This is a genomic window from Mycobacterium sp. SMC-17, assembly GCF_045310915.1.
GTDB lineage: Bacteria > Actinomycetota > Actinomycetes > Mycobacteriales > Mycobacteriaceae > Mycobacterium.
The window spans coordinates 1-55048 of the sequence record NZ_JBJIAK010000022.1 but is presented as its reverse complement, the minus strand read 5'-3'; the positions used below and the strand labels follow the sequence as shown (position 1 = coordinate 55048).

Below are 55048 nucleotides of genomic sequence, written 5' to 3'. Positions count from 1 at the left end.
TCGGGACGTGGGGGTTCAAGTCCCCCTTCGCCCACTCAACAAAAGCCGCGAATCCGGTTCGGATTCGCGGCTTTTGCATTTATCCGGCATCACCGCGGGACCCACACCGGCGAATCAGCCGAAACAAGAGGGTGGCCCGCCGGGCGGTACCGATCGATAGGATCGCGCCATGAAGGGTTCGGTCACCGTCCACATGAACGCGCGGGCCGATCAGGTCTGGAACCTGATTGCCGATATTCGCAACACCCCGAAATACTCGCCCGAAGTATTCGAGTCGGAATGGCTGGACGGAGCCACCGGACCCGCACTCGGCGCGCGGTTCCGCGGCCACGTCAAGCGCAACGAGATCGGGCCGATCTATTGGACGACGTGCCGGGTCACTGCCTGCGAGCCCGGGCGCGAGTTCGGCTTCGCGGTGCTTGCCGGCGACAAGGCGGTAAACAATTGGCACTACGCCCTCGAGCCCGCCGGTGACGGCACGGATGTCACCGAGTCGTTCTGGATGACGCCCGGCCTGCTCGACACCGTGTTCGGCATTTTCGGCGGCCAGCTGCGCACCCGGCGCAACATCCGGGACATGAGGACCACACTCAACCGCATCAAGGCCGAGGTCGAAACCGTTTGATACCGAGGTGTTCACCGCGGTTCAGTTTGGTCTGGCGCCGTGAACACCGTGCTCCGTCTCCGGTATGAGAACGGAGCCTCCCGCAGCACGATGCCCCTGCCGGTTCCGGCCCATAGGGTTCGACGATGACTGCACTATCCTGCCGGCAGAGTCTGGCCGCGGTCGTCCTCGTGCCGCGAACTCGATTCCAGCGCAACGTAATCGGCAGTCCAGCGTGGGTGGACAGGTTCGTCGCAGTTCGGGTGCGCCGATCAGCCGACGCAGCAACGCGCACGCCGTATCGCGGCCGTCCCGACTTGCTCTTCGAGGAAGCGGCCACCGAGCGCGAGATGTACCGGCTGTAGCGCCCGCCCGCGCCGAATCTGTGATTTGTGCGAGGAAACGCACAGGTCGAGCCGGCAACTCTTCCTGGACCGCGGTCCCCGCAGCCACACTCGGGGCACGGACCGGGGAAAGGGCATCGGCATGAAGACAGGGATCGTCTACGAAATTCCGGCGCCCATGTGGGTCGCGCCCGAGCCCGGTGTCGACTGGCGGACGGTCGTGGAGGCGACGGCGACCTCGTGGCGCCGGCCTTCGGCCCTGCGCTGGACTGCCGACGTCGATGATCGCGGGACGCATCACCGCTCCGAGCGATACGACATTTCCGAGCAGTCGCGGCCGGGCCTGCCCAAGTATGTGCTGACCGGTTACGGACTGGATTTCATGAGCGGCAGTGTGGACTTTTTGAAGTCGGTCGCCGACACGCACTACGGCCGCATGACGCACCGCCGGCGCTGGAGCGGCGGCAATCCCCACGCCGCGCTCGGCGATCACTGTGAGCCGCCGCTGTGGTTGGGCGGCTCGAGCATCACCGGCTGACAGCTCAGGCTTAAGTAACCGCATGGTAATATCGGCGTCGTCCCGGTGAGAACACCGTGTGTGGGAGGAAGCCATGTCGATTCGTAATGCCGTGATGGACCTCGTCCAGCGCCGCACCCTGCTGCCCCAGCGACTCGATGCCGCACTGGCCGGCCCGGGCCGTGATGTCAGCGACCTGACGATCGTCGTGACGGGTGCCTCGGCCGGCATCGGGCGGCAGGCGGTCACCCAGCTCCGTACCCGCGGCGCCACCGTCATCGCCGTCGCCCGCAGGGAGGACGAACTGCAGACGCTCGCCGCCGAGACCGGGTGCTCCTGGCGCACTTGCGATCTGGCCGACCAGGACGCCACCGCCCAGCTGCTGGCAGACCTCGCCGGCGAACGCGTGGACGTGCTGGTGAACAACGCCGGACATTCGATCCGCCGCAGCATCGCCGACGCCACCGACCGGCTGCACGACTATCAGCGCACGATGTCCCTCAACTACCTGGCTGCTGTCCAGCTGAGCCTGGGTCTGCTGCCAGGCATGATCGAGCGCGGCCGCGGTCAGGTCGTCAACGTCTGTACCTGGGGCCTGCACGCCAACACGTTCCCGCGCTTCTCGGCGTATGCCGCTTCCAAGAGTGCGCTGGCAATCTTCGGCCGCAGCCTGGGCGCCGAACGGCCTCATCCCGGCATCAGCGCCACCAATGTGTACTTCCCGCTGGTCCGCACCGAAATGATCGCGCCCACAGCCGAATACGAGGATGCCCCGGCACTGTCGGCGGAAGAGGCGGGACGCTGGATCGTGCGGGCGATCACCCATCAGCCGGTGGAGGTCAGCCCCGCGGTGCTACGCGCGGTGCTGCCGACCATCGACTACCTCTCTCCCGCTGCGGCGGACCGGGCGATCGCGGCACTCACCTGATGACGACACATCCGATTTCCCGCGCGCTGTCCCGAGCCGCCATTGACGGCCTGCTCCCCTTGATCGACAGCCGGCTGCCGGCCTCACGTCGGCCGTTCGACGCCCCGGAGATTCTCCGGCCCCATGACCTCTCACGCGCCTGGGGCGTAACACATTTCGGTGTGTTCGTGCCGGACCTGCCCGAGCCCTACCGCTATCTCAACACCATGACGCTGCTGGGTGCGTCGGGCGCCGAACTGTTCGATCTCGACCACCTGGCCGCCGCCGACGCGCGCGACACCACCACGGTCTTCTCGTCGACCGCGCACGCGGACCAGCGGTTCTATCGGGCGTACGACATGAGCGCGGACTGCTGGTTCACCGCCGATGCCCGCCGGCTGCGCTGGGCCGAAGACCTCGCCATCAACGTGGCTCTGCCGCACGTCGTCGTCCGCGGCCGCTATCCGCAGTTCGACGTAGACCTCAAACTGGATGTCACAGAACAGGTTTCGTACTTCGTGAAGTCGCCGATCTATGACCACCTGAGCCTGCTCGCGCCCTACACCGGCACGGTCGACGGCGTGGCGGTCAGCGGTCTCGGCACCTTCGAATACGCGAGAATCCGCACGCACCAGGCACTTACGCGCCGGCCGATACCCGCCCGGCTCAAACTGCCGCTGGATTTCTTCACCTACCAGATCATCAACATCGACGAGCGCACGCAGGTGTTGCTGACCGACGTCCGCGCGCGGGGCCGGACCGCCTGCAAGCTGGCCCACGTCCGGGTCCTCGGCGGTGAGACCGAGGTGTACACCGACGTCCACTTTGCGGTCACCGAATACGGCGAGCCGCTCGTCGACGATCGGGGCAACACGATGCGTAGGCCCCGCAAGTTCAAGTGGTCGGTGCGCGACGGTGACCGGGAAATTCTGGCCCTGATCGGCACGGTCGATGCGCCGTGGCGCCTCGGGCACGGACCGGGATACGTGGCGGCGTACTCCTATACCGGTACCTGGGGTACCGGATCGGTCTCGGGCAGTGCGTATCTCGAGTGGATCGACGTTCAGCCGGGCTGAATCACCTGTTCGTCCCGGGCAATGGTCAACTCCGGGGCAGAGGTGCTGCCGGGCTGATTAGGCTGTCCCGATGACCACGCGCCCCGTCACCGGCAGAACCGGTACCAAAGGTGTGCCGCGCGGTGAGCGTGAGCAGCTGATCGTCGAGGCCGCGATCGCCGAATTCAGCCGCGCCACGTATGCGGGCGCATCCCTGGCCGCGATCGCCGCGCAGGCAGACGTCTCCAAGACCCTGATCATCAGTTACTTCGGGTCGAAAGAGGCGGTCTACGCCGCCTGCGTGACCAAGATCGGTACCCAGATCGAGCAGGCCGTCGCCGACGCGCTCAACTCCCCCCATCATCTGGCGGGGGCGGGCGCCGCTGGCGAGCGCGTGCTGGCCGCGATCTTCACGACGTTCGAGGGGCACCCTGGCGACTGGCATGTGCTGTTCGACCGCTCGGTCCCCCATGGCCCTGCGCGCGATGCCGCACGCGAACAGCGGACGATCTTGCGCCAGCAGGCGTTCGCGGGGGTATCGCGGTCCCTCGGCAGTGTCGGCCTGACCGATCCCGTCGACCTGGTGGCCGCCACCGGCGTCTGGGAACACATGGTGTCGGCGCTGATGCTGTTCTGGCGCAATCATCCCGAGGAGTCCGCCGCGGCGATGGTCGCCCGGGCCCATCGCGTCCTGGCGGCCATGGCCGGGCACACGCTGGACCGGGTGCGGGGTTAGGCCGGGCGCCGTCCGGCGATACCGTCCGACAGCAACCTGCGGGGCCGTTCGGTTCCGTCGAGCAGTCGCGTTATGCGTTTGACGATCTGCCAGCCGTGCGGCGCCTCGGTGGCCCGGCGAAGGTGGAAGTGGCTGACGCCGGCCCGGATGGGTTCGTAAGTCGTTGCGCGCCTGAGCAACAGCGTCGACTCGCAGACGGCGACCGCCTCGTCGCCGTGGACGGTGACGACGGCGGGACTCAGGAAGTGGGTGCAACCGGTGGTGATGAAATCCTGGTGACCGGGTGAGCGCACCATGGCCGCGACGTCGGCGGGCCCGGTCATGAGCCAGTTCTCGACGTCGTAGACCCCGTCCGGCGCCCACATCGCGGCGACGGCGTCGGCCTCGCCGGCGTCGACGAGCGGACCGTAGGACGCGATCATCCGCTCGATGGCGCGTTCGTCCTCGATGCGGCGCAATCGCGCCTCGAGCTCGGCCAGTTGCTGTGCTGTCATCTCGGCTCCTTGCTCAGCAGGCTCGTCAGGTCCGCCAGGGCGCCGAGTTGTTCGCAACAGTGCGCCGCGGATCGGGAGGCGATCACACAGGTCGCGGCTGTCGCGCCGGCGTCCTCGAGCGCACCGAGTTCGTCGAGTGTCTGTCGTGGCGCACCCATCGGATCCAGCGGACTGGTGGCGAGCACGACGTCGAAGGAATCCGGAAGTTCCACGGTGCCAAGCATTGTCGAGATCTCGGCCGCTGCGAGGCCGAAAGGCATCCAGCCGTCGCCGAACTCGACCGCCCGGCGCAGCGAACGGCGGGTTCGGCCGCCCACCCAGATCGGCACGCTCGGTTGCAGCGCACAGGGGTCCATCACGAACGAGTCGTAGTTGTAGTGATCACCTTGGTGCACTGGATGATTGGTGGGCAATGCTTCGCGCAGCGCGGTCATCGCCTCGTCCGCACGGGCGCCCCGGTCGTCCCAGGCCGCGCCCAGCAGGTCGAACTCCTCTCGCAGCGACCCGACGCCCACGCCCAGGATCAGCCGGCCACCGCTGAGCTGGTCGAGGGTGCCGTAACGCTTGGCGATCTCGAGCGGATGGTGGTAGCCCAGCACCAGAACCGAGGTGGCCAGCCGGATGCGAGATGTGCGCCCGGCGATGAAAGCCAACGTGGCCAGCGGATCCCAGTACGTCGCCCCGCGGGTGGCCGCCACATCGGTCGGCACGACGACGTGTTCGGAACACGTCAGGTAGTCGATGCCCAGCAGGTCGGCGACGGCGGCGATGTCCCCGATCTCGGCGGCGCCGGCCGTCGCTTCCCAAGCCGACGCGGTGGCGGGAACCTGGATCACCACCGGCGTCTGCAGGCCTATCCGCATGTATGCGCCCTTCCGATCTGGCGTCTGGATCGGCTACCCTCGGACGCAGAAAACTAAAATGAATTTTAGATATGGAGCGAGAACTTGTCTAGCGAGAACGCACCGCAGTTGCAGCAATACGGGCCGTGGGCCGTCATCGCGGGTGGTTCGGAAGGTGTCGGAGCCGAGTTCGCGGCGCTGCTCGCGCGGGCCCGCATCAACCTGGTGCTGATCGCGCGCAAGGCAGAGCCGCTGCAGGCCACCGCCACTCGCTGTCGCGACTTCGGCGTCGAGGTGCGTGAACTCGCCGTCGACCTGACGACCGACGAGGGCGTCGACCAGATCATCAGTGCCACTGCCGATCTCGAGGTCGGACTCCTCATCTACAACGCGGGAGCCAACACCCACAGCGCGGAGTTCCTCGACGGCGACCTGGCGGCGTTTCAGCGCGTCATCGACCTGAACGTCACGACGCCGCTGCGGCTGGTCCACCACTTCGGTGCGCTGATGCGTGAGCGGCGCCGCGGCGGGGTGATGCTGGTCGGCTCGCTCACTGGCTACCTGGGCTCGGCGCGGCACACCGTGTACGGCGGCGTGAAGGCCTTCACCCGGATCTTCGCCGAGGGTCTGTGGCTTGAGCTGCGTGAGCACAACGTGCACGTCCTCGAGCTGGTTCTCGGCCTCACTCGGACACCGGCGATGGAGCGGGTCGGCCTCAACTTCGACGTCCCCGGCATGCCCGTCTCAGATCCGGCTGACGTCGCCCGCGAAGGCTTGGCGAACCTCGCGAACGGTCCGGTGCACATCGTCTCGGCGCACGCCGAGAATCCGACGGTCCACGCCACCCGGGACCGAGACAAGGTGCTGCTGGCGTCCCACGAGATGATTCAGAAACTGTTGCAGGGCAGCCCTTCTGGGCCGGCGGCGTAGTCATGCCCCGGGCACCGCTCGACCGGGAACCGGCGACGCCGAAGACCCCCGCGCAGATCGACCGCTGCGACCGCATCCTCGCAACCGCCGCGCGCCTGGGCGCGCGCCACGGCCTCGAAGAAGTGCGGATGCAGGACGTGGCGGATCAGTCGGCGGTCTCGATCACCACGGTCTACCGCTACTACCCCACCAAGCATCATCTGTTCGCTGCCTTGCTGTTTCACCTCACGCAGACCGCCACACCGCCGGGCCCGACGACGGGGCACCCGGTTGCCGATGTCACCGAGTTCATGGCGGGCATCATCCGGGACATGCTGGGCCGTCCGCTCTTGGCCCGCGCGATGATCACGTCGGTCAATGCCCGGCGCGCCGAATCGACGGTCCGCGGCGACTACAACCTGCGGCGGAACATTCTCGACGTCGCCGGGATCGCGGCGCCCACCGCCGACCAGATACAGATCGCGCTCCTGCTCGAGCAGTGCGCCTACGGCATCCTGTCGTGGGCCATCACCGGGGAGACGACGCCCGAGCAGGCCGAGCACGATATGCGCCGGGCCTGCGAACTGCTGCTGGCGCCCTGGCGTCGACGTACCCGAACCACCGAAAAGAGATCGAATGACCACTGACATCACCCTCGGCGCCGGCGACCAGGCGCAGGCTATCGAGGCCATCAAGCGGACATTCGCCCGCCGGCTGCGGTGCATGGACACCAAGCAGTGGGAGATCTATCCGACGCTGCACACCGACGACGTCGTCTCCGAGACCTGGGATGGGTTGCCCGGCAACGACAATTGGACACCCACGGCCGGCAGCAAGAACCGCGTCGTCGGCAGGGAGCCACTGACACGCGCGATCCGGTCACTGCTCGACGGCGGCACCACCGTCACCACCGTCCACCACGGCCACACCCCCGAGATCGAGCTGACCAGCGACACCACGGCCACCGGCATCTGGGCCATGGAGGACAAGTTGTGGTGGACGAACGGCGAAGCCGAAGAGCATCTGCACGGCTACGGCCACTATCACGAGCAGTACCGCCTGGAACACGGCCGGTGGCTCATCAGCTACCGCAAGCTGACGCGGCTACGGGTCGACACGACGCCGCACTTTTTCGACTTCCTGAAACGGCGATAGGTCACTTCCGCTGACTGGCCGCGTACTCCTCGGGACGGTTCTTCTTCATCCACGCGCGCAATGGCCAGAACACGACCCACAGCACGCCGTAACCGGCGTAATAGATGGCTCCGCACAGCGGCGCCGCGAACAGCCAGCCGGGGTAGACCAGCAGCAGGCAGAACTGCAGAAACTGTTTGATGCCAACGGGATAGCCGTTAGCCAGCGAGAAGAAGAACCTCGGGTGCATCGAATCCAGCAGGCCACGCCAGGCCGGGACCTTCTGCTCCTCCGGCGTCTCGTCCGCGGCGACGGTGGTCTGGTCGGGCTGGGTCATGAAGCGGGCTCCTTGATGAGGCATATCAGAGGGTCAGGCACGGCTTGGCGCCGTCGTACACACCGCGGTGGTAGGCGTCGATGCGTTCGGTCCCTTGGCCGTGGTGTTCGACGTCTCCGCCATCGGTGCGGTACAGCAGCAGGGCGGCAACGGCCTTGTCGAGGTCGCCGGGAGAGAGGCTGTATCTGCTGTTGGGGCGGTTGTGCAGCAGGATGCTGGCAGCCCACGAACCGGCCAAACAGTCTGCGCGCAGCGAGGTTTGCTTCGAGTCCTGAGGCTGGCCCATTCGCATCAGCGCTGCCAGCCCGTACTGCGTCGCGATGAGCGTCGCCACCGAGAAGTCGCCGCCGCTGTCGTAGATGTCGGGCATCGTCTTGACGTTGTCGAAGGCGACGTAGTCGTCGTCCACGCAGTAGTACAGCACCGAACCCTTCATCGACTTGCCACCGCAGTCGGGGGCCTTGTCAGGATCGATCTTTCGCGGCGCCTTCAGTGGGGTCCAGTCGTATTTGCCGTCGGTCAGCTCGGGGATCAGCTGCGTGAAGTAATCCTCGAGATCCTCTGGGACACCCTCGATTATCGCGTCATACGGGGCTTCGCCCCCGGAGGCTTGGTCGGCGGCATTATTGAATGGCAGCTCGACCACCACCGGGTCGCCGTTGCGATAGTCCGCGCAGGCCTTCGGGCCCTTACCGAACCCGGTACGGAACGAGCTCACCCGGTCGAATCCACTCCCGTGCGCACTCAGATCGTGTTTGGCGGTGCCGGGTTCGTCGCGCAGGAACAGGAAACCGGCGAGGGCGTTGTCCATATCGTCGGCGCTGACGTTGTAGATGTCTTTGGCGTGCGCGGCCCAGGCCCCGGCGAAGCAGTCGGCCTGGATCTCCTTGGTCACCGTCTCACCCTGGAAGTTGGCCCGCGCCTGGATGGCGTGACCCCACTCGTGGGCCAACACGAGCGGAATGACAAAGTCACCGAATTTCTTTTGCAAGTCGGGTAGCAGCCCCGTGGCGTCCCAGGCCACGTCGTCGCCCTTGGAGCAGTAGAACGCATTGCCGGCGACCTCTTCCGGTGAGTCCGCGCATGGCGGCACCGGACCCCTCTTCGGGTCCACGCCGTAGAAGCCGCCCTCGACCGGCGTGTAGTCCTTCTTGTAGATTTCGGGAAACGTGCTCTTCCAGTAGCTTTCGATGTTGCCGATGGCTTGTGCCACGATCTTGTTCACGGGGTCCGACTTGTCGCCGTGGATCTCGGCAGGCGGGGCCATGGGCTTCGTCGACGATGACGATGCCTGTGGTTTCAGCTGCTTCTCACCGCAACCGGCGACGGCCAGGGTGAAGACCGCCAGGAGCGCAGATGCCCGCCAGAGGGCCCGGTTCATTCCCATCGGTTACGACGTCGGCTTGTCGTCGACCTTGAACCCGTAGTTCACGTCGGAACCGTCGACCTTGTTGACGGTGACCGTGACGCCGTAGGTCTGGCCGCTGTCCTTGAGCTCGCAGCGCAGCGTGGCGCCGGGCGTGCCTTTGAGGTTCTCGGGGCAGGTCAACGTTTCGGGCTTGGTGCCGAACTGCTGTCCCAGCTCCTCGCTGATCTGTTTGGCGACCTGATCCTTGTCGATCGTCTGCACCATGTCGAACTTGACTTGCTCACCCTCGACGCTGGTGACCGTGACGTTGACAGTGCTCGTCTTGTCGCCGACCTTCATGGTGCAGTTGATCTCGGCGCCCTTCTGGCCCGCGAGGTTGTCGGGACAGGTCACCGAATCGGCCTTCTTGCCGTCGGCGCCGGTCATCTTTTCGACGATCTGGCTCTCGACGTCTTTCTTGCTCACCGACGGCGTCCCGCTGGAGCAGGCGGCGGCACCGAACACTGCAGCCGTGATCGCAGATGCCAGAACGAGCCTCTGACACATCGTGTTGGTCATGTCGCCAACCCCTTCCGAGTTCGGGCGCCAGCCACCGGCGCCGCACTGATCGAGCGGACGGCAAAAGTTAGCGCTGCGGTGTTGGAATTCGGTTGGAAGTCCGCGCAGGTCCGGTTGGTGGCCGCCGTTCCAACCGCTTGCGCCGCCGGGTTCAACGAAATTCCAATCGGCCGTCCATATCGTGGCGCCGAGGACGTGACCGGCGTCCGTCGTCTACCCCTGAGGAGTCACGATGCAGATGTCGCATCGGCCTGTCATCGCCGTTGCCGCCGCGGTCTGCCTGAGCATCACGCTGGGCGCTTGCGGAGGCGGCGACAAGGGCAAGAGCTCGACCAGCTCCAGTTCCAGCTCGTCGAGTTCGAGCAGCAGCTCGAGTGCGACGTCGTCGACCAAGGCGGCGCCCAAGCTGAAGCCGCGCAAGGCCGAAGAATCCGGCACGAACCCCACGATTGCCGACTACATCAAGGAAGAGAAGATCCAGGAGACTTCGATCCACCCCGGGGATCCGGGTGCGCCGGCTGTCGACATCGACCGTCCGACCGGCTGGGACAGCGCCGGCGAAGACACTCCTGACTACGCGTACGGCGCTCTCGTCTACACCGGGCCCGGCGCCCAGAGCACGGACTACACCGCGAACATCGTCGCGCTGGTGTCGCGCCTCGACGGTCCGGTCGATCCGGACAAGCTGCTCAAGCTCGCGGGCGGCGAGGTGAAGAACCTTCCCGGGTTCGAGTCCGTCGGTGAGGAACCGGGCACCTCGGCCGGATTCCCGGCGTTCCGCATCGCCGGCACCTACAACCTGAAGAGTGGTGGCAAGGCCGCGTTCGGGCAGGAGACGGTGGTCTTCAAGGGACCTGACGGCCTGTACGTGCTGCAGATCAACGCGACCAGCGACGAGAGCCAGGGCCACGAGCTGTTCGAGGCGCTGGACGCGGTGGACAAGTCTTTGAAGATCACCTTCTGACGAAATGGCCACGGCGCCACCCCGAAGTAAGGCGTATCTGCTCAAGAGCCGTACCAACACCTGGTGGGTGAACGTCGAACTCGAACTGACGGACACCCAGGTGCGGTGCCTTGCGTCCGAGTATTCGAAGTGGGTCGACGACCAGTTGGGCCTGACCGACTACAAGGCGAAGCTGTCCGCGGGTGAGGAGGTGGTGATCTTCGACTTCCCGCGGGACGCCGTGACGGTCACCTGGTTACGCCAGTTGTACCGGGGCGGCTGCGAGGTCAGCCGCGGGAACTCCCGTAAATGGGTTGTCTCCCTGGTGTATCCGTCCGGGTTCGGCAGTGTGCTCGACCTGATGACGGACCGGGCCATCTGGCGCCAGTGGCGTGAGGAACTGCCCGACCGGACCGTGCAGGCCTGATTCAGGCGGGCTCGACGGACTGGGCCGCCAGTCTTTCGGCGATGCCACGGGCAAAGGCCTGTTCGCCCGTGGCATCGGCCAGGCGGCCGGCCCGGTGCAGCAGCGCGCGGGCATTGTCGGGACGGCCCTGGTGCAGCTCGATGTCGGAGAGCAGGCACAGGAACATCGTGTTCATCACGGTGGTGCCGTCGCAGGTGTATTCGTCGAACGCCTGGAAGGCGACGGCGGCATCGCCGTCGCCGGAGCCGAGTACCTGCGCCCAGACCCGGACCATGCGCGCGCACGCTGCCCATTGCGGGCTGCCCGCCGCGGTGAATTCGACGTCGACCTGGTCGGCCAGTTCGACGATGCCGTCGGTGACACCGAGCACGGCGGCGCACTCGACGTACGTGAGGCGGGCGGCCAGGATGTTGAACACGTCGCCGCGGCTCTGTGCGAGATGCAGTGCGCGGCGGTGGTATTCGCGCATGGCCTGCACGTCGCCGCGGACCGCCTCGGCGATCGCCATCCAGCAGTAGACGCGGGGATGGAAGAAGTGCAGCGGATCGGTGACCGTCTCGGGCGGCGGGAAGGTGTCCATCATGTGCAGCCCGGTGCTGATCAACATGTCGGTGTTGCCCCGCAGGGTGTACAGCAGGATGTGCACGAAGTCGTTGACGAGACCGATCACCGGGTCGCCGGACTTGTCGTACTGGTCCTGCAGGCCGATGGCGATGATCTCGACCTCATCGATGCGGCCGTGCGCGCACAGCAGCATGGACTGCAGTGCGATGGCGCCGTAGAAGGCCCGGCCCTTGACTTCCTGACCGATCTCGAAGGCGCGCTGGACGGCTGCCGCGGCCGCCTCGCTGGCCTGCCCCTCGAGGATGTTCTTGGCCCCGGCCAGGTGTAGCCATAAGGTGGCCTGCCGGTCCAGGTGTTCGGGTTTGGCCGGCAGTCGGTCACCGATCTGCAGTGCGTGCTCGGCGAGGCCGGCGACGTCGTGGTACGCGGACCGGTTCAGGGCGCGCTGGATGGCGATCTCGAGAATACCAAGGGCCACATCGGGATTCAGTTCCGCGCCGGCCCGCCAGGCATGGTCGGCGGTCGCGATGACATGTTCGTACGCGGCGGTCGCGAGCGTTGCCGTCCGTGTGGTGGCGATCGCGGCATGCACGCTGGTGCGGTCGGTGGTGGCGAGCTGGGCGATGAGCGCGTCGCGCACCAGGCCGTGGCTGAACCGATAGGCGCCGGGACGGGCGGGCAATTCGTCGAGGAGACCGGTCTGATAGGCCGGACGCAACCGACTCTGCACCGTCGAGACCGACAGGTCGACGATGTCGGCCAGGTCGGCGACGTTGAATTCGGGCCCGATGACGGCGGCCGCGCAGAGCACCCGACGGCAGGGCCGGTCCAGGACGCCGAGCCGGCGGCCGACGACGCCGACCACGGCATCCGACAGCGCGGGATGGCCGCGCTGCGGGGCGCCGTCGGTGTCCAGCGCCCGCGCCAGTTCCTTGATGTAGAAGGGGTTTCCGCCGGCTTGCTCCCAGACCTGTGCCGAGATGGCCGGCGGGATCGTGCCGCCGACCACCGCGTCGACGAGGTCTGCGGCGGCCGCGCGGTCGATGCCGTCCAGATGCAGCGTGACGGTGTCGTTCGACCGGACGATGCGCTCGAACGAGGACCGGTTCATGGGCCGGTCGTCCCCGAAGAAGGTCCAGTTGCCGATGACCTGGATGGGAACGCGCGGGAACTCTTCGGCCAGCAGGACGAGCGCGTTGATCGAGGCGGGATCCGCCCGTTGCAGATCGTCGATGACGAGCACCATCGGGGCCAGTGTCGACAGCTCGCGCAGCGCCGCCACGATGCGCTCGACCAGGGCGAAACCCGTTGGCGCGAACCGGCTGCCGGCATTGAGGTCGTCGTCGCCATGCCATTCGGGAACCAGGGCGTTGACGACGCCGGGGGCCTCCCGCAGCACGGCCTTTCGGCCTGTGGTGCCGAGCTCGCCACCCAGTTGGCGCAGCAGCTGGATCCAGGTCCACAGCAGGGGCAGCTTCACCCCGCTCGGGTGGCCGGCCCAGGCCACGGCGATGCCCGCCGCCCGGGCGCGATCGATGGCCGCCTGCGCCAGGGTGGTCTTGCCGATGCCGCTGTCGCCGGTCACGAGCGTCAGCCCGCCGGCGCCGCCGTCGGCTCGGCGCACCGCCGCGGTGACGGCGCCCAGCTCGGCGTCCCGGCCGACGAACGGCGGCGGCGCCGCCGGGTCCGGATCGGGATTCAGCACGTGCGGTGCGGGTGCGACGCGTAGTTCCGCGGCGCCGTCGCGAATCTTCTCGAACAGGGTCTGCAGGCCTTCGCCGGGCCGGGTACCGACCTCGCGGTCGAGTGTCGTGCAGGCCCGGTCGAACGCCTGGATGGCGTCGGCGGTGCGGTTGGACCGGTGCAGTGCCAGCATCAGGTGGCCCCACAAGCGTTCCTGCAGTGGATGTTCCGCCAGCGCCGCCTCGATCTCGGGGACGAGTTCGCCGCCGCCGCCGAGTTGCAGTGCGGCGTCGAAACGGGCCTCGATGGCGGTGGTTCGCAGGGCCGCGAAGCGGATGGCCTCGGGTGCGGCGAATTCGTGATAGGCGAACTCGCCGAACGGATCTCCGTGCCAGAGTGCCAGCGCCTCGGTCAGCATCTCGACAGCGGTACCCGCCGAGTGGCGGATCAGCGCTGTCCGGCCTTTCGAGACAAGGCTTTCGAAGCTGACGAGATCGATCGTGTCGCCGCTGAGCAGATTCAGCTGGTAGCCGTGAGGGTGGGAGGCGAGCCGTTGACCCTGCGTGTCGCCCCGGCGGGCCTCGGCCGTCTGGTCGGGTCCGACATCGGCGCCCGGGTCGAGGACCCGGCGGAGGTTGGCCACATACGAGCGCACCGAGGCAAGTGCCTTCGGCGGTGGCTCGTCACCCCAGACGGCGTCGATCAGGCGGTCGATGCTGACCACCGTGCCGTGGTTGGCCAGCAATACGGCCAGTACACACCGCTGCTTCGGTCCGCCGAGCGCTGCCGGCGTGCCGTCGACCCGGGCGGCTACTGCACCCGAGAGGTAGTACTGGGCCATTTCCCCCGATTCACAGCAAATTTGGAACTGGAGAGACGATACATCCGCGCATGACCTGCGGCAGCGCAGATGAACCTGGCAATCTGCTGGCGGCCCGGCCGGTTCAGAGGCGTTCCGGCCCGCGGTGGCGACCGGCCCGGCTCACGATCCCGAATCCGGCGCCCACCAGCAGGAACGGAGCGCCGATGATGCCGAGCAGGGTCGGCAGGAACCACACCTGCCAATAGCTGTTGATGGTGGCGTCGTGCGGGTCGGCGGGGTCGTACCGGACGTCGACGTGTTCGCCCAGCTTGGCGGGGGGCGGATTGCTGCTGATCGAGCTGAGAAAGCGGACGTGTGTGCCCGTGGATGTGGCGAATTCGACGCGCGCCCGGTAACGCGGGCTGCTGCCGCCGCCGCTGGGGACCAGCTCGACGACGGTTCCGTCGGCGTGCCGGTCGGACGAATTCGATTGGGCGACAATCGCCGCGCAGACACCGGCCGCGACGGCCAACGACAGCCCGACGGCAAGGAACGCCTTGGCCAGGACCGGTGCCGCGGATTTCTTGGATACGCCGGTGGTGCCGAGTTCCGTTGCGCTGGTGGTTGCCGGTTGGGCGGGCGCGGTCCGGGCACGGTGCTTGCGCAGCAGCACGATGAGGATGGCGATATCCACGATCACGATGACGGCGATCAGCACCACGATGTACTCGACGCGCATGGTCCCTCCGGAAGTGTCGACACGGAGAGGGTAGGACGGCGCGATTGGAATCCGGTTGGCGCGGAGATGCCCGGAAACGCCTGTGAGGGTCGTGTACGCGTATCTCGGGTTCGGCGTACACAACCCTCACAGGATGGGGGGACAGGACGTGCTGGGCGGTCTACGCCTCCGTCTGTCCCAAGGTCACCTGCACGGAACGTTCCGCTCCGGAGGGGTCGGCGTAGGTCACGGTGACGTTGTCGCCGGGCGCCTTGGACCGGATCGCCGCGACGAGCGCTTCCGGACTGTCGATCGGCTGGTTGTCGACCTTGGTGATCACGGCGCCCTTGTCCAGGCCGGCCGCGGCGGCGGGACCGTCGGCGACGACGCCGGCCACGGCCGCGCCCTGGGCGCTGTTGTTGGCGGCCAGCTTGACGCCCAGCGAGGCGTGCTGGACGGTGCCGGTCGAGATCAGTTGGTCGGCAATGCGTTTGGCCTGGTCGACCGGGATGGCGAAGCCGAGCCCGATGGAACCGGGCTGGGAACCACCGGATTCCGGACCGCCACCCAGCGAGGCGATCGCCGAGTTCACCCCGATCAGATTGCCGTTCATGTCGACCAGCGCGCCACCGGAGTTGCCGGGGTTGATTGCGGCGTCGGTCTGGATGGCGCTCATGACCGACTGCTGGCCGGTCTGCTCGTCACCGGTGCTCACCGGACGGTTCAACGAGCTGATGATGCCGGTGGTCACGGTGCCCTGCAGGCCCAGCGGCGAGCCGATGGCCACCACGTTCTGTCCGACGCGCAGGTCTTTGGAGGAGCCGATGCTGATCGGGGTCAGGTCGGACACCCCCTGGGCTTTCACCACCGCGATGTCGTCGGCCGGATCGGCGCCCACGACCGTGAAGGGCACGGTGCGGCCGTCGGCCAGCGTGACCGTCGCCTTGGTCTGGCCGCCGCCCGTCAGACCGCGGGGCAGCCGGCCACTCGGGCTCAGTCCGCTGGGCAGTGAATCCTGTTCCGCGGCAGCTTGATTGGCTTCCGCGACGACGTGGTTGTTGGTCAGGATCAGGCCGTCCGCGGTGAGGACGATGCCGGAGCCCTCGCCGCCCTGCTGGCCGGTCTGGACCTGCAGCTTCACGACGCTCGGCAGCACCTTGGCCGACACCGCCTCGACGGAGCCGGCCGGCGCCGCCGGTGCCGGCGCGGAAGCCGTCGGCAGCGTGCGGTTCTGGATGCCGGCGGCGAGCGGAACCTGCGCCGTCGGCGCCACGCTGCCGTAGTGGTCGACCGCCGCCATGGTGCCTGCCGCGCCTGCCGCGATGGCTACGGCGGCGACGCCGAAGGCCAGCAGCCCGGAGCGCGAGCGCTTAGCTGGCGCCGGTGGAACGGGCGCGGCGGGATACTGCTGCGGCGCCCCGTACGGAGTCCGCAGTGGTTGGGTGTAGGCGTCCGATGCGTGGGGACGCTGGTAACGGTCATTGCTCCACTGGACCAGTTTCTCCTGTTCAGCGGCGTACTGCCGCGACCAGAGGTGCTGGTTGTCGAGCGTCGGCTGTTCTGACGGGTGTCTCATTGGCGTTGACTACTTTCTCGAAACGTCGGTAAGACAGGCGTGCTCGCGCTTGATGTCTCCACCGTGCCGCCGCCAACTGAGGCGTTGCTGAGAAAGAGTTCGGGACAGCCCAAGACTTTTCAGATCACAAAAAGTGTCATTTCGGGTCGATCCTGATCGGCGACAGAGCAGGCCGTAGACCCGACGGGCGTCGCATGGCAGGACTGGCCACAGCGGTACGGCGCCCCGGCGCCGTTGATCGCGGTTCCGTGAACCACGGCTGAACATCGGCCCTGATTCGGGTGTCGGACTCGCGGGACGGACCGTGCTGGGCCACCATCGACTGGTGCGTCCGACCCGACTGACCGCCGCCGGTGAAATCCCGGACACGGGCATCCCCGACAACTTGTCGACGACCATGACCATCGCCGAGCAGTACGACTGGCACCAGCAGTACCTGCGCCGGCACCGCGTATCGCGACGGAATTTCCTGCGCGGATCGGCGGCCGCCGCGGCGGTGGCGGCCCTGGGCCTGGCGCCGTTCGGGCGCCGCGCCTACGCACAGGACGCGCCGCTGAGCGTGGCCAACCGCCGGGTCGGTTTCGGCGGCGACGCGGACAGCCAGCTGCGGCTGGCCGCGCAGTTGTCGCGAAATCCCGGTGGCACCAGAGTGTTCGTCGACCACGGGCCCACCGATCAGTTGGGCGCGACCGTCGAGGCCGAGGTGCGCAACCTCGTCACGCAGATCCCGACCAGCGATCGCGGTGTCCTTGCGGCCGAGCAGTTCTACGCCCATGTTCCCGTCGACGGATTGCCCGGTGGCAGCGCGCATTTCTACCGGTGGCGCACCGAGGACGGCTTCGTCAGCGACGTGCGGTCGGCCAAGACGGCGATGCCCAGCGTGCGAAAGACATTGGCGCCGTTCCGGTTCACCATGATGGGTGACCAGGGCACCGATGACATACCGCGCCAGCCTGCCGGGCTCAAACGCGGCGACTACGACGACAGCTATTACAAGCCGGACAACGAGCCCGACGTCCCGCACACCGCCAACGTGTTCAATCAGATCGTCGCGTCCAACCCCGAATTCCATCTGCTGGCCGGGGATATCGCGTATGCCGACCCGTCCGGCGGCGGCAAGCCGCTGTCGTTCGTCCCGTCCGGGGGCAAGGCCGCGCACGGCTTCGACAAGTACAACCCGTTCGTCTGGGACGTCTATCTGGGCTCCATCGAGGCCAGTGCGGCGAGCACGCCGTGGATGTTCGCGACCGGTAACCACGACATGGAGGCCTCGTATCCGAGTCACGGTTACGGCGGTCACCTGGCGCGCATGGACTTTCCGGACAACGGGCCGGCGGCGTGCCCGTCGGTCTATTCGTTCACCTACGGCAACGTCGCGGTGCTGTCACTGGACGCCAACGACGTGAGCTTCGAAATCCGTTCCAACACCGGCTATTCCGACGGCACCCAGAACTCCTGGGTCGAGCGCACCCTGGCCGCCTACCGCGCCGACCCCAACATCGACTTCATCGTGTGCTTCTTCCACCACTGCGCGTACTCGACCACCGACTCGCACGCCAGCGACGGCGGTGTGCGGGTGGCCTGGTGCGAGTTGTTCGACCGGTATCAGGTCGATCTCGTGCTGCAGGGACACAACCACGTCTACGAGCGCACGGACCCGATCCGCGGCGACCGCCCCACCAAGGTCGCCGGCGACAATTCGACGGTCGACGCGGAAACCGACGGCACCGTCTACTACACCGTGGGCTGCGCCGGCCGGCCCCGATACGGCTTCCAGCCCGGTGAGCCCGAGAGCTACCGCGGCCACGAAGCTCCCGACACCTTCGTCCCGAACAGCTATGTCTGGACTGCTGAAGGGAAGAAGAAGGCGGAGGCGGTCGGCTGGTCGCGCGTGCGTTTCCGCAACTACGCCTTCATCCGCGTCGATGTCAGGCCCGGGCAGCTGCTGAGCGAAATGGACGTCACCGCGGTCGACGAACACGGCCGGGAATTCGACAAGGTCACCTATCGCCGCAGGGTGCGCGCCTAACCATTCGCTGGGCAGCGGACGCCGCCGCCTCTTATGGTTAGCCGGTGGAAGGGACACCGTTCGGCCGGTACCGGCTGATTGAGCTGCTCGGTCGTGGCGGCATGGGTGAGGTCTGGAAGGCTTACGACACCACCATGAAGCGCGTCGTCGCGATGAAGGTGCTGCCGCCGACCTTCGCCGACGACGAGCAGTACCAGGTGCGTTTCCGCAGGGAGGCCCACGCCGCGGCCGGGCTCGACGAGCCGCATATCGTGCCGATCCACGACTTCGGTGAGATCGACGACCGGCTGTTCGTGACGATGCGGCTGATCGACGGCAAGACCGTCCAGCAGCTGTTGGCCGACGGCCCACTGGCACCCGACCGCGCGGTCTCGATCGTCGAGCAGATTGCTGCCGCGCTCGGCGCCGCGCATGGCGTGGGGCTGGTGCACCGCGACGTGAAACCCGCCAACATCCTGGTCACGCCAGACGATTTCGCGTACCTAATCGACTTCGGCATCGCCCGCGCTGCAGGCGAGACCAAACTGACCCACACCGGTGCCACCATCGGCACCGTCGCCTACATGGCACCCGAGCGCTTCACCAGCGACCGGTGCGACGCGCGGTCCGACATCTATGCGCTGACGTGCGTCCTGCACGAATGCCTGACCGGAGCACCGCCATTTCCGGGCGACAGCATGGAGCGGCAGATCACCAGCCACCTCTATTCGGATCCGCCACGGCCGTCGACCATGCGGCCGGGGATTTCGGCATACATGGATCAGGTCATCGCCACCGGCATGGCGAAGGATCCCGAATTGCGCTACGCCACAACGAAAGACCTTGCCAACGCCGCGCGTTCCGCGCTGACCGGACCGGCGCAGCCCGCTCAGTTCGGTCAGCCCGCTCAGCAGACACCGCCGCCGGCGTGGGCCGCCCCTTCGGTCCCCTACCCCACGACCGGCCCCGAGTCCTACCCGGCGCACGCGCACACGCAGTACGCGACGCCGGCGCAAGGTCTGGGTGCCGGATCCGCGCAGTGGTCGCCGCCGCAGCTGGCGAACAACCAACCGGCCCAATCATGGTGGCGCAACTCGGCGGTGGTTATCGTCGCGGCTTTGGTCACGATCGTCGTCCTCGGGGGCGCCGGCATCGCGTACGTGATGTGGCCCGACAGCGGTTCGGGCGACCAGCCTCAGGCGTCCAATCAGCCCAGCGCACAACTGTTTCCGTCGATGCCCACCGGTCCCGGTGGCACCGCCGGGTACCCGACGGGTTCGATGTCGACTCCCGCCTCGACCGCGGCGTCGACGCCGGCGGGACCGAGTCAGCTGCAGACCGCCGACGGTCTGACCAACCTGATCGGGACCATCAAGGCGAAGTTCGGCGACGCCATGGGATTCAAGCTCGTGGTCTACCCCGATTACGCGGTCATGGATCGCGTCTCCCCCACGAACAAGCACGTCGATCAGAGCTTCATGTACCGCGGCGGCAGCTGGAACAAGTGGGGCTCGGACACCAGCACCAGTTCGTTCGACGTGCTGGCGGACCTCGGCGCGATCAACGCGCAGGCGGTGGCCGCCACCATGGCCGGTGCACCGCAGCAGCTGGGTGCGGAACCCGGCTCGCAGCTGTACCTCATCATCGAGGGCGAAGAGGGCGGCGGTCTGGGGCTCGCGATCCACTCCACGGCGCCCGGAACCGGATACATGCAGGTCAACGCCGACGGGACCATCAAGCAGATCTATCCGCCGTAACCGGCGACACCCCTGCTGCGTAGTAACGGAGCGATTGCTCTGTTATGGTGAGCCGGTGCCCCGGCCTCGTGTGTATGACCTCGACTCGGTGCTCGACGCTGCCGAATCGCTGGCCGTCGAGGCCGGGCCGGCCGGTGTCACCACCCGTTCGGTGGCCGCCGCGGCCGGCGTCTCCAACGGCGCGATCTATCACAACTTCGGCTCGCGAACCGAGCTCGTCGCCCGCACCTGGCTGCGTGCCGCACGCCGATTCCTCGATGTGCAAACAGAATTGGTCGACGCCGCGCTGGCCAATGACGCCGCCGACCCCGTGGACGCCGTCGTCGCCGCCGCGCAGGCTCCCGCGGTGTTCTACGAGCGGCAGCGGCAGTCGGCCCAACTGGTGTGGCGGGTGCAGCGCGATCAATTGCTCGGACCCGACCTGCCGGCGTCCCTGGCGGCCGAACTCAAAGACCTCGACCGTCAGCTGATCGACCTGATGATGCGGCTGTCGTCGCACCTCTGGGACCGGCGCGACGGTGCGGCGGTCGATGCCATCACGGTGTGCATCGTCGACCTGCCGACCGCAATCATCTTGTCCCGCAACAGAATCAGCAACAGCTGGGCACGTGATCGGCTGACCGCAGCCGTCCGTGCCGTCCTCGCCGACGAACCCACCCCAACCAGGAGGAAACAACCATGAGCATCACCGTCAGCTACCAGGACAAGATCGCCGTTCTCAACCTCGGCGATGACGAGAACCGCTTCTCGCTGGGCTTTCTCGACGACATCAACGGTGCCATCGACGATCTCGTCGCGGGCGGCGCCCAGGGACTCGTGACCACCGGCGCCGGCAAGTTCTACTCCAACGGCCTGGATCTCGACTGGCTGATGGCGCACGGCGACCAGATGCAGTCCTACGTCGGGCGGGTGCACGCCCTGTTCGCGCGGGTGCTGACGCTGCCGATCCCGACGGCCGCCGCGGTCAACGGACACGCCTTCGGCGCCGGTGCGATGCTCGCCATGGCCCACGACTACCGGACCATGCGCGCTGACCGCGGGTTCTTCTGTTTCCCCGAGGTCGACATCCGGATTCCGTTCACGCCCGGTATGGCCGCGCTGATCCAGGCCAAGCTGACGCCGCAGGCGGCCATCGCGTCGATGACCACCGGACGGCGCTTCGGCGGCGACGACGCCGCCAAGTACGGACTCGTGGAGCTGGCCGCGGCCGAGGACGCGGTGGTCTCCTCCGCAGTGGATCTCGTGATTCCAGTGGCTGGCAAGGATTCCCAGACCATGGCCGCCATCAAGGCGACGATGTTCGGCCCGGCGATCGCGGCGCTGCAGGCCGGGTAACCGCCTCCAGGTGCGGCCTGATAGGCATAAGAGCGTGGGACAGAACGAGCGCAAGAAGATCGTCATGACCGACGACGAAATCGTCGAGTTCATCGATCGCAGCCGGACCGCGACCATGGCCACCGTCCTGGCCGACGGCCGGCCGCACCTGGTGGCCATGTGGTACGCCGTGCTCGACGGCGAAATCTGGTTCGAGACCAAGGCCAAGTCGCAGAAGGCGGTCAACCTGCGCCGGGATCCGACCATCACCGTGATGATCGAGGATGGTGACACCTACGGCACCCTGCGAGGTGTGTCGATCGACGGGACCGCCGAGATCGTCGAGGATCCCGACACCTGTCTGCGCGTCGGCATCAGTGTGTGGGAGCGGTACACCGGCCCCTACACCGACGAGATGCGCCCGTTCGTCGATCAGATGATGAACAACCGCGTCGCGGTCCGGGTCGTGCCGAGCCGCATGCGCAGCTGGGACCACCGCAAACTCGGCATGCCCGACATGCCGATCAGCGGCTCGACCGCGCAGTACCTGAACCAGCAGTGATCTCGGCGCGCCCCGTATCACTCTCCGATACGGAGCGCGCCCAAACCACTCAGGCCCGGTCGACCAGCGGCGCGTACTCGGGATGCTTGGCGATGTACCCGCTGACCATCGAGCATTGCGGCACGATGCGTAACCCTGCGGCACGGGTGGCGTCCAACGCCTCGGCGACGAGGATCGTCGCCAGCCCGCGGCCGCCGTACTCGGGCTGAACTTCGGTGTGCGGGAAGATTCGTCGGCCACCCCGGTCGATGTAATCGATCAGCCCGACCGTCTTGCCTTCGACGGCGATGGTGAATCGTCCGGCTTCGGCGGTGACTGTGGTCGGCGCTCCGGTCTTGTCGGTCGTGCTCGCAGTGGCCATAGAACCCACGGTAACCCTCTTGCGTAGAACCGCCGCCCGCGCTGCCGCCCCCTCAAACGGCAGCGTGGGCAAGCGGGTACTACGCGACTTCGAGGAAGATGCGGCGCTGGCGGCGGACCGGGTAGCCGTTGGCTTCGGCCAGGGACCGCAGCTGCTTCATCGCGAACGTCCGGCCGCGACCCTCCTCGGCCGGGATGACGATGCCGGCCCAGAGGCCTTCGGCGCGGGGCAGTTCGACGGCGTCACGCGCGCAGGCCCAGCGGCGCGGGCACTGGCGGCAGAGGGCCTTGGCCTCGTCGCTGGCGATCGTCGTCCACTGCTCCGGGCTCCGGGTGCACTCACCGAGCGGCAGGCCGTCCATGGCAATTGCGGTCATCGGAGTACTCCTTTGTTGTTGCGCTGCGACTGTTCCGTCGCGGTTGGGAAGAATCTATAGCACCAGACTGCAGTAATGCAACAGTTAAACCGTAGCGTTAGATATATCCGCAGGTCAGCGCGCTGCGAGGGCTCAAAAATCATCCGAATGGTCCGGAATAACATTGGTGAAAGTCGTGCTTTGGGGAGGGTGTACGGTCTAACTGAAGCGCTTGGCGCGAGACCGATACGGTTCAGTGACCGTTAACGCAATAGTTATGCGGGGCCGAACGGGTTAAGCTGTATCGGACTGCCGACGGTGCTCCGGATTTCGTGTTGAGCGCGGGCCGCAAGGGATGGGAGGTGACATCGGGTGCCGAACATCGATCCCGATGACGTCACCGAATACATCGCCCTGCCCGCAGTCGACCCCGGAATGGAGCGCGCCGGTGCGGCCGCCGCCGCCCGGCGGCGCGAGTTGGACATCAGCCAGCGCAGCCTTGCGGCCGACGGCATCATCAACGCCGGAGCGCTGATCTCATTCGAAAAGGGCCGCAGCTGGCCGCGGGAACGAACGCGCCTGCGTCTCGAAGAGGTGTTGCAGTGGCCGCCGGGAACCATCGCCCGGATCCGCAGCGGCGAGCCGGTCCCGACGACGCAGGTGCCGTTGGCGCCTCAGGCACAAGCTGCCCCAGCCCCGCCGTTGACCAACGCGGGCGAGGTTCCCCTGATCGCGCAGGCCGTCGTCGCCGCGGTGAACACGTTGGGAGCCACGGCCGACGCCCTGCCGGCGATCGAGGATTCTGAATTCACGCCGTGGGTCACGCAGATTCTGTCCGACCTGCGGCAACTCGAGGCCGTCGCCGCCAGCGCCGCCCGGCTCGGCCCGGTATCGCCGCCGTTGATCAAGGCGTTGGGACTGGTGCGCGCCCGCATCGACGAACTGACGTTGCTCGGCGCGAAAGCGCCCACCGCGACGCTCGGGCAGCGGCTGTACGCAGCGCGCCGCGGTGCCAACCTGACCATTCAGGAGACGGCCCTGGCCGCCGGGGTTCCCGAGTCCGTCGTGGTCGGTGCCGAGGCCGAAGCGGCGGTGTCGGACCACGACAAAGAGCTGGTCGAAAAGCTGCTCGTGCAGCTGGTGTAGCCGCCGCCAGCGTCAGGAACGGTCGCGGTGCCGATCGTCACCGGTCGGGAAGTTCGCCGCCAGCGCGGCTGCGATCTCGATGAATTTGCGCCGCGTCGCCGGCGCCATTTCCCGCGTGCCGGCGATGACGCCGCCCGGCCGCAGGTGCGCATCGAACGGTACCTCGACGACGGCCTGCCCCTGCCCGGCGAACTGCTGGGCCAGGACCGAACGGGTGCGTTTGTCGGCGTGGCCGTCGGAATCGTTGAGTACCACCACAGTTCGCTGCAGGAGACCATTGAGGCCGTGTGCCGCCAGCCAGTCGAGCGTCTGCCCGGCCGCGCCGGCACCGTCGACCCACGGCGACGACACCACGATGAGCGCATCCAGATCCCGCAGCACCTCCTGCGTGACAGGGCTGTCCATCGTGGAGCTGCAGTCGATGATCGAGATGGTGAAATGGCGGTCCAGCCGCGAGGCGGCCTCGCGGTAGACGGCGGGATCCAGCACCCGGCGGCGGGCCGGGCTCGCCTCACCGGCCAGCACGAACAGCCCGGCGGCATTGCTGCCGACCCGGTTGCGGATATCGGCGAAACTCTCCAGGTGCTGGTCGGACGCCAACTCCCAGTACGAGCTCAGGGCCTTGGGGTCGACGCGGCTGCCGAGCTTGCCGAACGCGGTGTCGGCATCGACGGCCACTACCCGATCCTCCTGCCGGAGCTCGGCGAACAGCGACCCGATCGAGGCCGACACCGTCGTCTTGCCGACGCCGCCCTTGCCCATCACGCCGACCTTGTAGTGACCCGACAGCGCCGACCGGATCCGGTTGATCTGCTGTGCTTCCTGGATCTCGTCGGGTGACGGACCGAGGTTGACCAGCCCGAACGTCGCCTTGAACAGCGTCTTGCGCCAGCCGCGACCAGGCTCGGGCTTGCGGGTCCGGAGCAGGTCGTCGCGGCGGATGGCGTCGGCGTACGACCCGGGTGGCGTGAACTGACCCTGAGGACCGTGCGGCCAGGGTTGGTGCGGGTGCGGTCCCGGCTGCATCGGACCGGGCTGCATCGGACCCGGCGGTACGGGACCGGGCTGCGGTGGGTAGCCGGTCCTGCGCTGCAGCGGTTCGGTGTGCTGCATGCCGGTGTTGCCGGCCGGATTTACCCGTGGCCAGGCCGGCGGCGTGTTCACGGGATGGCCGGCGAAAGCGCTTTCCGGGGGGTTGTGCTGCGGTTCGAAGTGGTCAGTCACCGAATACGCGCTTTCTCTCCTCGGTTCGCTCGACGCAGGTGCCAAGACGCAGATGCCATCCCAGTATCGACCACGCCGGCGCCGCCGGCGGGATGGCTGGGCCCAATTTCGTCGGCGCCCGTTCGGCCGACGGTCTGGGCCCCTTGGCTGCGGTGCTGCTGATTGGGTTGTCCACCAACGTTTTTCGCTGCGTGTCGACCGCGTCGACTGAGTGCGCGCCGTCGGTGAATTGGTGCGGATCCGGCGGCGGACCCGCTGGTAGGCTCGATGCGGGTTGTGGGGAAGCGCTGTGGGGGTGGTGTGGGGCCGCCCGCGCAGGTCAGATGCCGTGACTCGCGTAGGAGTTTGGCCATCGGCCTGCCGTCCGTCAGGTGGCGTACCAAGATGGTCACGGAGGACAGCGATGCCCGGCGCCTGGCGCCGGGAACAGGGGGTGGAGCGAGATGCAGCGGGTGGACACATGCGCCGGGCGTGATGCCGGGACGTCTGGGTCGGCTATGGCGCCGGGACGGTTGTCGTGACCGGCCCGTACACTGCGGCCAGCACCGCCTCGGGCGGCATCGACGACGTCATCGCGGTCGAGGTCACCATCGACGGCATGCTGGTCATCGCCGACAAGCTCGAGCTCATGGATTTCCCGATAAGCCTCGGCATCCGGCCGAACATTCCCCAGCTGGACCTTCGGGACCGGGTCTGGGAACAGGTGCGGCGGGATCTGACGGCGCAGGGCGTCCTCGACATCTACGGGAACCCGCATCCGGAAGTCGCCGCGATGGTCGACACCCTCAGCCGCGCCGACCGCACCATCGAGGGCCGCTGGTGGCGCCGCGACGTCGGCGGGAAGATGCTGCGGTTCGTGGTCTGTCGCAAGGGCGAACGCCATGTCGTCGCGGCCCGCGACGGCGAGATGATCGTCATCCAGCGGGTCGCCCCGCAGGTGGGCCTGGCCGGCATGGTGAATGCCGTGCTCGGCTCCGCCAACCCGGCCAACGTCGAGCCTCTGACCGCGTCGACCAGCCGGCTCAGTGACGCCCGCACCCCCGACCAGCTCACCCAGTTCGGCATCAGCCTGAGCTCGGCGCGGACCTATTCCGAACTCATCGCCAATCCCGACTCATGGGTCGAGCTCACCGCCAACGAGCGGCACGAGGGCGGTACGCACAGTGAGGCCGACGTGGCCGCCGGCGTTCTCGACTCCCGGCTGGGCCGCATCGTGTCCCTGCCGCGCAAGGTCAGCGGGGAGCTGTACGGCAGCTTCCTGGCGGGCACCGACGAGAACCTCGAACGCGCCCTGCAAGGGCTGTTGGAGTTCCTGCCGTCGCGGTCCTGGTTCGACACGGCCTCGGCGGGCGCCGCCGGCGACGATTACCAGGACTGACGTTGGCGGCCCACCATGATGACGGGTTCGATGACGAGCCGTCGGGCGACGATCCGGACGACGGCTCGGACGATGATCTCGGCGGCGCACTCGACTACCTCTACGCCGACGACGACGTCGTCCCTCCCGACGCCGGGGTCATCGAGGACGATGCGCCGTCCGCCGATGACGCGCCTGTCCCGTTCGGGTACACGGTCACCAACCCGCCGCAGACGGTGACCGTCACGGCCCTCATGGACGGCCGGATCCACCGCATCCGACTCGCTCCGGGCGTCACCGACATGACGGAAGTCGAACTGGCGGACGAGATCCTCGTGATCGCCGGACTCGCTCGCCAGGACGGCAGGTCGGCGCAATACGACGTCATGTACTCGGGACTGCGGGAACTGGGTCACGACCGCGCAGAGGCGAAGGATTTCCTGTCGCGCAGTCTCGACCTGCCGTCGCCGGAAGAGGCCGCCGCGACGCGTGCCCAGATCTTTGCCACCAGATATTCAGGGGAGTTGATGACCTGTGCACCCAGGTTCGCCGCGTGCACGATGGCGCGAGCGAGGCTGCGCAGCGACCCGGCGGTCTGGGTGGTGTTCGGATCGTTGGGATCGCTGCGGGAGTCTTTCGGCTGAAATGCCTCCGAGGTCTGGCGCAGCGATAGGATGCGGGCTTCGGGCGCGACGCCGATGAACGCGTCCGTCGGTGCCGGACGGCCGGCGATGATCGACGCGGTCAGGGTGCCGTGGGCATCGCAGTCCGACAGGCCGTTGCCGCCCTTGTCGACGAAGTCGCCGCCGGGCTCGGCGGGGACCCGCGGCGAGGCGTTCACGCCGGTGTCGATGACGGCGACGGTGACGCCTGCTCCCGTCGCAAACTTCTGTGCCTCGGCGAGGTGCAGATAGTCGGCCGCCCACGGCTTGTCGGCGAAGTTGGTGTTCGGCAGCACGGTCGGTGCGGAGCAGATCTTGCGCTGCTCCATCGGCTGATCGGGGCCGGTGTCGTCGGGCGGGACGGCGCCGGGGTCGATGGCCGGCGGTTCGATGGCGAGTGCGGGCGGGGCGCTGGCGACAGCCAGCAGCAACGCAGCAGCTACGGCGGCTAGACGACGCACGAGCAACCGCCCCCACCATGGGGACGACCGCTCGTGATGTTCCGAGTCCCCCGTGACATTTTTCCCGCTACGACACCGCCGCGAACCGCGATGCCCTCCCCATACGCATGTAGCACGAATTCATACTAGTGGTGCGTAGTGGGGGCTCTGTGCGCTTTCTGTGGCTGCTGGGAGTGACCCCGAGCCGTGCCCGTCAGGCGTCGAGGTCCTGTGCCACCAGGTCAGCGACGGTGGCCAGGGCGGTTTCGTCGTCGGAGGCCACCGTCACCTGCGCTCCGTTGCCTGCCCCGAGCGTCATGATCATCAGTGCCGAGCCGGCGTCCACGGGTTCCCCGCCGTCGACCGCGAGGGTGACCTGGGCACCGGAATTGATGACGGCCTCGGAGATGACGGCCGCCGGACGGGCGTGCAGGCCGATGGCGGATCCGACGGTGACGGTCTTGCTGGGCATTGCTTCTCCTTGTGATTGTTGGGTTTGTTGCTTGATCGGGACGTTCTAGCTGTTGGCCGGCTGCAGGGCCGCGGTGGTGTCGACCGGCGGGAGCGACCGGCCGGCGCTCTTGGCGGCGATCACCGCGAGCGCGCTGCAGACGGCGCCGACGACGACGGCCACCACGAACCAGATGAGGTTGCCGATGGCGAAGAAGACGAAGATGCCGCCGTGCGGTGCCTTGGAGGTCACGTCGAACGTCATGACCAGGGCGCCGGTCACCGCGCCGCCGAACATCATCGACGGGATGACCCGCAGCGGATCGGCGGCGGCGAACGGGATGGCGCCCTCGCTGATGAAGCATGCGCCGAGAAGCCATGCGGCCCGGCCGTTTTCGCGTTCGGGTTCGGTGAACAGCCGGGGCCGGACCGCCGAGGCCAACGCCATGGCCAGCGGCGGCACCATTCCGGCGGCCATGACGGCGGCCATGATCCGCAGCGACGCGACGTCGGTGATGTTCAGTCCGGCGGCGGCGAAGGAGTAGGCGGCCTTGTTGACCGGTCCGCCCAGGTCGAAGCACATCATCAGGCCGAGGATGACGCCCAGCAGGATCAGTGAACTGCCGGACATGCTGCCGAGCCAGTGGGTCAGCCCGGAGGTGACGGCGGCCAGCGGACGGCCCAGCAGCAGGAACATCGACAGGCCGACGATCAGCGAGGCGCCGAGTGGGATCACCACCACCGGCATCAGGCCGCGGAACCACTGGGGCACCTTGAACGAGCTGATCCACAGGGCGGCGAACCCGGCGATCAGGCCGCCGACGATGCCGCCGATGAATCCGCCGCCGACGGTGACGGCCACTGCGCCCGCGGTGAAACCCGGTGCGATACCGGGGCGGTCGGCGATGGCGAACGAGATGTACCCGGCGAGCGCGGGGACCAGGAAGCCGAAGGCCAGCCCGCCCAAGGTGAAGAGCACGGCACCGAGGTACTGCATGAGCCCGCCTGCGGGCAGGTTGGTCAGCGAGTTGGTGGTCGCGATGATGTGTGCGAGCGAATCCGATTGCCCGGCAGGCTTGTTGGCGATCTCATATCCCGCGAACAGGAAGCCGAGCGCGATCAGCAGACCGCCGGCCGCCACGAACGGGATCATGTAGCTGACGCCCGTCAGCAGGATCTGGCGCAGCCGGGTGCCCCAGCCCAGCCCGCCGCGAGTATCGGTGGTGGCGGCCCCGGCGGTCTCGCCCTGGACTCGGGGGGCCTGCGGATCCTTCGCCGCGGCAACGGCTTCGGCAATCATGGTGTCGGGTTCGTTGATGGCCCGCTTCACACCGGAGGCGACGACGGGCTTGCCGGCGAAGCGCTGCTTGTCCTTGACCCCGACATCGGTGGCGAAGATGACGGCGTCGGCCGCGGCGATGGTTTCGGGGGACAGTGGGGTGGACCCGGACGAGCCCTGGGTTTCGACGCTGAAGTGCACCCCGGCGCGGTCGGCGGCCAGTTTCAGGGCATCGGCGGCCATGTAGGTGTGGGCAATTCCGGTGGGACAGGCCGTGATCGCGATGATCGAGGCCGTGGGCGCCGGTTCGGCAGCAGGTGCGGCGGGGGTCGGCGCCGGGGGTGTGACCGCGGCTGCCGGTGTCGGGGCGACCACGCCTTCGACGAGTTCGACCACCTCATCGGCGGTGCCCGCGCCCCGCAGCTGTTCGACGAAGTCCTTGCGGACCAGGGCCCGGGCCAGGCTGGACAGCAGCTTCATGTGCTCGGCACCGCCGGAGTCCGGGGCGGCGATGAGGAAGGCGAGGTCGGCGGGGCCGTCGGGTGCGCCGAACGGGACCGCGGGCGCCAGGCGGGCAAACCCGATCGTCGGTTCGTCGACGTGGGGCGATCGGCAATGGGGGATGGCGATGCCGCCGGGAAGCCCGGTGGCGGACTGGGCTTCGCGCGCCAGGGCGGCTTCGACGAGTCCGTCTCCGTTGGTGGCGCGGCCTGTTTCGGCCATCCGGGCGGCCAGCAGTTCGATCACATTCTGCTTGTCGGGGCCGGCGTCGACGTCGAGTGCGACGAGGTCCGAGGTGATGATCGGCATGGGTGTTCCTTTTGAATAGAACGGATCAGAGGTGGGCGGAGGCGGACGTGACGGCGTGGACCTGAACGGCTTTCACGTCGATCTGGTCCGGGCCGGGCAGTGCGGAACCCGGCAGGGCGGCAGCGGCGCTGCCGTACGCGACGGCGGTCTGCAGCCGCTGCGCGGGTGCGGCACCGGCGATGGTGGCGGCGAGATAGCCCGCGAGCGACGCGTCACCCGCTCCGACGGTGCTGCGCGGCACGATCGACGGGGCCGTGGCGGCCCAGGTGCCGTCGCGGTCGACGAGGACGGCGCCCGCGCCGCCGAGGGTGACGAGCACGGTGCCGGCCCCGCGGTCGACGAGCTGCCGCGCGGCGGATACCACCGGCATCGGATCGCCCTGTGCGGCAGCGTCTTCCAGCTCCGATGCGGAGCGCCCGGTCAGCCAGGCCAGTTCCTCGGAGTTCGGTTTGATGAGGTCGGGCGCCGCGGATTCGAAGGCTTCTGCCAGGGCGGTGAGCGGACGTTCGGAGGTGTCCACCGCCACGCCGCATGGCAGTGCCGCCAGCCGGGCCGCGATGCCGGCGTACCAGTCGTCGGGCACCCCGGGGGGCAGCGATCCGGACAGCACGACCCAGGTGGCCCCCGCTGCGTGGTCGCAGACGGCGGCGGTCAGGGTCGCCAGTGCGGCGGCATCCAGGTGGGCCCCCGGCTCGTTGAGTTTGGTTGTGGTGCCGTCTTTTTCGGTGATGGTGAGGTTGCTGCGCACGGTGCCCGGGATGGTGATGTTGTGGAACGGCACGCCGCGCGTCGTCAGCCCTGTCAGGATCGGATCGTGGTCGGCTGCCGGCAGCAGCGCGAGGGTGTCGACACCGTTCTGGGTCAGTGCGCGAGATACGTTGACGCCCTTACCTCCTGGCTCGGTGGAGACGGGGGTGAGGCGGTGCACCGCTCCCCTGGTCAGCGGCTCGTCGAGCGTGACGGTGCGGTCGAGGCTCGGGTTCAGGGTGACGGTGACGATCATGATTCACTCTCCGCGCAGATGACGTCGACGCCGGCGTCGATGAGCTCTTGGCGCTCGTGGGGGCGGATATCGGTGTCGGTGACGACGGTGCGAACCGCCGACAGCGGCGCGAAACTGACGAGGTCTTCCCTGCCGAACTTGCTCGAATCCGCCGTCACCACAACATGGTTGGCGCAGTGGACCATGGCGCGCTTGATGGCGGCCTCGTCGCTGTCCGGGGTGGAGAAACCGTGTCGGACGCTGATGCCGTTGGTGCCGAGGAAGGCGACGTCGACGCGCAGTGAGTCGAGTGTCCGCAGGGCCTGCTCCCCCACCACGGCCTGGGTGAGGCTGCGGACGCGGCCGCCCAGCAATTGCAGGGACACCGTCGGGTTGGATGTCAGCTTTGCGGCGGCGGGAATGGAGTTGGTGATGACGACGAGGTCGCGGTCGGTGGGGATGAGCTCGGCGATGCGCGCGGTGGTGGTGCCGGCGTCGATCAGCACCGTCCCGCCGGTGGCGGGCAGGAAGGCGACGGCTGCGGCCGCGATGGCGGCCTTCTGCTGGGTCTGCGTGGAATCGCGCTGGACGACGCCCTGCTCGACCAGGTGCAGGGTGCGGGCGGGCACCGCTCCCCCGTGCACGCGCCGGATGACGCCGGCCTTGTCGAGGACGTCGAGATCGCGGCGGACGGTTTCGGTGGTGACGTCGTAGGCCTCGGCCAGGTCGTTGACCGAGGCGCGGCCGTCGGCGAGGACTCGCGCGGCGATGGCTTGCTGCCGCTCTTCCGCGTACATGACCCTCCAATTGTGTGGGAATCCATCCGGTTCGATCTTTGTATTGTTTGTTTTACGCTTGGATGTGTTGACTTGTCAACGGTTCGGAGTAATCTACATCACATGAGCCAGACATTTGTGAGCCCGTCGCCAAGGGTCGTCGACGTGGAAACCAGCAGTGCACCTGTAGTCCTGCGCGGCGTGCCCGCCGTCGGCGGAGTGCGGTACGCGCCGGTGCTGTGGCCGGGTCCCCGGCCCGCGCCGGAGGCCGATGACGGCGCCGCCGAGCTGGAAGAGCCGGAACGGGCGGGGGAGCGGGAGCGCTTCGCCGCGGCTTCGTCGGCGGTCGCGGACCGGCTCCGCAACCGCGCGGCGCGCGCGACCGGCGCGGCGGCCGAAGTCTTGGCCACGACGGCGACGCTCGCGCAGGACCGGGCCTGGGCGGCGGCGACGGAGAAGCGCATCGCCGACGGCATGTCCGCAGTCCGCGCCGTCGTCGCGACCGCGGACCAGTTCGTCGAGATGTTCACCCGCATGGGTGGATTGATGGCCGAGCGGGTCGCCGACCTCAGGGATATCCGGGATCGGGTGATCGCGGATCTGCGTGGCCTTCCTGAGCCGGGGGTGCCGGTGCCGGATGTGCCGTCGGTGCTGTGTGCCGAGGATCTGGCGCCTGCGGATACTGCCGGCCTGGACCCGAATCTGGTGGTCGCGTTGGTGACCAGCCTGGGTGGGCCGACCAGTCACACCGCGATCATCGCCCGTCAGCTCGGCATCCCGTGCGTCGTGGCCGTTTCCGGGCTGGAGAAGGTGCAGCCGGGAACGATGGTGCTGGTGGACGGCACCAACGGCACGGTGGAGATCGAGCCCGACGCGACCCTGGCGGCCGCGGCCGTGGCCCAGGCGCGCCGCGAGGCCGACCTCGCCGACAGCTGGCGTGGCCCGGGCGTCACTGCTGACGGCCATCGAGTCGCGGTGCTCGCCAACGTGCAGGACGGTGCCGCGGCGCATGCGGCGGCGCAGACGCCTGCGGAGGGCATCGGTCTGTTCCGCACCGAATTGTGCTTCCTGAACCGCGATCTCGAACCGACCGTCGACGAGCAGGCGCAGATCTACGGCGACGTGCTGGCGGCATTCCCGGACCGGAAAGTGGTGGTGCGCACGCTCGACGCGGGTTCGGACAAGCCGCTGCGTTTCGCCGGGCACGCCGATGAGGCCAATCCGGCGCTCGGTGTCCGCGGCATCCGCATCGCCCAGGGCAATCCGGAGCTGCTGACCCGCCAACTGCAGGCCATCGCGGCCGCGGCCGACGCCACCGGCCAGCGTCCGTGGGTGATGGCCCCGATGATCGCGACGCCCGCCGAAGCGAAAGCCTTTGCGGCACAGGTGCGGTCGTTCGGCCTGACGCCCGGAGTGATGATCGAGGTGCCCGCCGCGGCGTTGTTGGCGGATCGGATTCTGCGACACGTCGACTTTTTGTCGATCGGCACCAACGATCTGACGCAGTACACGATGGCGGCGGACCGGATGTCGGCCGACCTGGCCACGCTCAGCGACCCGTGGCAACCGGCGGTGCTGGCGTTGGTGGGTACGGCCGCCAAGGCGGGTGCCGAGCAGGGCAAGCCGGTCGGGGTGTGCGGGGAGGCCGCGGCCGATCCGGCGCTGGCGTGTGTGCTTGTCGGATTGGGCGTGACGTCACTGTCGACGGCGGCTGCTGCGGTGCGTGCGGTCGGCGCCGCGCTCGCCGGGGTGACGCTCGAGCAGTGCCGGGCGGCCGCGGAAGCGGCGCTGGCGGCCGAGTCGTCGGCGGACGCCCGCAGCGCGGCGCTCGCTGCGCTGGCAAGCCGCTGACCAGCGGTTATCGGATGCGCACAGCACCCGGAATTAATCGGACTGCAGTCCGGTTATAGGTGACATGCCTGCTATCACCGCTGACACGATCAGCTTGCCGCGTATTGCTTCCGCTGCGCCGAGTGACACAGAACGCCCGGTGCGGTCCATCACCACCGGCCCTCGTGGCTATGAGGGCGAGGGCTTCCCGGTGGTCCGAGCCTTCGCCGGGGTCAGCCCGGCCGACCTCGACCCGTTCGTCCACCTGGACCAGATGGGTGAGGTCGAGTACGAACCCGGTGAACCGAGGGGCACCGACTGGCACCCGCACCGCGGGTTCGAGACGGTGACCTACATGATCGACGGCCGCTTCGCCCACCAGGATTCCCACGGTGGCGGCGGTCTGATCACCGACGGTGCCACGCAGTGGATGACCGCCGGGTCGGGCATCCTGCACATCGAGACGCCGCCGGCCGAACTGGTCGAGAGCGGCGGACTGTTCCACGGCCTGCAGCTGTGGGTGAACCTGCCCAAGAAGGACAAGTTCGCTGCCCCCAGGTACCAGGCCATCGAGGGCCCCGACGTCACCCTGTTGTCGTCGGACGACGGCGGCGCGCTCGTGCGCGTCATCGCCGGCGAGATCGGCGACGCCAAGGGCCCGGGCGGTACGCACACACCGATCACCATGGCGCACGCGACGATTGCGCCCGGCGCGCGCCTCGACCTGCCGTGGAACCGCAACTTCAACGCGCTCGTCTACATCCTGTCCGGACGTGGCAGCGTCGGACCCGTCGGCCATCCCATCCACCAGGGTCAGCTGGCGGTGCTGGGGCCGGGCGACCGGATCACCGTCGCCGCCGACGAAGGCCAGGATTCCAACCGGCCCGCGCTCGAGGTGCTGTTGCTCGGCGGTCAGCCGATCCGGGAACCGGTCTTCCACTACGGCCCGTTCGTGATGAACTCCAAGTCGGAGCTCATCGAGGCGTTCGAGGACTTCCAATCCGGCAAGTTCGGCACGATTCCGCCGAACGCGTTGAAGCCGCACCGCCCCGGGCACTGATCACGCGGGCGCGGTCTCCGGGTAGAGGAGTTCGAGCTCGCCGAGGCTGGCGGCGACGGTCACCAGAGGCAGCGCGGCCTCGACCGACAAGTTTCCGCCGCCGGTCTCGGCGCGCAGGGCGAGCACGAAATCGTCACTGATGGGTGTGCGCGCTGCGGCGTCGGCGTCTTCGGTGCCCATGATCCGGGCGCAGATCGACGCGGTGTGCGCTTCGAGGACCTCGCGGGCGGCGCGATACGGGGCCAGGGGCGGTGGCACGACGTCAGCGATGAGGTCGGCCGCCGCCCGCAACCGGACCGTCTGATTGGCCGCCCGGACCACCGGCGCCCGCAGTTCTGTCGCCCCGCTGCTCTCCGAAAGGAAGTGGCGCACCGCATCATCCACGGTCCGGGAGGCCGTCAGCGCGTCGAAGCTCAGGGCGTGCACCCGGTCTGTGGCAGCCTCGGAGGCGCCGCGGGTCACTCGCCGCACGGCCGCGGTCAGATACCGGGTACCGGCGACGCGCGCCGCTTCCAGCGCGCGCTGAACGACCGCCGCCGACCCGCGCGGCCACAGCAGCAGCGACACCACGATGCCGACCGCGGCACCCACCAACACGTTCTCGAGCCGGATCAGCCCGACGCGCCAGCCGGCCGGGCTGATCAGGTTGTAGATGGTGAGCACCAGCATGGTGAACATCGCCTGGCCCGCCACGAACGAGAACACATCGGGCACATAGGCCGAACCGAACGCCACGATGGGCAGGACGAACCACAGCAGGACGGGGTTCGCGCCGATCAGGTGGATCACCACGGTGCCGAGGAGGAATCCGATCGCGGTGCCGCCAACGGCGCGCAACACGCGGGTCCCGGTGGTCAGCGCGCTGCTGCGCAGTACCGACAGCGATGCCATGGCGATCCAGAAACCGTGCTGCAGGGGAAACAGATGGACGACGGCCACCGCAACGGCCAGACCGATGCCGGTACGAAGGCTGTTCTGTACCACCACCGCTCGCGTCGCGACGAACCCCGACGGGATGGCTGACACGGCCTGGGATTCGGACAGCACGCGGTCGAGGTTCCCGGCCGCCGGCAGTCGCCGACCCAGGACGCGGGCCCACACCGGCCGGGCGTCGGCGTCGGCCGCCAGTCCGATGACGCGTCCGGTCGCCCCGATACAGGCCGAGAAAGTGCGCAGCCGCAACAGCTTTCGGCCCGTCGCGACGGCCAGCAGGTCGTCCGGTTCGGCGCGGATCAGCTCGATGTCCTCGCGGTAGCGCCCGCGCGTGGCGGCCCGATGCGCGGTCAGGGCGTCGGCCAGGTCGGCGCGGTAGCGATCGCGGCCTGCGGCGCGCGGCGTGCTCAGCACCCGGGCGCAGTCGTTCAGTACCCGGATGGCCGGCTCGCGGGTCTCGGCGAGCAGGGAGCCGGTGGCGTCGGTGGCGCGGTCGCACAGCCAGCGCAGGTCGTCGACGACTCGCACCAGGGCGCGGCTGCCGGCGGTCAGACCGACCGGGCGGAAGTCGGCGCCGAGGAAGTTGGCGCCCAGCACCTCCATCGCATCGAAGAGCTCCTGCGCCGTCGCGGACCCCTCGAGCCGGGCGGCCAGCAGGCGGCACACCTGTGCGGCGTGCTTGCGCAGGTCGTCGTGATGCGTGGGCGGCAACAGGAACAGCGCGGCCGGGACGGCAATGGCCCAGGCGACGGCCCAGCCGAGCAGTCGATCGGGGACAGGCCCTGCCGGCGTGCAGACCGGCAGCACGAACGTCATCAAGGTGGAGCGCTGACCGGCGGCGATGATCTCGCTGAGGACACCCGAGAACGTCACCAGAAACCCGATGGCGAACATCGCCGGCACCGCCAGCCACGGATGGGGGGACAGCAGTGTGCCCAGGGTGATCAGGACCGCGCCGTTGAAGCCGAGCCCGGCGTAGGCGAGCGCCCGCGCCGGCCGGTTGCCGGGGAAATCCACCACCACCAGCAGCGCGACGGCGCCGAAGATCGCGAACATGGTCGTCTGCGACCGGCTGCCGACGGCGGTACCGACGGCCAGTCCGACGATCGCGACGACCGGGAGCACCACACCTGCGCGGGTCGCGCGCCGGAGGGCGTCGTACTCGGGGTCCTTGTCGCGCAACCGGCTGACGAGCTGCTGCCGGCGCAACGCCGGCGACTCTCGCGACACCACGCCCGCCATGGCGCCCAACATTAATTTGGCTGACGTCGACATGCGCCGGCAACAACACGCCTGTGGCCGCGGTGTTTCGCAGGCGCCGGCACACCGGCGGTCGTTCCTGGCCGGGCTACCGATCGGCGCCGGCCCGCGGCCGGGAACCGCACGCCGGGCAGCCATCGGTTGTTGACAGATCTGCAAGTTTGCTGGGAGAAGCAATTTCGACGGCTGTCCCGCGCATACGAGCAGGGTCGGGCCGAGATCTATGGCACAATTTGACGATGCCGTACATCGCCACCCGTGGCCCGGGTCGCCCTCCCGCGGCGAAGGCGGCCGAAACTCGTGAGCGCATCCTGCGCGCCGCACGCGAGGTTTTCAGTGAACTTGGTTATGACGCAGCAACATTCCAAGCCATTGCGATCCGTGCGGATCTGACGCGCCCAGCGATCAACCACTACTTCGCGAACAAGCGTGTGCTCTACGGCGAGGTCCTCGATCAGACCAACGCCATGGTCGTCGCTGCGGGCCGTCGCCGGGCCGAGGAAGAGACCACCTTCATCCGGCGCCTGTCGTCGTTTTTCGTCGCCGCCATCCAGGCAGACTCCGAGGACCGGTCCGCTGCGGCGTTCCTGGTGACCTCGATCCTCGAGGCGCAGCGGCATCCCGAATTGCGCCAGGAGGAACACGACGCGCTCGTGGCCTCCCGCGACTTCGTGACCTGGGCCGTCACCGACGCCATCGAACGCGGCGAACTGGCCGTCGACACCGAGGTGTCCACGGTGGTGGAGATGCTCATCGCGGTGATGTGGGGCATGGGGTTCTACGCCGGCTATGTCGGCAGCCACCAGGAGCTGACCGCCGTCATCGAGCGGCTCGAACTATTGCTGGCCAACAAGCTGTGGCAGGTCACCGAATAGACCGGCATCAGCTGGTACACCTGGTACATGGGCAGCGAGCGCTCCGACGACGACACCTGGGATATCGCGAGCAGTGTGGGTGCGACGGCGGTGATGGTGGCCGCCGCGCGGGCCGGGGAAACCGAGCGCGATGACGCGCTGATCCGCGATCCGTTCGCGAAGATCCTGGTGGCCGGCGCGGGTACCGGCGTGTGGGAGACGATCCTCGACGCCGATTTCAACAACCGGATGGCCGGCGCCGATCCCGAAGTGGCCGCGGTCCTCGAGCACATGGGCAACTACCAGGCGGTGCGCACGCACTTCTTCGATGCCTACTTCGCCGATGCCGCCGGGGCCGGTATCCGTCAGGTGGTGATCCTGGCGTCCGGGCTGGATTCGCGGGCCTACCGATTGGACTGGCCGGCCGGCACGACGGTGTTCGAGATCGATCAGCCGAAGGTGCTCGAGTACAAGGACGAGACCCTGAAGGCGCATGGCGCGACGCCGGCGGCGACGCTGCATCAGCTGCCGATCGACTTGCGTAACGACTGGCCGAAAGCATTGCGGGAAGCCGGGTTCGACGATTCGGCGCCGACTGCCTGGCTGGCGGAAGGGCTGCTGATGTACCTGCCGGCCGACGCGCAGGACCGCCTCTTCGAGAACATCACCGCGCTGAGCGCGCCGGGTAGCCGCATCTCGGTCGAGACGGTCGGCGAGCACGCCGCCGAACGACGCCAGCGGATGCGGGACCGGTTCGACAAGCTCGCCGGCCAGTTCGGCATGGGGCAGGTCATGAACGTGCAGGATTTGATGTACGAGGACCCTGATCGCGCCGACGTGGCCGAGTGGCTGGACGCGCATGGCTGGTCGTCGACGTCGGTCACCTCGCAGGAGGAGATGCGCCGGCTGAATCGCTGGGTGCAGGTCGATACCGTCGATGACAAGGCGTTTTCCACCTTCGTGACGGCGCGCAAGGGCTGATCGCGGCCGGTTGACTCTTCAAACCAACCGGCTGGTTGGTTAGGATTCCGGTGTTGCCTGGCTCACGTAAGGAATCGCCATGACCACCGAATCCGTCGCGCCCACCGCGACTGCCGCCGACATCCCGGCGGTCGTCGCCGGCCTCCGCAAGACCTACGCCACCGGGCGGACCCGTGACCTGCAGTGGCGCAAACGCCAGCTACTCGCGCTGGCCCAGGCGATGGAAGAGAACGAGACGGCCATCGCCAAGGCGCTGGAGGCCGATCTCGGCCGCAAGCCCTTCGAGGCCTGGCTCGCCGACAGCGTCGGCACCATCGCCGAAGCCAAGGACGCCGCCAAGAACCTGCACAAGTGGGCGAAACGTCGCTACCGCCTGCTGGAGCGCTCGCAGCTGCCCGGCCGCGGCTGGGTCGAATACGAGCCCTACGGCACCGTGCTGATCATCGGCGCCTGGAACTTCCCGTTCTACCTCACGCTCGGCCCGCTCGTCGGTGCCATCGCCGCGGGAAACACGGTGGTGCTCAAGCCATCTGAGTTCGCCCCGGCCTCGTCGCGGCTGATGGTCGAGCTGGTCGAGAAGTACCTCGACACCTCGGCCTTCGCCGTGGTCGAGGGCGACGGCATGGTCAGCCAGGAGCTGATCGCGCAGGGCCTGGACCGCATCATATTCACCGGTGGCACCGAGATCGGCAAGAAGATCATGGCCGCCGCAGCCGAGCACCTGACCCCGGTCACGCTGGAACTCGGCGGCAAGAGCCCCGTGATCGTCGCGGCCGACGCCGACATCGACGTCGCCGCCAAGCGCATCGCCTTCGCCAAGGTCGTCAACTCGGGCCAGATCTGCGTCGCGCCGGACTACGTGGTGGCCGAGAAGCCCATTCGCGATGAGTTGGTCGCCAAGATCCGGGACGCCGTCGTGGCGTTCACCGCCGACGACGCCGACGGCCTGCCGATCGTCAGCGAGCGGCAGTTCAACCGGCTCAGCAGCTACCTCGGCACCGGCGGGGACGTCGTCACCGGCGGCGGCACGAACCCGGCCCGGCTCACCATGCAGCCGACCGTCGTGGTCGATCCGCCGCTCGACGCACCCGTCATGACCGAGGAGATCTTCGGGCCCATCCTGCCGGTGATCACCGTCGACTCGCTCGACGACGCCATTGCGTTCGTCAACGCCCGGCCCAAGCCGCTGGCGGCGTACCTGTTCACCAAGGCCAAGGCCGTCCGCGAACGGTTCATCCGTGAGGTCCCGGCCGGCGGCATGCTGGTCAACCACCTGATCTTCCAGGTCTCGACCGCGCGCCTGCCGTTCGGCGGCGTCGGACCGTCCGGCATGGGTGCCTACCACGGTCGCTACGGCTTCCTGGAGTTCAGCCACGCGAAGTCGGTGATGACCAAGCCGACCCGGCCCGACCTGGGCAAGCTCATCTACCCGCCGTACACCGACAAGGCGTGGAAGATCGCGCGCAAGTTCTTCTAGAGATTGCAGACCCGGCGGCACGGCGGTCAGCCGGTCGCCGTATACACAAGGGGTGGCCCCACCCGAAATAGATGGGGCGGGCTGTCCAATTTCTGTTCCATGAGAGGAAACCCATGCCCGGAGTGCAGGATCGCGTCATTGCCGTCACCGGAGCCGGAGGCGGCCTGGGTCGTGAATACGCGCTGACGCTGGCCCGCGAAGGCGCTTGTGTCGTGGTCAACGACCTCGGCGGCGCCCGCGACGGCACCGGCGCCGGCCACAACATGGCCGACCAGGTGGTCGAGGAGATCAAGGCCGCCGGCGGCCGCGCCGTCGCCAACTACGACAGCGTCGCCGAGCCCGAGGGTGGCGAGAACATCGTCAAGACCGCGATCGACGCGTTCGGCAAGATCGACGGTGTGGTGTCCAACGCGGGCATCCTGCGTGACGGCACCTTCCACAAGATGACCGCCGAGCAGTGGGACATCGTGCTCAAGGTGCACCTGTACGGCGGCTACAACGTCATCCGCGCTGCGTGGCCGCACTTCCGCGAGCAGAGCTTCGGCCGTGTTGTCGTCGCCACCTCGACCAGCGGTCTGTTCGGCAACTTCGGCCAGGCGAACTACGGCGCGGCCAAGCTGGGTCTGGTCGGCTTGATCAACACGCTGGCTCAGGAAGGCGCCAAGTACAACATCAAGCTGAATGCCATCGCGCCGATCGCCGCGACCCGCATGACGCAGGACATCGTGCCGCCGGAGGTGTTCGCGAAACTGTCTCCGGAGTATGTGGCGCCGGTGGTGGCTTACCTGATGACCGAGGAACTACCCGACACCGATTCGATCTTCATCGTCGGCGGCGGCAAGGTGCAGCGCACCGCGCTGTTCCAGAACGAGGGCATCACCTTCGGCGATGTGCCTTCGGTCGATGACGTCGCCGCCAAGTGGGGCGAGATCACCGATCTGTCCGCCGCCAAGGCCGCCAGCTTCTCGCTCGGCTGATAGGTGAAAGCGCTTGTCGCGCAGTCGCTGACGGGCCCATCGGGCTTGGCCTACACCGATATCGATGACGCCGCGGATCCCTCGGGCAATGCGGTCGTCATCGATGTCGGTGCGGCCGGCGTCTGCTTTCCCGACCTGCTGCTGATCCGCGGCGAGTACCAGCTCAAGCTGCCGCCCGGGTTCACCCCGGGTATGGAGGTGGCGGGTACCGTCCGGTCGGCGCCCGAGAGCTCCGGTTTCGTTGCCGGTCAGCGGGTCTCGGCGTTCACCATGATGGGCGGCTACGCCGAACGTGCGCTGGCGCTGCCGGATTCGGTGATCCCGACACCCGATGGCCTGGACGACGCCGCAGCGGTCTGCCTGCTGGGCAACTACTACACCATGTACTTCGCGCTGGCCCGCCGCGGCCGGCTGCTGGCGGGGGAGACGGTGCTGGTGCTCGGCTCGGCGGGCGGTGTCGGGGTCGCGGCCATCCAGGTCGCAAAGGCCATGGGCGCCAAGGTGGTTGCCATGGTGCACCGTGCCGAGGCGCTGGACTTCGTCGCGTCCGTCGGTGCCGACGTGGTGCTGCCGCTGACCGACGGCTGGCGCGATACCGCGCTGGCGGCGACCGATGGTCGGGGAGTGGACCTGGTGGTCGACCCGGTCGGCGGAGACGCGTTCGACGACGCGATCCGGGTGCTGGCCCCCGAGGGCCGGCTGCTGGTGCTGGGTTTCGCTGCGGGCCAAGGCATCCCGTCGGTGAAGGTGAACCGTCTGCTGCTGCGCAACGTCAGCGTGGTGGGTGTCGGGTACGGCGAGTTCATCCGCCAGGTACCCGGTGCGGACGCCGAGGTGGGTGCGGGCCTGGCGAAGCTGGTGCAAGCCGGCTTGCGGCCACCGGAGCCGATGCGCTTCGCGTTGTCCGACGGTGCCGCCGCGCTGCAGGCGTTGGCAGACGGGAAGATTCACGGCAAGGCAGTGCTGGAGCCGTAATTGAACACCTTGGGAACAGTGCTGGTGGCGCTGGTCATCGCGATCGGCCTCGTCGGCATCGTGGTACCGGTACTGCCCGGTGGCTTGCTGGTGTTCCTGGCGATCGCGGTGTGGGCGGTGGCCGTCCACACCGCGACGTCCTGGGTCGTGCTCGGCGTCGCGGCGGCACTGTTCCTGGCGGGCGAGGTCATCAAATATCTCTGGCCGATGCGCCGGATGCGCCGGGCCGACGTGTCGACCCGCAGCCTCGTCATCGGTGGAATCCTCGGCGTCATCGGGTTTTTCGTGATCCCGGTGCTGGGCCTGGCCCTGGGCTTTGTGCTCGGCGTCTACCTGTCCGAGTACTCGGCGCTGCGGGACACGAGCCGGGCCTGGACGTCGACCAAACACGCCATCAAGGGCGTCGCCCTGGCCATGGGGGTGGAGTTGACGGCCGCGTTGCTGGCGACCATCGCGTGGGTGACGGGGCTGGTGGTCGGGAGTTGACCGCAGCGAAACGCACTTTCGACGCATCGTCCGGCGAGCTGCTCCTGCACACCGGCGTCACCGGCAGTGCGGCCCGGATGGGACATCGGTTGACCATCGTGATGCGATCATGGCTCGCGACCGTGGACGTTGACGGAGACGACCCCATCGCCGTCGAGGTGACCGTCGACCTGGACTCGCTGGACGTGCTGACGGGTGAGGGCGGCATGACACCGTTGTCCGGCACGGAGAAGACCCTGGTCCGAAACAATGCGCTGAAATCGTTGCAGACCAAGCGGTTTCCGCAGGCTGTGTTCCGTGCTTCTTTGGTTGAACGGGGCGAGGACTCGTGGCGGCTTGCCGGGACGCTGGACCTCAGTGGCCAGAGCCGCGCGCAGAGCGTCGTCGTCCACATGACACCGGATGGCGCCGACCTGCGGATCGCCGGTGAGGCGGTGGTGCGGCACAGCGACCATCGGATCAAGCAGTTTTCGATGCTGATGGGCGCGATGAAGGTGGCCGACGAGGTTCGGGTGACGCTCACGGTCAACGCGCAGCGCGCGGACGGGTCCTAGTCCCGAAGCGCGGTCCGCAATCGCGTCACCTGCTCGTCGGTGACACCAATGGCGGCAAGGTAATTCGGCAGCGAACCGTACTCGGCACCGACGACCTCCAAGGCCGCGTCCAGGTACTCCTCGCGGACGCCGAGCACCTCCTCGGTGAGCCTGGCCTCGGCGAACGTCACGACCTCGGCCGTCTCGCCGGCCCGGGTCCGGATGGTCTCGAGGATGCCCTCGCGCAGCTGCGGCACGGCGTCGTTGCTCCGCAGGAAATCGGTGAGGATCGCGTCGCGATCGATGCCGACGGCACCCAACACCGTCGCCACCGTGAAGCCGGTGCGATCCTTGCCTGCGAAGCAGTGTGCGATCACCGGCCGCGCGTCGGCAAGCATCGAAATGACTTGGCGTATCGCAAGATGCGCACCGGGCAGCGTGGGGAAGCGGCGGTACTCCTCGACCATGAAGCGGCCGGCGGCGACGGCGACATCCTCGTCGTCGGGCTTCGCGGTCATCATCTTCTCGAAGGCGTTCTCGTGCGGCGCCTCGGCGGTATCGGTCCCGGCTGCGGCCAGCTCGTGGAACGGCAGCAGGTGGATCGCGACGCCGTCGGGCACCTGGCCGGGACCACGGCGCTCGACCTCGCGCAACGACCGGAGGTCGGCGACGTCAGTGATCCCATAGTGCTGCAACGCTTTACGGCCGTCTTCGACGAGTCCGCTGAGCTCGCTGGAGCGGAACAGCCGGCCGGGGGCAATGCCCGTCTCCTCGGCGACATCGCGGAAGTTCCAGGCGCCCGCGAGTTCCAAACCCGTCGACTTCATCAGTGCCCCAACGCCGCTGCGGCCAGCGCCGACTTCTCGCGGCCGAGTTCGGCCCGCGCGATGGTGCGCATGTGCACCTCGTCGGGCCCGTCGAACAGGCGCATGGCACGGTGCCAGGCGTACAGCCGGGCCAGCGGGACGTCGTCACAGATACCGGCGGCGCCGTGCACCTGGATGGCGCGGTCGATCACGTCGCACGCGACCTGCGGGGCCACCGACTTGATCTGCGACACCAGCACGTGAGCGGCCTTGTTGCCCTGCTGGTCGATGGTCCAAGCGGCCTTCTCGCACAGCAGCCGGGCCTGGTCGATCTCGTTGCGGGACTTGGCAATCGACTCGCGCACCACACCCTGCTCGGCCAGCGGCTTGCCGAACGCCACGCGCGTGGACACCCGATCGATCATCAGGGCCAGCGCACGCTCGGCGGCACCGATGGCGCGCATGCAGTGGTGGATGCGGCCCGGCCCCAGCCGCGCCTGGGCGATGGCGAAACCGGAGCCCTCTTCGTGCAGCAGGTTCTCGGCCGGCACGCGGACGTTGTCGAAGACGATTTCGCAGTGCCCGTGCTGGTCCTGCCAACCGAACACCGGCAGCGACCGCTGGATGTCCACGCCGGGGGTGTCGGCCGGCACCAGGATCATCGACTGCTGGGCGTGCGAGGCGGCGTCAGGGTTGGTGCGGCCCATGACGATCAGGATCTTGCAGCGCGGGTCCGCGGCCCCGGTGATCCACCACTTGCGGCCGTTGATGACGTAGTCGCCACCGTCGCGCAGCATCGTCGTCTCGATGTTGCGGGCGTCGGACGAGGCGACCGCGGGTTCCGTCATGGCGAAGGCACTGCGGATTTCGCCATTGAGCAGCGGATCGAGCCACTGCTTGCGCTGCTGCTCATTGGCGAACAGGTGCAGGGTCTCCATGTTGCCGGTGTCGGGGGCGGCGCAGTTGATGGCCTCCGGCGCGATCTCCATGCTCCAGCCGGAAATCTCTGCCAGTGGGGCGTACTCCAGGTTGGTCAGCCCCGACTCCGACGGCAGGAACAGATTCCACAGGCCGCGCTTGCGCGCCTCGATCTTGAGTTCCTCCACCACCGGCGGCACCGTGTGGTCCTTCGGGCCCTTCTCTTCGCGATAGGCGTGGTAGGAGGCCTCGGCCGGCAGCACGAGTTCGGTCATGAACTCGGTGAGCCTGTGCTGGTAATCCTGCGCTTTTGCCGACAACGCGAAGTCCATGCCCGCCACGATATGCCACTTGTCTAACGATGTGACGGGCGGTCGACGTCCGGCCCCACGACGACGGATTCCCTCCCTGCGACGACTTCGGGGAGGGAATCCGGGTCCGGGGCGGTCAGCGGCCCTGCAGGGCCGCGACGCGGTAGACGCCGCGGTGCCAGATCGCGCCGGGCAGCGGCATGCTCGCCGGCGGTGCGGTGATCGACGGGGTGGCGACGATGGCCGGCGGGCGCACATCGGGGCCGAGGGTGGTGGCGCCGGCGGCGCCGGCCAGGCCGAGTGCCGACCCACCCAGGATGCCGGCGGTGACGATCGAGAGGCCGAAGGTGCGGGCGGTGATGCTCATCTGAATTCTCCTGTGTCAGTTGATCTTTGGTGTCTTGCTCCGGTGTGTTCCGGTGATGACTCAAGAGTGCCTGGACGCGGGCTCGGCGGGTATCGGGCAATCGGCCGGTACGCCGGTGGATTCGGGCGTCCGCCGATCGGGGGACACGCGGCCGTCAATTTGCGATCGGAGTTACTTTTCGCTGGTCGCCGTGCGACGCTGACGGCATGACCGACGAACGGGTTCGCGTGGTGGTGGGTGACGACCACCCGATGTTCCGCGACGGCGTCGTCCGCGCGCTGACGGCGAGTGGCGCCATCGAGGTACTGGCCGAAGCCGACGACGGCACGTCGGCGTTGGAGGCGATCCGCGTCCACAAACCTCAGGTCGCGCTGCTGGACTACCGGATGCCCGGCATGGACGGCGCCGAGGTGGCGGCGGCGGTGGTGCGCGACGGCCTGCCGACCCGGGTGCTGCTGCTCTCCGCGCATGACGAGGCCGAGATCGTGTACCGGGCCTTGCAAGACGGCGCGGCCGGGTTTCTGCCGAAAGAGTCGACGCGCAGCGAGCTCGTACACGCGATCCTCGAATGCGCCAAGGGCCGCGACGTCGTCGCCCCCAGCCTGGCCGCGGGGCTCGCCGGCGAGATCCGTCGTCGGGCCGAGCCGGACGCCCCGGTGCTCAGCCCGCGCGAACGCGAGGTGCTGCAGCTGATCGCCAAGGGTGCGACCATCCCGGCCATGGCCAAGGAGCTGTTCCTGGCGCCGTCGACGGTCAAGACCCATGTGCAGCGGCTCTACGAGAAGCTCGGGGTCGGGGACCGCGCGGCGGCCGTGGCCGAGGCGATGCGTCGAAAGCTGCTGGACTGACGTGAGGCCGATGCTCAGCCGGATCGGGGAGTACCTGGCCGCCGAACCGGTGCGGATTTCCGCCGGGCTACGGCTCCCGCTGATCGCGCTGATCGGTGTCCTGGTCTGGATCTGGGAGGTCGACCACTGGCTGCCCGAGTTGTATGCCGTGATCCTGGGCCTGTACGCCGTCGCCGCGGTGATCTGGCTGGTGGCAGTGCTGCGCGGACCCGTGCCGCGCTGGGCGGACTGGGCGTCGACCGGCATCGACCTGGTGGTGATCCTGGCGCTGTGTCTGGTGTCCGGTGGCGCGACCGCGGCGCTGCTGCCCGTCTTCTTCCTGCTGCCGATCTCGGTGGCCTTCCAGGACCGTCCGTTGATGACCGCGGCCATCGGAACCCTGACGGCCACGGGCTATCTGGCGGTGTGGATCTTTTACTCCAAGCACGACGACCGCATGGGCCTGCCGAACATGGTCTACACGCACTTCGGGTTCCTCGTGTGGCTGGCGGTGGCCACCACCGTGTTGTGCTTCGTGCTCGTGCGTCGCCAGGAGCGGGTGCAGGCCCTGCAGGAGGTGCGGCGCCAGTTGGTATCCGAGGCCATGCAGTCCGACGAGCGGCACAACCGGGAAGTCGCCGAAGGGTTGCACGACGGTCCGTTGCAGACGCTGCTGGCGGCCAGGCTGCAGCTCGACGAGGTCCGGGAGCGGACCCCCGGGCCCGAACTCGACGCGGTCTACGCCGCGTTGGAAGACACGGCGACGGCGCTGCGCTCGACGGTCACCGAACTGCACCCGCAGGTGCTCGCCCAGCTCGGGCTGACGCCGGCGGTACGGGAACTGTTGCGGCAGTTCGAGTCTCGCAGCCGGGTCGCGGTGCGGGCCGACCTCGAGGAAGTCGGCAAGCCGGATGCGCAGCAGCTGCTGTACCGCGCGGCACGTGAACTGCTGACCAACATCGGCAAGCATGCGCAGGCCACGACGGTCTCGGTTCGATTGGGCCGCATCGGCAATCGCGTCGTCCTGACCGTCGCCGACGACGGCGTCGGATTCGATCCGGCCGTGGTGTCACGGTATGTGGCCGACGGACACATCGGGCTGGGCTCGCTGCTGGCCAGATTCGATGCGATGGGTGGCTCGATGCTCGTCGACTCTGCGGCCGGCGGCGGCACCCGAGTGACCGTGACGTCACCACCCGAGCGCGAGTAGTCCCCTGTAAGCGGGGGCAATCCCTACTCGCCAGAAAATAGCGCGCCTGCGACCCATCGGCGGCGGTAGCGTCGCGCCATGAAACTGCGCATTCTGGGCGGTCTGCTCGTCGCAGCGATGGTGGCGTTGGTGGTGAACGCCGTGGTGGTGGAGCACACCGGCCGCGCGGCCGAACCGTTCGCCGGCGGCCACGTACTGAAACTCGATGGACCCGACCTGAACATCCGCGAGTACGGGCCGCCCGGCGACCGCGCAATCGTTCTGCTGCACGGGTATTCGGCCTCCATCGAGTGGTGGGAGAAGGTCGCCCCGGCGCTGGCCGCGCATCAGCGCGTGATCGCCGTCGACCTCGTCGGCCACGGCGGTTCCGAGGCCCCCACTGACGCGGCGCCGTATCACTCCGATGGTCAGGCCGAGGCGGTGCACCGCGCGCTGGAGGCGCTGGGTGTCCGGCATGCCGAACTGGTGGGGCATTCGATGGGCGGCAAGGTGGCTGCCGAGTTTGCCACCCGCTACCCGGAAATGGTTGAGCGCGTGGCGGTTTCGGACACCCCCGCGGCGGAGGACCTGGTGTCCATGCCGTTGCTCGGCAAGATGCTGTGCTGGCCGCTCATCGGGCCTGCGCTCGATCATTTCCGCGGCGTCGATGCGATCAGTGCGGGCTCGCTGCAGACGGGGTTCGCGGCCGACTATCCCGTCCCGCCGCTGGCTTACCGCTCCCTGAAGCAGCTGACCTACGCGGGCGTGTGCGATTCGAAAGACGCCGGCCGCCCCGTCGCCGAGACGCTGAAAGGGCTGGGCAAGCCCGTGCTGGTGCTGTGGGGTGACAAGGACGTCCTGACCCCGACAGCGCCCAACGTCGCGCGCTACACCGCGGCCGGGCTGCCGCCGCACCTCATCGCCGGCTCAGGCCACAGCCCGATGGTCGAGAAGCCGGACGAATTCCTCGCGGCGGTAGGTGATTTCGTCCGCTGACGGAGTTGGTGGACCGGGATCGACCGCGGGCGCAATCACAATGTCGGGCTGAGAGTGTCGATAACCGTATATACGTGTCAACGACGCTCCCAGGCAGACGTTGTGTTCGGCATGGACACGAAGAAGCCTCCAATCCCAATGGATTGGAGGCTTCTTCGATGAATTTCTACAGCGCGGCCAGGATGTCGTTGACGCGGTCGCGGGCGTCGCCGAACAGCATCTGGCTGTTGTCGCGGAAGAACAGCGGGTTCTGCACGCCGGCGTAGCCGGAGGCCATGGAGCGCTTGAACACGATGACGTTGTTGGCGTTCCACACCGTGAGCACCGGCATGCCGGCGATCGGGCTGCCCGGGTCTTCGGAGGCGGCGGGGTTGACGGTGTCGTTGGCGCCGATGACGAGCACGACGTCGGTGTCGTCGAAGTCGTCGTTGATCTCGTCCATCTCGAGGACGATGTCGTAGGGCACCTTGGCCTCGGCGAGCAGCACGTTCATGTGGCCGGGCAGGCGGCCGGCGACGGGGTGGATGCCGAAGCGGACGTTGACGCCCTTGTCGCGCAGCTTGCGGGTCAGGTCGGCGACGCCGTACTGGGCCTGGGCGACGGCCATGCCGTAGCCGGGCGTGATGATGACCGAGCTGGCGGAGGCGAGCATCTCGGCGGCGCCTTCGGCGGTGATCTCGCGGTGCTCGCCGTAGTCCTTGTCCTCGGCGGGGCCGGCCTCGATACCGAAGCCACCGGCGATGACGGAGATGAACGACCGGTTCATGGCCTTGCACATGATGTAGGACAGGTAGGCACCGGAGGAGCCGACGAGCGCGCCGGTGATGATCAGCAGGTCGTTGGACAGCAGGAAGCCCGAGGCGGCCGCGGCCCAACCGGAGTAGCTGTTGAGCATCGACACGACCACGGGCATGTCGCCGCCGCCGATGGAGGCGACCAGGTGCCAACCCAGCAGCAGCGCCAGGACGGTGACGCCGACCAGCAGCCACAGGTTCGGCGCGATGCAGAACCACACGGTCAGCGCGATGAACACCACCAGCGAGCCGACGTTGAGGAAGTTCTTGCCGGGCAGCATCAGGGGCGCGGACTTGATCTTGGCCGAGAGCTTCAGGTTGGCCACGATCGAACCGGTGAAGGTCACCGCGCCGATGAACACGCCGATGAAGACCTCGGCGGAGTGGATGCCGAGCATGCCTTCCTTGGCCAGCTCGAGGGCGCCCTGGCTGTTCGGGTCGAACTCGGCGTGCAGGTAGCCGCTCCAGCCGACCAGCACGGCGGCCAGACCCACGAAGCTGTGCAGCAGCGCGATCAGCTCGGGCATGCCGGTCATCTCGACGACCTTGGCGCGCCACAGACCGATGGCGGCACCGACGGCCATGGCGCCGATCAGCAGCGCCAGGCCCAGGGGCTCGATCTGCTTGTTGATGGCCAGGACGATGGTGGCGACCAGGGCGACGCCCATGCCGGCCATGCCGAAGGCATTACCGGCCTTGGAGGTCTCGTGCTTGGACAGGCCGGCCAGAGCGAGGATGAACAACAGGGCGGCGACGACGTACGCCGCGTTCGCCACGTTGGTGATGGTTTCTGCGTTGAACATGAATCCGTTCCAAAGGTTCTTTAGGTCAGCAGGCTCTAGCTGCGGGAGAACATGGCCAGCATGCGGCGGGTCACCGCGAAGCCACCGAAGACGTTGATGCTGGCGAGCAGAATCGCGACGCCCGCCAGGGCGGTGATCGGGGTGTTGTGGTGCCCGATCTGCAGCAGCGCGCCGACCACGATGATTCCGGAGATCGCGTTGGTCACCGACATCAGCGGGGTGTGCAGGGCGTGGTGCACGTGCCCGATCACGTAGTAGCCGATCACGATTGCCAGGGCGAACACCGTCAGGTGGACCTGCAGGGCAGCCGGCGACGCGGCGATGAGCAGGAACAGCACCGCGGCGGCACCGAAGGTGAGGCCCAGACGACGCGCCGTGGTCATCGGCTCCTTGGCCTGAGACACCGCGGGCGCGGCGGCAGGCTGCGCGGCGGGGGCGGCGGAGACCTGCACCGGCGGCGGCGGCCAGGTGATCTCGCCGTCGCGCACGACGGTCACGCCACGCTGCACCACGTCGTCGAAGTCCAGGACGACCTGGCCGTCCTTCTCCGGGGTGAGCAGCTTGAGCAGGTTGACCAGGTTGGTGCCGTACAGCTGAGAAGCCTGCGCGGGCAGGCGGCCGGCCAGGTCGGTGTAGCCGATGATCGTCACGCCGTTGTCTGTGACGATGGCCTGGTCCTTGACGGTGCCTTCGACGTTGCCGCCGTTGGCCGCGGCCATGTCGACGATCACCGAGCCGGGCTTCATCGAGGCGACCATGTCGGCGGTGATGATCCGCGGCGCCGGACGGCCCGGGATCAGCGCGGTGGTGATGATGATGTCGACGTCTTTGGCCAGCTCGGCGTACAGCTCGGCCTCGCGGGCCTTGTAGTCGTCGCCCATTTCCTTGGCGTAGCCGGTGGCCGACACCTCGCCGGCGTTGGGATCGACGGACACGTACTCGCCGCCGAGGGAGGCGACCTGGTCGGCGACCTCGGGGCGCGGGTCGGTGGCCCGCACGACGGCGCCGAGCGAGCCGGCGGCGCCGATCGCGGCCAGGCCGGCGACACCGGCGCCGACGACGAGCACCTTGGCCGGCGGGACCTTGCCGGCGGCGGTGACCTGGCCGGTGAAGAACCGGCCGAAGGCGTGCGCGGCCTCGACGACGGCGCGGTAGCCGGCGATGTTGGCCATCGACGACAGCACGTCCAGGGACTGGGCACGCGAGATACGCGGCACCGCGTCCATGGCCAGCACCGTGATCGGGCGGGTGGCGAGCTTCTCGACCAGTTCGGGCTTGAGCCCGGGGGAGATGAGCGAGACCAGGGTGGCGCCGTCCTTGAGCGCGGCGATCTCACCGTCGTCGGGGGCGTTGACCTTGAGCACGATGTCGGCGGCCCAGGGGGAGCCGATGTCGGCGCCGGCCTCTACATAGGCGGCGTCGGCGAAGCTGGACAAGTCGCCGGCGCCGGACTCAACCACTACCGAATAGCCGAGCTTGATCAGCTGCCCGACAGTTGCAGGAGTGGCGGCAACCCGCGTCTCACCAGCCAGAGACTCGCGGGGAATCCCGATGATCATCGAATCCGATCCGATCTGTGTTGGTTTGCTTGCAAGAGTCTCCCCCATCCACCCCGGGACGGTGCTCTTGCCCCCCTATACCAGTTAGCAATCGCTTATAAATTAGCAGTCGCTCATAATGCGACCAAAAATCCACTGGCCAGCATTGCCTGGATATGTCTACGTCATCGGCACGGATTTGGGTACAGCAATTCCGACCGGTGGGACGCAGCGCGCCAACACACCGGTCGGAATGGTGGAATTCTGGGGTGGTTACACCGGGGGGTACGCCGGGGGCGGGTATACGCCGCGCAGGCCCCACGGGACCCAGTTGAAGAAGTACTCGACCTCGTCGCTCGCGTCGTAGTCCGGGCTCGGATCCATCAGTACCTCCAACCGACAAGCTTGTTACTCGCGAGTTTAGCTGCTGGCTCCCCGTTGCGAGTGGCAGATCGGCCGACGAGATGCCACGGCATAGACTGGCCAACCAGTTGATTGGGTCCCGGGCCGCGCGCCCGGCTGCATAGAGTGAGCTGACATGTCCACAGAGTCGTCGACAAAAGGTTCTGCCACGGGATCGCCCGCGGGGGCGTCGGCTGCGTCGAACGGGTCGAACGGCACGTCGCGGCGCGAGGAGTTGCTGGCGGTCGCCGCCAAGTTGTTCGCGGCCCGCGGCTACCACGGGACCCGCATGGACGACGTCGCCGACGCCGTCGGGCTGAACAAGGCGACCGTCTACCACTACTACGCCAGTAAGTCGCTGATCCTCTGGGACATCTACAAGTCGACCGCCGACTTCACCGTCGATGCCCTGCATGACGACCCGACCGCCTCGGCGCGCGAGACCATCTTCAACTTCACCCGGCGCTTGCTGACCGGCATCGCCACCGACCTGGAATCCGCGGCGGTGTACTTCCAGGAGGGGCCGTACATCACCGAGTGGTTCACCGAGGAGCAGGTCGCATACATCCGCAAGGCGGAGACGACGGTCTACGAGCACGTCCGCGACGTGATCGACCGCGGCATCGCCAGTGGCGAGTTCAATGACTGCGACTCGCATGTGCTGGCGCTGGGCTACATCGGGATGACGCTGGGCGCCTACCGGTGGCTGCGGCCGCACGGCCGGCGCACGGCCTCCGAGATCGCCGTCGAGTTCAGCACGGCACTGCTGCGCGGCCTGATCCGCGACGAAACGATCCGCACCGAGGACCCCCTCGGCGGCGGCGCATAGAACCCGCGATCGAGAGGTGACCGAGGTCCGATGAAATCCTTGCTGCTGTCCCGCCGCGACCTCGACTTCCTCTTGTACGAGTGGCTGAAGGTCGATGAACTGACCAGCCGCAAGCGGTTCGCCGATCACTCGCGCGAGACCTTCGACGGGGTCCTGGACCTCAGCGAGCAACTTGCCGAACGCTACTTCGCGCCGCACAACAAGAAGAGCGACGCCAACGAGCCGACCTTCGACGGGCAGACCGTGACGATGGTCCCCGAGGTCAAAGAGGCCTGGGACGCATTCGTCGAAGCCGACCTGATCGGCATGTCCATGGACGAGTCGGTCGGCGGAGCGCAACTGCCGGCCGTCGTCGCGCAGGCGGCATTCGCCTGGATCGCCGCGGCCAACGTATCGACATCGGGCTACCTGATGCTGACCATCGCCAACGCCAACCTGCTGACGAAATTCGGCACGCCCGAGCAGATCGAGACCTATGTCAAACCCATGCTGGCGGGGCACTTTTCGGGCACCATGGCGCTCTCGGAGACGCAGGCCGGCTCGTCGCTGGCCGACGTCGCGACGCGCGCCGAACCGCGCGACGACGGCACCTACCGGCTGTTCGGGTCGAAGATGTGGATCTCGGGCGCCGAGCATGAGATCACAGACAACATCGTCAACCTCGTGCTGGCCAAGATTCCGGGCGGACCGCCGGGGACCAAGGGCATCTCGCTGTTCATCGTGCCCAAGTACCTGGTGAACTCCGACGGCTCGATAGGCGAGCGCAACGACGTTGCCATCGCCGGCCTCAACCACAAGATGGGGCAGCGCGGTGTCACCAACACCGTCCTGAATTTCGGTGATACGCAATTCAATCCGGGCGGCGAGAACGGCGCGGTCGGCTATCTGGTGGGTGAACCGCACCGTGGCATCGTCTACATGTTCCAGATGATGAACGAGGCCCGAATGGCCGTCGGCTTGGGTGCGGTCGCGCTGGGCTACACCGGCTACCTCAAGTCGGTGCAGTACGCCCGGGAGCGGCCGCAGGGCCGTCCGCTCGACGTCAAGGATCCGACGACGCCGCAGGTGCCCATCGTCGAACACCCCGATGTAAGGCGAATGCTGTTGGCGCAGAAGGCTTATGTCGAAGGTGGACTGGCGCTGGGCCTGTACTGTGCGCGGCTGGTGGACGTGCAGCACAGCGCGGAGTCGGACGCCGAAGCTGATGCGGCCGGCCTACTGATCGACATCCTGACCCCCATCGCGAAGAGCTGGCCGTCGCAGTGGTGCCTGGAGGCCAACAATCTGGCGATCCAGGTGCACGGCGGGTACGGCTACACCCGCGAATACGACGTCGAGCAGCATTACCGGGACAACCGGCTGAACCCGATCCACGAGGGCACCAACGGTATCCAGAGTCTGGACCTGTTGGGCCGCAAGGTGACTCAGCGCGGCGGCGCCAGCCTCGCGGCGCTGGGCCAGGTCATCGCCGAGACGGTCCGCGCGGCCGGCGAGCTGGGTGGTGAAGGCGCCGAGCTGGCAGGCGCACTCGATGCGTCGTGGCAGCGGCTGGTCGCCGTGACCGGCGGCATGTTCGGTTCCGGCGACATCCCCGCGGTGATGGCCAACAGCCACGTCTACCTGGAAGCGTTCGGGCACATCGTGGTGGCGTGGCTGTGGCTGGAGCAGTTCGTCGCCGCCGCCGGCAAAGACGGCGATTTCTATGACGGCAAGCGGCAGGCGACCCGCTACTTCTTCCGGTTCGAATTGCCCAAGACCGCAGCGCAATTGGACCTGCTCGAGGCGCTGGACCGCACGACACTGGAGATGCGGGACGCCTGGTTCTAGTGTCCTGCGCCGGGAATTCGTTGAAGATATGAACCGAGTCGTTCGAAGATCTCGTCGGCGGTCTTGGTCCAGT

At 67.9% G+C, this 55048-nt stretch carries 55 protein-coding genes, 1 tRNA gene and 1 pseudogene (1 of these 57 cut by a window edge); 33 read left to right on the top strand and 24 right to left on the bottom strand.

Translation table 11 applies throughout. The features are described 5' to 3' along the window. The 7 genes from ACJH7A_RS15995 to ACJH7A_RS15965 all read left to right on the top strand — a co-directional run. A tRNA-Leu gene (locus ACJH7A_RS15995) sits at window positions 1-34 on the top strand; it begins 49 nt to the left of the window's first position. A 135-nt stretch (window positions 35-169) separates the two neighbouring features. After that, window positions 170-625, top strand: a complete 456-nt coding sequence (locus ACJH7A_RS15990; RefSeq protein ID WP_226520254.1) for an SRPBCC family protein — start codon at window positions 170-172, stop codon at window positions 623-625. Window positions 626-750: 125 nt separating this feature from the next. After that, window positions 751-969 carry a hypothetical protein gene (locus tag ACJH7A_RS15985; RefSeq protein ID WP_293012763.1) on the top strand — a complete coding sequence of 73 codons (219 nt, stop codon included), beginning with the start codon at window positions 751-753 and terminating at the stop codon, window positions 967-969. Window positions 970-1090: 121 nt separating this feature from the next. After that, window positions 1091-1486: a hypothetical protein gene (locus ACJH7A_RS15980; protein WP_293012765.1), complete on the top strand. Its 396-nt coding sequence runs from the start codon at window positions 1091-1093 to the stop codon at window positions 1484-1486. 73 nt (window positions 1487-1559) lie between these two features. Next, window positions 1560-2393, top strand: a complete 834-nt coding sequence (locus tag ACJH7A_RS15975; protein WP_293012767.1) for an SDR family NAD(P)-dependent oxidoreductase — start codon at window positions 1560-1562, stop codon at window positions 2391-2393. Continuing rightward, a complete protein-coding gene (locus ACJH7A_RS15970; RefSeq protein ID WP_293012769.1) occupies window positions 2393-3448 on the top strand; it encodes a DUF6670 family protein in 1056 nt (351 codons plus the stop codon). The genes ACJH7A_RS15975 and ACJH7A_RS15970 overlap by 1 nt, the downstream gene beginning before the upstream one ends. 70 nt (window positions 3449-3518) lie before the next feature. Further along, window positions 3519-4163, top strand: coding sequence for a TetR/AcrR family transcriptional regulator (locus ACJH7A_RS15965; RefSeq protein WP_406802323.1), 645 nt, complete (start codon window positions 3519-3521; stop codon window positions 4161-4163). Here ACJH7A_RS15965 and ACJH7A_RS15960 read toward each other — a convergent pair. Together ACJH7A_RS15960 and ACJH7A_RS15955 are read right to left on the bottom strand one after the other, a co-directional pair. Then, window positions 4160-4657 carry a nuclear transport factor 2 family protein gene (locus ACJH7A_RS15960; protein ID WP_293012771.1) on the bottom strand — a complete coding sequence of 166 codons (498 nt, stop codon included), beginning with the start codon at window positions 4655-4657 and terminating at the stop codon, window positions 4160-4162. The genes ACJH7A_RS15965 and ACJH7A_RS15960 overlap by 4 nt on opposite strands. Continuing rightward, on the bottom strand, window positions 4654-5520 hold the full coding sequence (locus ACJH7A_RS15955) for an LLM class F420-dependent oxidoreductase (protein WP_293012773.1): 867 nt from the start codon (window positions 5518-5520) through the stop codon (window positions 4654-4656). Before ACJH7A_RS15955 ends, ACJH7A_RS15960 begins: the two co-directional genes overlap by 4 nt. 84 nt (window positions 5521-5604) lie before the next feature. Between ACJH7A_RS15955 and ACJH7A_RS15950 the strand changes: the two genes are divergently transcribed. Genes ACJH7A_RS15950 through ACJH7A_RS15940 form a run of 3 tightly spaced genes read left to right on the top strand, consistent with a single transcriptional unit; the run spans window position 5605 to window position 7563 of the window. After that, on the top strand, window positions 5605-6429 hold the full coding sequence (locus ACJH7A_RS15950) for an SDR family oxidoreductase (protein WP_293012775.1): 825 nt from the start codon (window positions 5605-5607) through the stop codon (window positions 6427-6429). A gap of 2 nt (window positions 6430-6431) precedes the next feature. Beyond that, window positions 6432-7055, top strand: a complete 624-nt coding sequence (locus ACJH7A_RS15945) for a TetR family transcriptional regulator (RefSeq protein ID WP_293012777.1) — start codon at window positions 6432-6434, stop codon at window positions 7053-7055. Continuing rightward, window positions 7045-7563, top strand: a complete 519-nt coding sequence (locus ACJH7A_RS15940; protein ID WP_293012779.1) for a nuclear transport factor 2 family protein — start codon at window positions 7045-7047, stop codon at window positions 7561-7563. The genes ACJH7A_RS15945 and ACJH7A_RS15940 overlap by 11 nt, the downstream gene beginning before the upstream one ends. A 1-nt stretch (window position 7564) precedes the next feature. On the opposite strand, the gene ACJH7A_RS15935 is transcribed toward ACJH7A_RS15940, so the two are convergent. From ACJH7A_RS15935 to ACJH7A_RS15925, 3 genes are read right to left on the bottom strand one after another with little or no spacing between them, the layout of a single operon-like run. Then, entirely contained in the window at window positions 7565-7879 is a 315-nt protein-coding gene (locus ACJH7A_RS15935) for a hypothetical protein (protein WP_226520263.1), read from the bottom strand. 25 nt (window positions 7880-7904) lie between these two features. Then, window positions 7905-9266 (bottom strand): neutral zinc metallopeptidase, encoded by a 1362-nt coding sequence (locus tag ACJH7A_RS15930; protein ID WP_406802321.1) that lies wholly within the window; start codon window positions 9264-9266, stop codon window positions 7905-7907. A gap of 3 nt (window positions 9267-9269) precedes the next feature. Continuing rightward, entirely contained in the window at window positions 9270-9806 is a 537-nt protein-coding gene (locus ACJH7A_RS15925; RefSeq protein ID WP_226520265.1) for a DUF4333 domain-containing protein, read from the bottom strand. 232 nt (window positions 9807-10038) lie between these two features. Here ACJH7A_RS15925 and ACJH7A_RS15920 point away from each other — a divergent pair, with 232 nt between their 5' ends. Together ACJH7A_RS15920 and ACJH7A_RS15915 are read left to right on the top strand one after the other, a co-directional pair. Continuing rightward, window positions 10039-10770, top strand: coding sequence for an LpqN/LpqT family lipoprotein (locus tag ACJH7A_RS15920; RefSeq protein ID WP_212807831.1), 732 nt, complete (start codon window positions 10039-10041; stop codon window positions 10768-10770). A 4-nt stretch (window positions 10771-10774) separates the two neighbouring features. After that, the gene (locus tag ACJH7A_RS15915; protein WP_293012786.1) at window positions 10775-11176 is read left to right on the top strand and encodes a hypothetical protein; all 402 of its coding nucleotides are present in this window, start codon (window positions 10775-10777) and stop codon (window positions 11174-11176) included. Between the two features lies 1 nt (window position 11177). Here ACJH7A_RS15915 and ACJH7A_RS15910 read toward each other — a convergent pair whose 3' ends face one another. The 3 genes from ACJH7A_RS15910 to ACJH7A_RS15900 all read right to left on the bottom strand — a co-directional run bounded on the left by ACJH7A_RS15910 (window position 11178) and on the right by ACJH7A_RS15900 (window position 16294). Further along, window positions 11178-14264, bottom strand: a complete 3087-nt coding sequence (locus ACJH7A_RS15910; protein WP_406802320.1) for a BTAD domain-containing putative transcriptional regulator — start codon at window positions 14262-14264, stop codon at window positions 11178-11180. Between the two features lie 103 nt (window positions 14265-14367). Then, window positions 14368-14964: a DUF3592 domain-containing protein gene (locus ACJH7A_RS15905; RefSeq protein WP_406802319.1), complete on the bottom strand. Its 597-nt coding sequence runs from the start codon at window positions 14962-14964 to the stop codon at window positions 14368-14370. Window positions 14965-15124: 160 nt separating this feature from the next. Beyond that, a complete protein-coding gene (locus tag ACJH7A_RS15900) occupies window positions 15125-16294 on the bottom strand; it encodes a S1C family serine protease (protein WP_406802335.1) in 1170 nt (389 codons plus the stop codon). A 622-nt stretch (window positions 16295-16916) separates the two neighbouring features. On the opposite strand from ACJH7A_RS15900, the gene ACJH7A_RS15895 reads away from it, so the two are divergent. The 5 genes from ACJH7A_RS15895 to ACJH7A_RS15875 are packed head-to-tail and all read left to right on the top strand — an operon-like array spanning window position 16917 to window position 22160. Next, entirely contained in the window at window positions 16917-18548 is a 1632-nt protein-coding gene (locus ACJH7A_RS15895) for a metallophosphoesterase (RefSeq protein WP_318985910.1), read from the top strand. Between the two features lie 44 nt (window positions 18549-18592). Next, a complete protein-coding gene (locus ACJH7A_RS15890; RefSeq protein WP_406802318.1) occupies window positions 18593-20284 on the top strand; it encodes a protein kinase domain-containing protein in 1692 nt (563 codons plus the stop codon). 55 nt (window positions 20285-20339) lie between these two features. Beyond that, the gene (locus tag ACJH7A_RS15885) at window positions 20340-20966 is read left to right on the top strand and encodes a helix-turn-helix domain-containing protein (protein ID WP_346416589.1); all 627 of its coding nucleotides are present in this window, start codon (window positions 20340-20342) and stop codon (window positions 20964-20966) included. Then, window positions 20963-21619, top strand: a complete 657-nt coding sequence (locus ACJH7A_RS15880; protein ID WP_318985892.1) for an enoyl-CoA hydratase-related protein — start codon at window positions 20963-20965, stop codon at window positions 21617-21619. Before ACJH7A_RS15885 ends, ACJH7A_RS15880 begins: the two co-directional genes overlap by 4 nt. A 34-nt stretch (window positions 21620-21653) precedes the next feature. Next, window positions 21654-22160 carry a pyridoxamine 5'-phosphate oxidase family protein gene (locus tag ACJH7A_RS15875; protein ID WP_212807840.1) on the top strand — a complete coding sequence of 169 codons (507 nt, stop codon included), beginning with the start codon at window positions 21654-21656 and terminating at the stop codon, window positions 22158-22160. Window positions 22161-22209: 49 nt separating this feature from the next. Here the strand turns inward: ACJH7A_RS15875 and ACJH7A_RS15870 are convergent, their stop codons facing one another. Together ACJH7A_RS15870 and ACJH7A_RS15865 are read right to left on the bottom strand one after the other, a co-directional pair. Continuing rightward, window positions 22210-22521 carry a GNAT family N-acetyltransferase gene (locus tag ACJH7A_RS15870; RefSeq protein WP_212807841.1) on the bottom strand — a complete coding sequence of 104 codons (312 nt, stop codon included), beginning with the start codon at window positions 22519-22521 and terminating at the stop codon, window positions 22210-22212. Window positions 22522-22600: 79 nt separating this feature from the next. Continuing rightward, window positions 22601-22897, bottom strand: coding sequence for a WhiB family transcriptional regulator (locus ACJH7A_RS15865; RefSeq protein WP_212807842.1), 297 nt, complete (start codon window positions 22895-22897; stop codon window positions 22601-22603). 351 nt (window positions 22898-23248) lie between these two features. On the opposite strand from ACJH7A_RS15865, the gene ACJH7A_RS15860 reads away from it, so the two are divergent. Continuing rightward, on the top strand, window positions 23249-24022 hold the full coding sequence (locus ACJH7A_RS15860; protein WP_406802317.1) for a transcriptional regulator: 774 nt from the start codon (window positions 23249-23251) through the stop codon (window positions 24020-24022). 12 nt (window positions 24023-24034) lie between these two features. Here the strand turns inward: ACJH7A_RS15860 and ACJH7A_RS15855 are convergent, their stop codons facing one another. Next, window positions 24035-25246, bottom strand: coding sequence for a MinD/ParA family protein (locus tag ACJH7A_RS15855; protein WP_346416588.1), 1212 nt, complete (start codon window positions 25244-25246; stop codon window positions 24035-24037). A 517-nt stretch (window positions 25247-25763) separates the two neighbouring features. Between ACJH7A_RS15855 and ACJH7A_RS15850 the strand changes: the two genes are divergently transcribed. Continuing rightward, window positions 25764-26624: an ESX secretion-associated protein EspG gene (locus tag ACJH7A_RS15850; RefSeq protein ID WP_212807844.1), complete on the top strand. Its 861-nt coding sequence runs from the start codon at window positions 25764-25766 to the stop codon at window positions 26622-26624. Here the strand turns inward: ACJH7A_RS15850 and ACJH7A_RS15845 are convergent. The 6 genes and pseudogenes from ACJH7A_RS15845 to ACJH7A_RS15820 all read right to left on the bottom strand — a co-directional run bounded on the left by ACJH7A_RS15845 (window position 26612) and on the right by ACJH7A_RS15820 (window position 32023). Further along, the gene (locus tag ACJH7A_RS15845) at window positions 26612-27019 is read right to left on the bottom strand and encodes a hypothetical protein (protein WP_406802316.1); all 408 of its coding nucleotides are present in this window, start codon (window positions 27017-27019) and stop codon (window positions 26612-26614) included. The genes ACJH7A_RS15850 and ACJH7A_RS15845 overlap by 13 nt on opposite strands. Before the next feature lie 80 nt (window positions 27020-27099). Further along, window positions 27100-27726 (bottom strand): annotated as a pseudogene (locus tag ACJH7A_RS15840) (S8 family serine peptidase); the annotation flags it as partial. 193 nt (window positions 27727-27919) lie between these two features. Beyond that, complete coding sequence (locus ACJH7A_RS15835; protein ID WP_020099974.1) at window positions 27920-28177, bottom strand: HPr family phosphocarrier protein; 258 nt, start codon at window positions 28175-28177, stop codon at window positions 27920-27922. Window positions 28178-28222: 45 nt separating this feature from the next. Continuing rightward, window positions 28223-30244 (bottom strand): fructose-specific PTS transporter subunit EIIC, encoded by a 2022-nt coding sequence (locus ACJH7A_RS15830; protein ID WP_212807864.1) that lies wholly within the window; start codon window positions 30242-30244, stop codon window positions 28223-28225. Between the two features lie 25 nt (window positions 30245-30269). Next, window positions 30270-31247, bottom strand: a complete 978-nt coding sequence (pfkB, locus tag ACJH7A_RS15825; protein WP_406774755.1) for a 1-phosphofructokinase — start codon at window positions 31245-31247, stop codon at window positions 30270-30272. Beyond that, window positions 31244-32023, bottom strand: a complete 780-nt coding sequence (locus ACJH7A_RS15820) for a DeoR/GlpR family DNA-binding transcription regulator (protein WP_212807866.1) — start codon at window positions 32021-32023, stop codon at window positions 31244-31246. Before ACJH7A_RS15820 ends, pfkB begins: the two co-directional genes overlap by 4 nt. 102 nt (window positions 32024-32125) lie before the next feature. Between ACJH7A_RS15820 and ptsP the strand changes: the two genes are divergently transcribed. Next, the gene (gene ptsP, locus ACJH7A_RS15815) at window positions 32126-33853 is read left to right on the top strand and encodes a phosphoenolpyruvate--protein phosphotransferase (RefSeq protein ID WP_406774756.1); all 1728 of its coding nucleotides are present in this window, start codon (window positions 32126-32128) and stop codon (window positions 33851-33853) included. Between the two features lie 64 nt (window positions 33854-33917). After that, window positions 33918-34892 (top strand): pirin family protein, encoded by a 975-nt coding sequence (locus tag ACJH7A_RS15810; RefSeq protein ID WP_406774757.1) that lies wholly within the window; start codon window positions 33918-33920, stop codon window positions 34890-34892. Here ACJH7A_RS15810 and ACJH7A_RS15805 read toward each other — a convergent pair whose 3' ends face one another. Then, entirely contained in the window at window positions 34893-37067 is a 2175-nt protein-coding gene (locus ACJH7A_RS15805) for an FUSC family protein (protein WP_406802315.1), read from the bottom strand. A gap of 257 nt (window positions 37068-37324) precedes the next feature. Between ACJH7A_RS15805 and ACJH7A_RS15800 the strand changes: the two genes are divergently transcribed. The 7 genes from ACJH7A_RS15800 to ACJH7A_RS15770 all read left to right on the top strand — a co-directional run bounded on the left by ACJH7A_RS15800 (window position 37325) and on the right by ACJH7A_RS15770 (window position 43389). Then, window positions 37325-37960, top strand: coding sequence for a TetR/AcrR family transcriptional regulator (locus ACJH7A_RS15800; protein ID WP_020099981.1), 636 nt, complete (start codon window positions 37325-37327; stop codon window positions 37958-37960). 27 nt (window positions 37961-37987) lie between these two features. Continuing rightward, entirely contained in the window at window positions 37988-38920 is a 933-nt protein-coding gene (locus ACJH7A_RS15795) for a class I SAM-dependent methyltransferase (protein ID WP_406802314.1), read from the top strand. A gap of 79 nt (window positions 38921-38999) precedes the next feature. Beyond that, complete coding sequence (locus ACJH7A_RS15790; RefSeq protein ID WP_406802313.1) at window positions 39000-40397, top strand: aldehyde dehydrogenase family protein; 1398 nt, start codon at window positions 39000-39002, stop codon at window positions 40395-40397. A 113-nt stretch (window positions 40398-40510) separates the two neighbouring features. After that, entirely contained in the window at window positions 40511-41374 is an 864-nt protein-coding gene (locus ACJH7A_RS15785) for an SDR family oxidoreductase (protein WP_406802312.1), read from the top strand. A gap of 3 nt (window positions 41375-41377) precedes the next feature. Continuing rightward, entirely contained in the window at window positions 41378-42349 is a 972-nt protein-coding gene (locus ACJH7A_RS15780; RefSeq protein WP_406802311.1) for an NADPH:quinone oxidoreductase family protein, read from the top strand. Beyond that, window positions 42350-42835 (top strand): DUF456 domain-containing protein, encoded by a 486-nt coding sequence (locus tag ACJH7A_RS15775; protein ID WP_406802310.1) that lies wholly within the window; start codon window positions 42350-42352, stop codon window positions 42833-42835. Continuing rightward, complete coding sequence (locus ACJH7A_RS15770; RefSeq protein ID WP_406802308.1) at window positions 42832-43389, top strand: YceI family protein; 558 nt, start codon at window positions 42832-42834, stop codon at window positions 43387-43389. Before ACJH7A_RS15775 ends, ACJH7A_RS15770 begins: the two co-directional genes overlap by 4 nt. On the opposite strand, the gene ACJH7A_RS15765 is transcribed toward ACJH7A_RS15770, so the two are convergent. The 3 genes from ACJH7A_RS15765 to ACJH7A_RS15755 form a co-directional block, all read right to left on the bottom strand. Beyond that, window positions 43386-44195, bottom strand: coding sequence for a tyrosine-protein phosphatase (locus ACJH7A_RS15765; RefSeq protein WP_267324416.1), 810 nt, complete (start codon window positions 44193-44195; stop codon window positions 43386-43388). The genes ACJH7A_RS15770 and ACJH7A_RS15765 overlap by 4 nt on opposite strands. After that, a complete protein-coding gene (locus ACJH7A_RS15760) occupies window positions 44195-45412 on the bottom strand; it encodes an acyl-CoA dehydrogenase family protein (RefSeq protein WP_346416663.1) in 1218 nt (405 codons plus the stop codon). The genes ACJH7A_RS15765 and ACJH7A_RS15760 overlap by 1 nt, the downstream gene beginning before the upstream one ends. A 127-nt stretch (window positions 45413-45539) precedes the next feature. Beyond that, a complete protein-coding gene (locus ACJH7A_RS15755; protein ID WP_406802307.1) occupies window positions 45540-45770 on the bottom strand; it encodes a hypothetical protein in 231 nt (76 codons plus the stop codon). A 206-nt stretch (window positions 45771-45976) separates the two neighbouring features. Between ACJH7A_RS15755 and ACJH7A_RS15750 the strand changes: the two genes are divergently transcribed. The 3 genes from ACJH7A_RS15750 (at window position 45977) to ACJH7A_RS15740 (ending at window position 48782) form a co-directional block, all read left to right on the top strand. Beyond that, entirely contained in the window at window positions 45977-46618 is a 642-nt protein-coding gene (locus tag ACJH7A_RS15750) for a response regulator transcription factor (RefSeq protein ID WP_064858576.1), read from the top strand. Between the two features lie 10 nt (window positions 46619-46628). After that, window positions 46629-47807, top strand: a complete 1179-nt coding sequence (locus ACJH7A_RS15745; protein ID WP_406802306.1) for a sensor histidine kinase — start codon at window positions 46629-46631, stop codon at window positions 47805-47807. A 78-nt stretch (window positions 47808-47885) separates the two neighbouring features. Beyond that, window positions 47886-48782, top strand: a complete 897-nt coding sequence (locus tag ACJH7A_RS15740) for an alpha/beta fold hydrolase (protein WP_406802305.1) — start codon at window positions 47886-47888, stop codon at window positions 48780-48782. Window positions 48783-48948: 166 nt separating this feature from the next. Here ACJH7A_RS15740 and pntB read toward each other — a convergent pair whose 3' ends face one another. From pntB to ACJH7A_RS15725, 3 genes are all read right to left on the bottom strand, one after another. Beyond that, on the bottom strand, window positions 48949-50379 hold the full coding sequence (gene pntB / locus ACJH7A_RS15735; RefSeq protein ID WP_133425762.1) for a Re/Si-specific NAD(P)(+) transhydrogenase subunit beta: 1431 nt from the start codon (window positions 50377-50379) through the stop codon (window positions 48949-48951). A 35-nt stretch (window positions 50380-50414) separates the two neighbouring features. Beyond that, window positions 50415-51938 carry a Re/Si-specific NAD(P)(+) transhydrogenase subunit alpha gene (locus ACJH7A_RS15730; RefSeq protein WP_293021069.1) on the bottom strand — a complete coding sequence of 508 codons (1524 nt, stop codon included), beginning with the start codon at window positions 51936-51938 and terminating at the stop codon, window positions 50415-50417. A 252-nt stretch (window positions 51939-52190) separates the two neighbouring features. Continuing rightward, a complete protein-coding gene (locus ACJH7A_RS15725; protein ID WP_177127396.1) occupies window positions 52191-52304 on the bottom strand; it encodes a hypothetical protein in 114 nt (37 codons plus the stop codon). A gap of 151 nt (window positions 52305-52455) precedes the next feature. On the opposite strand from ACJH7A_RS15725, the gene ACJH7A_RS15720 reads away from it, so the two are divergent. After that, window positions 52456-53148 carry a TetR/AcrR family transcriptional regulator gene (locus ACJH7A_RS15720; RefSeq protein ID WP_234880477.1) on the top strand — a complete coding sequence of 231 codons (693 nt, stop codon included), beginning with the start codon at window positions 52456-52458 and terminating at the stop codon, window positions 53146-53148. A 30-nt stretch (window positions 53149-53178) separates the two neighbouring features. Then, window positions 53179-54975, top strand: coding sequence for an acyl-CoA dehydrogenase (locus tag ACJH7A_RS15715; protein ID WP_406802304.1), 1797 nt, complete (start codon window positions 53179-53181; stop codon window positions 54973-54975). The last annotated feature ends 73 nt before the right edge of the window (window positions 54976-55048 follow it).

What these genes read in the sequence shown, in the direction of transcription:
- ACJH7A_RS15990 (WP_226520254.1), top strand. Translation starts at nt 170, where the DNA reads ATGAAGGGTTCGGTCACCGTCCACATGAACGCGCGGGCCGATCAGGTC.
- ACJH7A_RS15985 (WP_293012763.1), top strand. Translation starts at nt 751, where the DNA reads ATGACTGCACTATCCTGCCGGCAGAGTCTGGCCGCGGTCGTCCTCGTG.
- ACJH7A_RS15980 (WP_293012765.1), top strand. Translation starts at nt 1,091, where the DNA reads ATGAAGACAGGGATCGTCTACGAAATTCCGGCGCCCATGTGGGTCGCG.
- ACJH7A_RS15975 (WP_293012767.1), top strand. Translation starts at nt 1,560, where the DNA reads ATGTCGATTCGTAATGCCGTGATGGACCTCGTCCAGCGCCGCACCCTG.
- ACJH7A_RS15970 (WP_293012769.1), top strand. Translation starts at nt 2,393, where the DNA reads ATGACGACACATCCGATTTCCCGCGCGCTGTCCCGAGCCGCCATTGAC.
- ACJH7A_RS15965 (WP_406802323.1), top strand. Translation starts at nt 3,519, where the DNA reads ATGACCACGCGCCCCGTCACCGGCAGAACCGGTACCAAAGGTGTGCCG.
- ACJH7A_RS15960 (WP_293012771.1), bottom strand. Translation starts at nt 4,657, where the DNA reads ATGACAGCACAGCAACTGGCCGAGCTCGAGGCGCGATTGCGCCGCATC.
- ACJH7A_RS15955 (WP_293012773.1), bottom strand. Translation starts at nt 5,520, where the DNA reads ATGCGGATAGGCCTGCAGACGCCGGTGGTGATCCAGGTTCCCGCCACC.
- ACJH7A_RS15945 (WP_293012777.1), top strand. Translation starts at nt 6,432, where the DNA reads ATGCCCCGGGCACCGCTCGACCGGGAACCGGCGACGCCGAAGACCCCC.
- ACJH7A_RS15940 (WP_293012779.1), top strand. Translation starts at nt 7,045, where the DNA reads ATGACCACTGACATCACCCTCGGCGCCGGCGACCAGGCGCAGGCTATC.
- ACJH7A_RS15935 (WP_226520263.1), bottom strand. Translation starts at nt 7,879, where the DNA reads ATGACCCAGCCCGACCAGACCACCGTCGCCGCGGACGAGACGCCGGAG.
- ACJH7A_RS15930 (WP_406802321.1), bottom strand. Translation starts at nt 9,266, where the DNA reads ATGGGAATGAACCGGGCCCTCTGGCGGGCATCTGCGCTCCTGGCGGTC.
- ACJH7A_RS15925 (WP_226520265.1), bottom strand. Translation starts at nt 9,806, where the DNA reads ATGACCAACACGATGTGTCAGAGGCTCGTTCTGGCATCTGCGATCACG.
- ACJH7A_RS15920 (WP_212807831.1), top strand. Translation starts at nt 10,039, where the DNA reads ATGCAGATGTCGCATCGGCCTGTCATCGCCGTTGCCGCCGCGGTCTGC.
- ACJH7A_RS15915 (WP_293012786.1), top strand. Translation starts at nt 10,775, where the DNA reads ATGGCCACGGCGCCACCCCGAAGTAAGGCGTATCTGCTCAAGAGCCGT.
- ACJH7A_RS15910 (WP_406802320.1), bottom strand. Translation starts at nt 14,264, where the DNA reads ATGGCCCAGTACTACCTCTCGGGTGCAGTAGCCGCCCGGGTCGACGGC.
- ACJH7A_RS15905 (WP_406802319.1), bottom strand. Translation starts at nt 14,964, where the DNA reads ATGCGCGTCGAGTACATCGTGGTGCTGATCGCCGTCATCGTGATCGTG.
- ACJH7A_RS15895 (WP_318985910.1), top strand. Translation starts at nt 16,917, where the DNA reads ATGACCATCGCCGAGCAGTACGACTGGCACCAGCAGTACCTGCGCCGG.
- ACJH7A_RS15880 (WP_318985892.1), top strand. Translation starts at nt 20,963, where the DNA reads ATGAGCATCACCGTCAGCTACCAGGACAAGATCGCCGTTCTCAACCTC.
- ACJH7A_RS15870 (WP_212807841.1), bottom strand. Translation starts at nt 22,521, where the DNA reads ATGGCCACTGCGAGCACGACCGACAAGACCGGAGCGCCGACCACAGTC.
- ACJH7A_RS15865 (WP_212807842.1), bottom strand. Translation starts at nt 22,897, where the DNA reads ATGACCGCAATTGCCATGGACGGCCTGCCGCTCGGTGAGTGCACCCGG.
- ACJH7A_RS15835 (WP_020099974.1), bottom strand. Translation starts at nt 28,177, where the DNA reads ATGCCCAGCAAGACCGTCACCGTCGGATCCGCCATCGGCCTGCACGCC.
- ACJH7A_RS15830 (WP_212807864.1), bottom strand. Translation starts at nt 30,244, where the DNA reads ATGCCGATCATCACCTCGGACCTCGTCGCACTCGACGTCGACGCCGGC.
- pfkB (WP_406774755.1), bottom strand. Translation starts at nt 31,247, where the DNA reads ATGATCGTCACCGTCACCCTGAACCCGAGCCTCGACCGCACCGTCACG.
- ACJH7A_RS15820 (WP_212807866.1), bottom strand. Translation starts at nt 32,023, where the DNA reads ATGTACGCGGAAGAGCGGCAGCAAGCCATCGCCGCGCGAGTCCTCGCC.
- ptsP (WP_406774756.1), top strand. Translation starts at nt 32,126, where the DNA reads ATGAGCCAGACATTTGTGAGCCCGTCGCCAAGGGTCGTCGACGTGGAA.
- ACJH7A_RS15810 (WP_406774757.1), top strand. Translation starts at nt 33,918, where the DNA reads ATGCCTGCTATCACCGCTGACACGATCAGCTTGCCGCGTATTGCTTCC.
- ACJH7A_RS15805 (WP_406802315.1), bottom strand. Translation starts at nt 37,067, where the DNA reads ATGGCGGGCGTGGTGTCGCGAGAGTCGCCGGCGTTGCGCCGGCAGCAG.
- ACJH7A_RS15800 (WP_020099981.1), top strand. Translation starts at nt 37,325, where the DNA reads ATGCCGTACATCGCCACCCGTGGCCCGGGTCGCCCTCCCGCGGCGAAG.
- ACJH7A_RS15795 (WP_406802314.1), top strand. Translation starts at nt 37,988, where the DNA reads ATGGGCAGCGAGCGCTCCGACGACGACACCTGGGATATCGCGAGCAGT.
- ACJH7A_RS15790 (WP_406802313.1), top strand. Translation starts at nt 39,000, where the DNA reads ATGACCACCGAATCCGTCGCGCCCACCGCGACTGCCGCCGACATCCCG.
- ACJH7A_RS15785 (WP_406802312.1), top strand. Translation starts at nt 40,511, where the DNA reads ATGCCCGGAGTGCAGGATCGCGTCATTGCCGTCACCGGAGCCGGAGGC.
- ACJH7A_RS15765 (WP_267324416.1), bottom strand. Translation starts at nt 44,195, where the DNA reads ATGAAGTCGACGGGTTTGGAACTCGCGGGCGCCTGGAACTTCCGCGAT.
- ACJH7A_RS15755 (WP_406802307.1), bottom strand. Translation starts at nt 45,770, where the DNA reads ATGAGCATCACCGCCCGCACCTTCGGCCTCTCGATCGTCACCGCCGGC.
- ACJH7A_RS15750 (WP_064858576.1), top strand. Translation starts at nt 45,977, where the DNA reads ATGACCGACGAACGGGTTCGCGTGGTGGTGGGTGACGACCACCCGATG.
- ACJH7A_RS15745 (WP_406802306.1), top strand. Translation starts at nt 46,629, where the DNA reads ATGCTCAGCCGGATCGGGGAGTACCTGGCCGCCGAACCGGTGCGGATT.
- ACJH7A_RS15740 (WP_406802305.1), top strand. Translation starts at nt 47,886, where the DNA reads ATGAAACTGCGCATTCTGGGCGGTCTGCTCGTCGCAGCGATGGTGGCG.
- pntB (WP_133425762.1), bottom strand. Translation starts at nt 50,379, where the DNA reads ATGTTCAACGCAGAAACCATCACCAACGTGGCGAACGCGGCGTACGTC.
- ACJH7A_RS15730 (WP_293021069.1), bottom strand. Translation starts at nt 51,938, where the DNA reads ATGATCATCGGGATTCCCCGCGAGTCTCTGGCTGGTGAGACGCGGGTT.
- ACJH7A_RS15720 (WP_234880477.1), top strand. Translation starts at nt 52,456, where the DNA reads ATGTCCACAGAGTCGTCGACAAAAGGTTCTGCCACGGGATCGCCCGCG.
- ACJH7A_RS15715 (WP_406802304.1), top strand. Translation starts at nt 53,179, where the DNA reads ATGAAATCCTTGCTGCTGTCCCGCCGCGACCTCGACTTCCTCTTGTAC.